Source organism: Phormidesmis sp. 146-33 (genome assembly GCF_052939515.1).
Map to the genome: position 1 here is coordinate 1 of NZ_JBJPHU010000042.1, position 50987 is coordinate 50987.

53 protein-coding genes and 1 pseudogene are annotated in these 50987 nt (G+C 48.6%); 43 read left to right on the forward strand and 11 right to left on the reverse strand.

Going from position 1 to position 50987, the window contains the following annotated elements; translation table 11 throughout:
• Positions 1 to 376: 376 nt before the first annotated feature.
• From ACJ2PR_RS17445 to ACJ2PR_RS17465, 5 genes are all read right to left on the reverse strand, one after another.
• Positions 377 to 616: a DUF3134 family protein gene (locus ACJ2PR_RS17445; protein WP_446861672.1), complete on the reverse strand. Its 240-nt coding sequence runs from the start codon at positions 614 to 616 to the stop codon at positions 377 to 379.
• A gap of 146 nt (positions 617 to 762) precedes the next feature.
• The gene (murD, locus tag ACJ2PR_RS17450) at positions 763 to 2145 is read right to left on the reverse strand and encodes a UDP-N-acetylmuramoyl-L-alanine--D-glutamate ligase (RefSeq protein WP_446877942.1); all 1383 of its coding nucleotides are present in this window, start codon (positions 2143 to 2145) and stop codon (positions 763 to 765) included.
• Positions 2146 to 2841: 696 nt separating this feature from the next.
• Entirely contained in the window at positions 2842 to 5475 is a 2634-nt protein-coding gene (locus tag ACJ2PR_RS17455; RefSeq protein WP_446877943.1) for a CHAT domain-containing protein, read from the reverse strand.
• A 10-nt stretch (positions 5476 to 5485) separates the two neighbouring features.
• Positions 5486 to 8617, reverse strand: coding sequence for a two-partner secretion domain-containing protein (locus tag ACJ2PR_RS17460; RefSeq protein ID WP_446877944.1), 3132 nt, complete (start codon positions 8615 to 8617; stop codon positions 5486 to 5488).
• A gap of 10 nt (positions 8618 to 8627) precedes the next feature.
• Positions 8628 to 11480: a two-partner secretion domain-containing protein gene (locus ACJ2PR_RS17465; protein ID WP_446877945.1), complete on the reverse strand. Its 2853-nt coding sequence runs from the start codon at positions 11478 to 11480 to the stop codon at positions 8628 to 8630.
• Positions 11481 to 11691: 211 nt separating this feature from the next.
• Between ACJ2PR_RS17465 and ACJ2PR_RS17470 the strand changes: the two genes are divergently transcribed.
• The 7 genes from ACJ2PR_RS17470 to ACJ2PR_RS17500 all read left to right on the forward strand — a co-directional run bounded on the left by ACJ2PR_RS17470 (position 11692) and on the right by ACJ2PR_RS17500 (position 15080).
• Positions 11692 to 11877 (forward strand): DUF4278 domain-containing protein, encoded by a 186-nt coding sequence (locus tag ACJ2PR_RS17470; protein ID WP_446868236.1) that lies wholly within the window; start codon positions 11692 to 11694, stop codon positions 11875 to 11877.
• Between the two features lie 256 nt (positions 11878 to 12133).
• The gene (locus ACJ2PR_RS17475; protein WP_446877946.1) at positions 12134 to 12370 is read left to right on the forward strand and encodes a hypothetical protein; all 237 of its coding nucleotides are present in this window, start codon (positions 12134 to 12136) and stop codon (positions 12368 to 12370) included.
• A gap of 147 nt (positions 12371 to 12517) precedes the next feature.
• Positions 12518 to 12958, forward strand: coding sequence for an RICIN domain-containing protein (locus tag ACJ2PR_RS17480; RefSeq protein WP_446877947.1), 441 nt, complete (start codon positions 12518 to 12520; stop codon positions 12956 to 12958).
• A gap of 251 nt (positions 12959 to 13209) precedes the next feature.
• The gene (locus tag ACJ2PR_RS17485) at positions 13210 to 13545 is read left to right on the forward strand and encodes a hypothetical protein (protein ID WP_446868235.1); all 336 of its coding nucleotides are present in this window, start codon (positions 13210 to 13212) and stop codon (positions 13543 to 13545) included.
• A gap of 307 nt (positions 13546 to 13852) precedes the next feature.
• A complete protein-coding gene (locus ACJ2PR_RS17490) occupies positions 13853 to 14356 on the forward strand; it encodes an RICIN domain-containing protein (protein ID WP_446868234.1) in 504 nt (167 codons plus the stop codon).
• A gap of 180 nt (positions 14357 to 14536) precedes the next feature.
• The gene (locus tag ACJ2PR_RS17495; protein WP_446868266.1) at positions 14537 to 14842 is read left to right on the forward strand and encodes a hypothetical protein; all 306 of its coding nucleotides are present in this window, start codon (positions 14537 to 14539) and stop codon (positions 14840 to 14842) included.
• Positions 14745 to 15080 carry a GNAT family N-acetyltransferase gene (locus ACJ2PR_RS17500; RefSeq protein ID WP_446868265.1) on the forward strand — a complete coding sequence of 112 codons (336 nt, stop codon included), beginning with the start codon at positions 14745 to 14747 and terminating at the stop codon, positions 15078 to 15080. The genes ACJ2PR_RS17495 and ACJ2PR_RS17500 overlap by 98 nt, the downstream gene beginning before the upstream one ends.
• A 114-nt stretch (positions 15081 to 15194) precedes the next feature.
• Here the strand turns inward: ACJ2PR_RS17500 and ACJ2PR_RS17505 are convergent, their stop codons facing one another.
• Positions 15195 to 15371, reverse strand: coding sequence for a hypothetical protein (locus ACJ2PR_RS17505; RefSeq protein ID WP_446861661.1), 177 nt, complete (start codon positions 15369 to 15371; stop codon positions 15195 to 15197).
• Between the two features lie 136 nt (positions 15372 to 15507).
• On the opposite strand from ACJ2PR_RS17505, the gene ACJ2PR_RS17510 reads away from it, so the two are divergent.
• Positions 15508 to 16410 (forward strand): DEAD/DEAH box helicase, encoded by a 903-nt coding sequence (locus ACJ2PR_RS17510; protein WP_446877948.1) that lies wholly within the window; start codon positions 15508 to 15510, stop codon positions 16408 to 16410.
• 99 nt (positions 16411 to 16509) lie between these two features.
• On the opposite strand, the pseudogene ACJ2PR_RS17515 reads toward ACJ2PR_RS17510, so the two are convergent.
• Positions 16510 to 17557, reverse strand: a pseudogene (locus ACJ2PR_RS17515) (IS5 family transposase).
• Between the two features lie 160 nt (positions 17558 to 17717).
• On the opposite strand from ACJ2PR_RS17515, the gene ACJ2PR_RS17520 reads away from it, so the two are divergent.
• The 4 genes from ACJ2PR_RS17520 (at position 17718) to ACJ2PR_RS17535 (ending at position 19350) form a co-directional block, all read left to right on the forward strand.
• Positions 17718 to 17996 carry a hypothetical protein gene (locus ACJ2PR_RS17520; protein ID WP_446862682.1) on the forward strand — a complete coding sequence of 93 codons (279 nt, stop codon included), beginning with the start codon at positions 17718 to 17720 and terminating at the stop codon, positions 17994 to 17996.
• A 1-nt stretch (position 17997) separates the two neighbouring features.
• Entirely contained in the window at positions 17998 to 18423 is a 426-nt protein-coding gene (locus tag ACJ2PR_RS17525) for a type II toxin-antitoxin system VapC family toxin (protein WP_446862683.1), read from the forward strand.
• Positions 18424 to 18443: 20 nt separating this feature from the next.
• The gene (locus ACJ2PR_RS17530; RefSeq protein WP_446877949.1) at positions 18444 to 19019 is read left to right on the forward strand and encodes a Uma2 family endonuclease; all 576 of its coding nucleotides are present in this window, start codon (positions 18444 to 18446) and stop codon (positions 19017 to 19019) included.
• Positions 19020 to 19149: 130 nt separating this feature from the next.
• Entirely contained in the window at positions 19150 to 19350 is a 201-nt protein-coding gene (locus tag ACJ2PR_RS17535; protein WP_446877950.1) for a hypothetical protein, read from the forward strand.
• Between the two features lie 69 nt (positions 19351 to 19419).
• On the opposite strand, the gene ACJ2PR_RS17540 is transcribed toward ACJ2PR_RS17535, so the two are convergent.
• Positions 19420 to 20259 (reverse strand): Rpn family recombination-promoting nuclease/putative transposase, encoded by an 840-nt coding sequence (locus ACJ2PR_RS17540; protein ID WP_446868230.1) that lies wholly within the window; start codon positions 20257 to 20259, stop codon positions 19420 to 19422.
• Between the two features lie 48 nt (positions 20260 to 20307).
• On the opposite strand from ACJ2PR_RS17540, the gene ACJ2PR_RS17545 reads away from it, so the two are divergent.
• Together ACJ2PR_RS17545 and ACJ2PR_RS17550 are read left to right on the forward strand one after the other, a co-directional pair.
• Complete coding sequence (locus ACJ2PR_RS17545) at positions 20308 to 20439, forward strand: hypothetical protein (protein WP_446877951.1); 132 nt, start codon at positions 20308 to 20310, stop codon at positions 20437 to 20439.
• Between the two features lie 183 nt (positions 20440 to 20622).
• Positions 20623 to 21374, forward strand: a protein-coding gene (locus ACJ2PR_RS17550) for an IS5 family transposase (RefSeq protein ID WP_446868264.1) whose coding sequence is annotated in 2 segments (ribosomal slippage) — positions 20623 to 20914 and positions 20914 to 21374 — 753 coding nt in all. Because the reading frame shifts where the segments join, the coding sequence is not laid out codon by codon here.
• Positions 21375 to 21395: 21 nt separating this feature from the next.
• On the opposite strand, the gene ACJ2PR_RS17555 is transcribed toward ACJ2PR_RS17550, so the two are convergent.
• Positions 21396 to 22112, reverse strand: coding sequence for a type 1 glutamine amidotransferase (locus ACJ2PR_RS17555; RefSeq protein ID WP_446877952.1), 717 nt, complete (start codon positions 22110 to 22112; stop codon positions 21396 to 21398).
• Positions 22109 to 22753, reverse strand: a complete 645-nt coding sequence (locus ACJ2PR_RS17560; protein WP_446868228.1) for a helix-turn-helix domain-containing protein — start codon at positions 22751 to 22753, stop codon at positions 22109 to 22111. Before ACJ2PR_RS17560 ends, ACJ2PR_RS17555 begins: the two co-directional genes overlap by 4 nt.
• A gap of 258 nt (positions 22754 to 23011) precedes the next feature.
• On the opposite strand from ACJ2PR_RS17560, the gene ACJ2PR_RS17565 reads away from it, so the two are divergent.
• From ACJ2PR_RS17565 to ACJ2PR_RS17630, 14 genes are all read left to right on the forward strand, one after another.
• Positions 23012 to 23743, forward strand: coding sequence for an MOSC domain-containing protein (locus ACJ2PR_RS17565; RefSeq protein ID WP_446868227.1), 732 nt, complete (start codon positions 23012 to 23014; stop codon positions 23741 to 23743).
• Between the two features lie 566 nt (positions 23744 to 24309).
• Positions 24310 to 24891, forward strand: a complete 582-nt coding sequence (locus tag ACJ2PR_RS17570; protein WP_446868226.1) for a protoglobin domain-containing protein — start codon at positions 24310 to 24312, stop codon at positions 24889 to 24891.
• A gap of 347 nt (positions 24892 to 25238) precedes the next feature.
• Complete coding sequence (locus ACJ2PR_RS17575) at positions 25239 to 26027, forward strand: hypothetical protein (RefSeq protein WP_446877953.1); 789 nt, start codon at positions 25239 to 25241, stop codon at positions 26025 to 26027.
• A gap of 13 nt (positions 26028 to 26040) precedes the next feature.
• The gene (locus tag ACJ2PR_RS17580) at positions 26041 to 26484 is read left to right on the forward strand and encodes a globin family protein (protein WP_446868224.1); all 444 of its coding nucleotides are present in this window, start codon (positions 26041 to 26043) and stop codon (positions 26482 to 26484) included.
• A 77-nt stretch (positions 26485 to 26561) separates the two neighbouring features.
• The gene (locus ACJ2PR_RS17585) at positions 26562 to 26807 is read left to right on the forward strand and encodes a hexameric tyrosine-coordinated heme protein (RefSeq protein WP_446877954.1); all 246 of its coding nucleotides are present in this window, start codon (positions 26562 to 26564) and stop codon (positions 26805 to 26807) included.
• Positions 26808 to 26831: 24 nt separating this feature from the next.
• Positions 26832 to 27074 (forward strand): hypothetical protein, encoded by a 243-nt coding sequence (locus ACJ2PR_RS17590; protein WP_446877955.1) that lies wholly within the window; start codon positions 26832 to 26834, stop codon positions 27072 to 27074.
• Positions 27071 to 27706, forward strand: coding sequence for a hypothetical protein (locus tag ACJ2PR_RS17595; RefSeq protein ID WP_446877956.1), 636 nt, complete (start codon positions 27071 to 27073; stop codon positions 27704 to 27706). Before ACJ2PR_RS17590 ends, ACJ2PR_RS17595 begins: the two co-directional genes overlap by 4 nt.
• 6 nt (positions 27707 to 27712) lie before the next feature.
• Complete coding sequence (gene nrtS, locus ACJ2PR_RS17600) at positions 27713 to 28042, forward strand: nitrate/nitrite transporter NrtS (protein WP_446877957.1); 330 nt, start codon at positions 27713 to 27715, stop codon at positions 28040 to 28042.
• A complete protein-coding gene (locus tag ACJ2PR_RS17605) occupies positions 27993 to 28715 on the forward strand; it encodes a MarR family transcriptional regulator (protein ID WP_446877958.1) in 723 nt (240 codons plus the stop codon). The genes nrtS and ACJ2PR_RS17605 overlap by 50 nt, the downstream gene beginning before the upstream one ends.
• A 70-nt stretch (positions 28716 to 28785) precedes the next feature.
• The gene (locus tag ACJ2PR_RS17610; protein WP_446877959.1) at positions 28786 to 35055 is read left to right on the forward strand and encodes an AAA family ATPase; all 6270 of its coding nucleotides are present in this window, start codon (positions 28786 to 28788) and stop codon (positions 35053 to 35055) included.
• 4 nt (positions 35056 to 35059) lie between these two features.
• Positions 35060 to 35689, forward strand: a complete 630-nt coding sequence (locus tag ACJ2PR_RS17615) for a response regulator (RefSeq protein WP_446861989.1) — start codon at positions 35060 to 35062, stop codon at positions 35687 to 35689.
• 219 nt (positions 35690 to 35908) lie between these two features.
• The gene (locus tag ACJ2PR_RS17620; protein WP_446870957.1) at positions 35909 to 36595 is read left to right on the forward strand and encodes a hydrolase; all 687 of its coding nucleotides are present in this window, start codon (positions 35909 to 35911) and stop codon (positions 36593 to 36595) included.
• 540 nt (positions 36596 to 37135) lie between these two features.
• Positions 37136 to 37348: a UBP-type zinc finger domain-containing protein gene (locus ACJ2PR_RS17625; protein ID WP_446877974.1), complete on the forward strand. Its 213-nt coding sequence runs from the start codon at positions 37136 to 37138 to the stop codon at positions 37346 to 37348.
• Positions 37349 to 37407: 59 nt separating this feature from the next.
• Positions 37408 to 38355, forward strand: a complete 948-nt coding sequence (locus ACJ2PR_RS17630) for a DUF5996 family protein (RefSeq protein WP_446877960.1) — start codon at positions 37408 to 37410, stop codon at positions 38353 to 38355.
• A gap of 28 nt (positions 38356 to 38383) precedes the next feature.
• Here ACJ2PR_RS17630 and ACJ2PR_RS17635 read toward each other — a convergent pair whose 3' ends face one another.
• Complete coding sequence (locus tag ACJ2PR_RS17635; RefSeq protein ID WP_446877961.1) at positions 38384 to 38926, reverse strand: PadR family transcriptional regulator; 543 nt, start codon at positions 38924 to 38926, stop codon at positions 38384 to 38386.
• Positions 38927 to 39050: 124 nt separating this feature from the next.
• On the opposite strand from ACJ2PR_RS17635, the gene ACJ2PR_RS17640 reads away from it, so the two are divergent.
• The 15 genes from ACJ2PR_RS17640 (at position 39051) to ACJ2PR_RS17710 (ending at position 50710) form a co-directional block, all read left to right on the forward strand.
• Positions 39051 to 39944: a pirin family protein gene (locus ACJ2PR_RS17640; protein ID WP_446877962.1), complete on the forward strand. Its 894-nt coding sequence runs from the start codon at positions 39051 to 39053 to the stop codon at positions 39942 to 39944.
• Positions 39937 to 40377, forward strand: coding sequence for a hypothetical protein (locus ACJ2PR_RS17645; protein WP_446877963.1), 441 nt, complete (start codon positions 39937 to 39939; stop codon positions 40375 to 40377). Before ACJ2PR_RS17640 ends, ACJ2PR_RS17645 begins: the two co-directional genes overlap by 8 nt.
• Before the next feature lie 483 nt (positions 40378 to 40860).
• Positions 40861 to 41241: a peptidoglycan-binding domain-containing protein gene (locus ACJ2PR_RS17650; protein ID WP_446877964.1), complete on the forward strand. Its 381-nt coding sequence runs from the start codon at positions 40861 to 40863 to the stop codon at positions 41239 to 41241.
• 127 nt (positions 41242 to 41368) lie between these two features.
• Positions 41369 to 41926 carry a DsbA family protein gene (locus ACJ2PR_RS17655; RefSeq protein ID WP_446877965.1) on the forward strand — a complete coding sequence of 186 codons (558 nt, stop codon included), beginning with the start codon at positions 41369 to 41371 and terminating at the stop codon, positions 41924 to 41926.
• A 98-nt stretch (positions 41927 to 42024) separates the two neighbouring features.
• Positions 42025 to 42372 carry an AraC family transcriptional regulator gene (locus ACJ2PR_RS17660; protein WP_446877966.1) on the forward strand — a complete coding sequence of 116 codons (348 nt, stop codon included), beginning with the start codon at positions 42025 to 42027 and terminating at the stop codon, positions 42370 to 42372.
• A gap of 41 nt (positions 42373 to 42413) precedes the next feature.
• Positions 42414 to 42872, forward strand: coding sequence for a peptidoglycan-binding domain-containing protein (locus ACJ2PR_RS17665; protein ID WP_446877967.1), 459 nt, complete (start codon positions 42414 to 42416; stop codon positions 42870 to 42872).
• 43 nt (positions 42873 to 42915) lie between these two features.
• The gene (locus ACJ2PR_RS17670) at positions 42916 to 43203 is read left to right on the forward strand and encodes a hypothetical protein (RefSeq protein ID WP_446877968.1); all 288 of its coding nucleotides are present in this window, start codon (positions 42916 to 42918) and stop codon (positions 43201 to 43203) included.
• A 51-nt stretch (positions 43204 to 43254) separates the two neighbouring features.
• Positions 43255 to 44238, forward strand: coding sequence for a CPBP family intramembrane glutamic endopeptidase (locus tag ACJ2PR_RS17675; RefSeq protein ID WP_446877969.1), 984 nt, complete (start codon positions 43255 to 43257; stop codon positions 44236 to 44238).
• Positions 44239 to 44289: 51 nt separating this feature from the next.
• A complete protein-coding gene (locus ACJ2PR_RS17680) occupies positions 44290 to 45015 on the forward strand; it encodes a CPBP family intramembrane glutamic endopeptidase (protein WP_446870968.1) in 726 nt (241 codons plus the stop codon).
• An 85-nt stretch (positions 45016 to 45100) separates the two neighbouring features.
• On the forward strand, positions 45101 to 45499 hold the full coding sequence (locus tag ACJ2PR_RS17685) for a RidA family protein (RefSeq protein ID WP_446861974.1): 399 nt from the start codon (positions 45101 to 45103) through the stop codon (positions 45497 to 45499).
• Positions 45500 to 45609: 110 nt separating this feature from the next.
• Entirely contained in the window at positions 45610 to 45999 is a 390-nt protein-coding gene (locus ACJ2PR_RS17690) for a nuclear transport factor 2 family protein (protein WP_446877970.1), read from the forward strand.
• Positions 46000 to 46126: 127 nt separating this feature from the next.
• Positions 46127 to 46465 (forward strand): hypothetical protein, encoded by a 339-nt coding sequence (locus tag ACJ2PR_RS17695; protein WP_446877971.1) that lies wholly within the window; start codon positions 46127 to 46129, stop codon positions 46463 to 46465.
• Between the two features lie 674 nt (positions 46466 to 47139).
• Positions 47140 to 47592, forward strand: coding sequence for a hypothetical protein (locus ACJ2PR_RS17700; protein ID WP_446861971.1), 453 nt, complete (start codon positions 47140 to 47142; stop codon positions 47590 to 47592).
• A 6-nt stretch (positions 47593 to 47598) separates the two neighbouring features.
• A complete protein-coding gene (locus ACJ2PR_RS17705) occupies positions 47599 to 49827 on the forward strand; it encodes a prolyl oligopeptidase family serine peptidase (protein ID WP_446877972.1) in 2229 nt (742 codons plus the stop codon).
• A 91-nt stretch (positions 49828 to 49918) separates the two neighbouring features.
• Positions 49919 to 50710 (forward strand): CPBP family intramembrane glutamic endopeptidase, encoded by a 792-nt coding sequence (locus ACJ2PR_RS17710; RefSeq protein WP_446877973.1) that lies wholly within the window; start codon positions 49919 to 49921, stop codon positions 50708 to 50710.
• Positions 50711 to 50987 lie beyond the last annotated feature (277 nt).

The following is a 50987-nucleotide window of genomic DNA, read 5'->3' on the forward strand; positions in this document are numbered from 1 at the left end:
ACTTATCCTGTGCTTGTATTGTCGTCAGGGCAATTCAAGTTTTCGGATAGGCCCTAAGAACGTTTATAGGTTGTTCCTCATCCCTATTGCCAATTCTGGGTGAAGTTGTATGGATCTAGATCCCTCTGACCGCCTTAAGAAAGGGGAACTGGACTCTATTCCTCTCTTTTTAAGAGGGGTAGGGGGATCAGAAGATGTGTAACTTGATGGTGAATTGGTACAAAGTCTTTTTTTCTTGGCGTTGCTGATTGGCGGGATGAATCTGTGGGAAGTGTCCATCTTTTCGCCCCCTAAATCCCCCAAAAATGGGGGACTTTGAACCTTGGGGTTCCCGCCGCTTTGGGGCACACCCCCTGATTCAGCAACGCCTTTTTCTTTAATCCTCCAGGTCAAGGTCGTCTTCTTCTTCTTCCAGGTCGTAGATTGCAGAGGTGCCCATGATGGCTTCTAGTTCTTCTGCTTCTATGGCACTTTCGGGGCTGTCACCGAGTTCGTAAGCGAGAAATCGACCTGTGCCTTCAATCCACTTAAAGAGCGATTCTAGTTCCCGTGGGGGGATGATGCTGGCTTTCGCATTTTTGGGTTCTTCACGGAGAGAAGGGTTATAAATTGTCACAATCTTTGCTGATCTCTTAGTATGGCTACTGCGATCGTAGCGTTGATTGAGACGTTATACCAGTTCGCTCGTGAATTAAGCCAAATCTGGTAGAAGACTTTGGACTGAACGGCCTTGAGAGTCTACTACTGGCTTCTGCCTTTGGTCTAACGTCTCTGGTCTCCTGTTGACAACAGATTCAAGCAGAGTTGACGAAAGTCTTCGCCTCGTTGCTCAAAATTGGGATACTGGTCAAAACTAGCACAGGCTGGAGAAAGTAAAACAACCTGAGCAGACTGAGGGGGAGCAATCTCGATCGATCGCCGCACTGCTCTCTCCATCGTTCCGACAATTTCGTAGCGAGTGTAGCCGACTTCTTCTAAGCGGTTAGCAAAGCTTTTGGCCGCATCTCCGATCAGTAAAACAGCCGCCGCTTGCAGTTGAATTGCCTTGATCCAGGCGCTATCGTCTCCCAATTTTGCCTCGCCGCCCGCGATCAGGATTACGGGACTTTTGACCGCAGACAATCCGACTTCGGCAGCATCATAGTTCGTTGCTTTGCTGTCATTGATGAAGTCGATTCCTTGCCAGGTGCAGATGTGTTCGAGTCGATGAGGAACGCCCGGAAATTGAACGATCGCTTCCTGAATTGCCGCTTTCTCAACGCCTGCTAAATGGGCCGCCGCCACGGACATGAGTAGATTTTGCTGATTGTGCGATCCTGGCATTCGTAAGGTACTGACCTGAACGATCGCTTCTCCGCGCACGATCACCCACCCGTCTTGAATGTAAGCCCCCCTATCGGGATTGCCCATTAGTTCTGATTTACCATTGATACTCGTCCAGCAGGCCTCTGAGGTAATGGGAAAGGCGCGCTGTGTGCCAAGACTTCTTAGATAAGGATCGTCCCCATTGAAGATTTGCTGTTGAGATTGTTGAAGCAGACGAGCTTTGATGTTGAAGTAGTTTTCTAAGGTTCTATGACGAGCCAGGTGATCGGGGGTAAAGGTTGTCCAGATGCCAATGCGAGGCGCGATCGTGGGAGAGGCTTCGATCTGGTAGCTGCTGAGTTCGGCGATCGCCCAGTCGGGTTTGGGGTTTGACATGGCGACTTCACAGGCCGCCAGCCCGATGTTGCCAAAGGCGGGAGCCTGAAAGCCTGCGGTTTGAAAGATGGCGGCAACCAGGGCAGTGGTGGTGGTTTTGCCGTTGGTGCCTGTGATGCCGATCCAGGGGCAGGTTTGCAGATGTCGCCACGCGAGTTCCATTTCGCCGATCGTTTCGATGCCCAGATTTCTTGCCCGCGTCAAGTTGGCAGCATCCCAGGGCACACCCGGACTGACGACGACGAGATCCGGCTTTTTGGCATCGGGGCTAAAGGTTTCTCCCAGTCTGACTTTGATGCCGTCGGCGTTGAGTTCTAGCTGCTGTTGTTGGAGGGCGGTGGTGGTGCCGCGATCGCTCACAGTGACTTGCCAGCCTTCGCGCTTGAGTAATCGAGCCGCTGCGTTTCCTGATTTTCCCAGACCGATCACATAAGCGTTGGGCATAGTCTTCTCGAAATCTATCTTTTGGCACCCTTTATGGTACTGCTTAACAGTTCATTACAGGCATCTGAATTGCGATAGGGTGAATTTGCCAATTTGATGCTCTGGTCAATGTGAGTTGGATGAAAGATGAGATTCTCCGCTTCGTGCGCTTCAAGATACCTACAAGGGGTCGCTGATCCGGCTTGCCTCCCAAATCACCTACAAATAGAGGACTCTGAACTGGAAATCTTGGTTTACCCCAAATCCATTTTTAGGCACAATGGCTCCTTGACCTCCCCCAATCTCTCTTTTCTAAGGCTACCGTGACACAAGTCGTTTTCGCTTCGTCTCCATCGGCCAAACCCCTAAATTCCCTAAAGCTGAGTTCAAAGTCTCTCTTTTCAAGAAGATTTAGGGCGATTGAGATTCGGTGATCAAGGATTTAGAGTAGATGAAACCTATTTTGACGTAATGACAATTTGGCGTTGCTGATTGGAGGGATGAATCTGTGGGAAGTGTCCATCTTTTCGCCCCCTAAATCCCCCAAAATTGGGGGACTTTGAACCTTGGGTTTCCCACCGCTTTGGGGCAATTCATCCCCTGATTCAGCAACGCCGACAATTCCAGCCAAAGATTTAGAATGGTACAGGGCTTGAAAGCTCGATCGCTCCCCAAATTCTCAGGCTTTTAGCGATCGATGCTTGTTTCAGTGGCTTTTTATAGCCAATTGCCAATCAAGACATAGGGGGCCCAAAATATGGGTAGCTGATATTCTGGGGTTTTTAGTAACGCAAGTTGGGCACGGCGTAAGCTCTCAGCTCTCGGTTGAGATTGATTGATTAGCGTCTGGTAAAACTGATTCATTAACAAAGCGGTCGATTCGTCATTTACGCTCCATAAAGAGGCGATCGTGCTGCGGGCCCCGGCTCGGATTGCTACCCCTGCTAACCCCAGGGCGGCTCGTTGATCTCCGGCTGCCGTTTCACAAGCACTGAGCACCAGAAGTTCTAAGGGTTGCGATCGCTGTTCGGTTGAGCGCAGCAGGGTATTTAGTTCGTTGACGTTGATGGCTTTGTCCCATGCCAGAATGAAGGTTTCATCTGCTTTTGAGCTAAATTGACCGTGGGTTGCTAGATGAGCGATCGCAAACGATTGTGAACTCATTTTTGTCTGAAATGCTTGCGTTGTGAACTGTTGATTTAGTAATACTTGACTCTGCACCTCTGATTGAATTTGCTTTAACTCATGACTGACATTGGGCAGGCGAGAAAACCCATGCCGCGCTTGATCCAGCCCCACAGCGAGAGTATTTAACCGACCTGGCTGTAATGGTTTGGGGTCAAATAATTGAAGACTGAGCGAGAGTGCTACCGCATAGGTTTCGATCAGATATTGGTGTCCGTCGTACAGGGCTGACATGGGAACGTTTCGCAGCAACCCATCCAGGACAAATACTAATGTCTTGGTCTGACTTTGGGCGATCGCTTCAATTCCAGGTTGAATCAGCCAGCTATAGACTTGTTGCGATTGAATCTGGGTCTGACGTAGCGCGTCTGGTTCGGCAATGTTGCGGCGCAGTTCTGTCAGAGTTTTTTCGACTTGGCTTTGGGGTAGGCGGGTAGCATAGTGGCGCAGGGGTTGTTGTGGTAGCTTGAGAATTACTTCGACGCGATCGCTCAAAATCGTGGCATAAATGACTGCTGCGGTGGGATCAGCTTGATCAACGACGGCATCTAGTTGTTGTTTTGGGGTTAAACAAGCAGCGCGAAAGAAGTTATCTAACTCGGCTAACTGAAGGGCTTCGATCGTGCTTCTAGCTTGACGAATGTTGTCTTGACTTGGCTCCACGCTATTGTGTGTTTGCAACAGTAAATCGACGAATTGCCGATAGACAGGTTCAACCTTGTCTCGAAACGAGAATTGCACATCAGGATTGACGCTCACTAAGTCATAGCGAATCGCCTGAAGGCTTTTGACTGCTTGATCGTAAGCTGCGATCGCCCCGGTGATGTCTTGCTGCTGTCTGAGCAATCTTCCTAGCTGCCACTGCCATTGATAAGTGATATCGGCTGCATCAAGGGTCTGGGCGATGCGTAATGCCTGCTGAGTCAGTGTCGTTGCATCTGACCATTGCTGAGTCTGTTCATAGAGATGTCCCAATGTGCCGATCGCATAGGACTCAGCGCGGGCATCTTGTAGGCTGCGGGCTTGTTGAATTGCGATCGCTAACACCTGGGCTGTTTGTTTAACATCCTGATTGTCCAGTTTTATCAGACTTTGAGCATAATCAATCCGGGCGTAGACGGCAGTGCGGCTGAGGGGTAAGTTGTTAATTTGTGTTTGAAGTTGTGACAGAAGTAATCTTACAGAGCTTGTCGAAGTCGATCGTGCTGCTGGTTGTTGTCGATCTAGTAATAAATCGAGTTGGTGAAGCTGGGCAGGAACGGCCGTCAGCAAACCATAAGTCGCTGCCTGTTGATAGAAGGCGATCGCGGCGGTAGTATCTTGTTGAACGGTGGCAGTGTTACCCAAACTAAGTAGCGCTTCTCCCATTTCTTGAGAGTTGGCGGTAGCTTTGCTGTTGCCGGAGGCAATCGTGGTTGCGACCGTTAGACTTTGCTGCAATACTTGGCGAGAAGTAGTTAAGTTGCCAGTCACGCGCAAAACATTGCCCAAACTGCGTAGCCCGATCGCCTTCAAGGCTGAATCAGGCTGCTTCTGAAGGATTTGAGTCGCTGCTGTGAGTTGCTTCTGAGCTTGAGCATACAATCCAAGGCTTTGTAGAGCTTGAGCTTGATTGATCTGATTGCGAACTAGTCTCGATTGATCCTTCAGTTCAGCGTAGAGCGTTGCTGCTTGTTGCCAAGTGGTTAGCGCCGCTTCCGCATTTCCGCGCGACAATTGCAGACGACCTTTGACTTCTAATGCTTGAGCGAACAGTTGTTTTGAGGTTTGAGGTTTGAAGTTTGAGGTTTGAATTAAAGTAAGGCTATTCGCGATCGCTTCACTCGCTTTGTCCCATTGTCCCAACTGCTGATAGGCCAGAGAAAGATTGCTCAATGTTTTGGCTTGTCCTAAGCGATCGTTCTGTGCTTTGAAGGTAGCGATCGCTTGTTGCCAAAACATAACCGCTTCAGCATATTGCGCCGCTTCGTAGCGCTGTCTCCCTTGCCGATCGAATCCTTTGGCATCCGAGCCAGTTTGAGTCGTTTGAAGAACAGGTTTGAGCGTAGTTGATTGTTGAGCGGCGATCGGCAGACCCATCCCTACTATAAATAGGGCCACTAGAAACAGAAGGGCTGTTTGGCGATGTAGTGAGCCGCGAATTTGTTCAAACCATTTTCTGGTCATGCTGTGATCCTCAAGGGCAGGGAACTAGACGATCGGGCAAGGGAGCAACGGGATCTGGAAGCGCTGCCATCAAGAACACAGTACCATCCGCCATGACCTGCAATCTTTGAGCTTCTACAATGGGAGGCGCGATCGTTGAGGCTGATTGCTGACGCTGCGAAACGGGTGGTATACCTTCAACATCGGCGGTGCCTAACTCTACCTGAATGGCATCTTGATTCACGGCTTCGTTGGGAGTCGGCGGCAAACCACCGCGCCCGGTAATGATGAACTCATTGGATTGCTGGGCGATCGTACTTCCTGTAGGACAGGCTTGTACAATCAGCCGGGATGCATCGGTAAGATCAACAGGAAGTCGTACCAGTCCGCGATTGGGATCTATGCTAGGTTCATTGATTGCTACGACACCCGCAATGCCAAACGTAGAACTAGCGGTGATATCACTCAAGAAAGTCAGTTGAGGACGAAACTGAGTGCCAAAAATCCCTTGAGTCGTAATTTCAACTCTGCCACCTTTGCCCGTGAATGCATTGGCGCTAATATCGCTGTTCTCGTTGGGCACTGCCACAATGAAGTTGCCCTTAAAGGTGATGTTGCCGCCATCGCCGCCTGCCTGAGCCGTTCCCGCTGTCGTGGAAATAAAGCTGCCTCGCCGCAACAGCAGCAAATCCGGCACTTGCAGTGTGATGTTGCCCCCCTGCCCTGATGCCGTTTGTGCCTGAATCGAGCCTTGATTATCCAGACGCAACTGACGAACCGTTACGTCTAGGTTGCCTGCACTCCCTTGCCCACTCGAAGAAGCAGACAATATAGCCTTGTTTGCAATCGAGAACAGTTCAGTCTGAATCGTAATCTTCCCGGCTTGACCGATCGCCCTAGAATTCACTAGGCTAAAAGCACCACTGGCAAATTTGTTGCTGCCCACCCCATCAAAGAACACCCCATCTCTGGCTATGATGGTGATATTTCCTGCATTTCCTCGTCCAAAAGTGCTAACAGCGACTTCTGCCCCATTGGTAAGAGAAAGAGAATTTGTGGTGATGCCGATATCGCCGCCCCGACCTGTAGCTGTAGATGTTACCTGACTAAAAACACCGCTGGAGATTCTACTATTGTTCACACCATCAATAGATATTGCATCTCTCGCCACAATGGTGATATTTCCTGCATCTCCAATACTATTCGTGTTGACATTGACATTTCCCCCATTGGTGATAGAGAGTACCCCTGTGGTGATACTGATGTTGCCTCCTTGACCAACGCCGTCACGAGTTACATTGCTAACAACACCGCTGGGAATTCCATTGCTACCCACTCCACGAATAGACACTGCATCTCTCGCCACAATGGTGATATTCCCTGCATCCCCAATACCATTCGTGTTGGCATTGACATTTCCCCCATCGGTAATAGAGAGTGCACCTGTGGTGATACTGATGCTGCCTCCCTGCCCCTCGGCTCCAAATCTCACCTGGCTAAAAGCACCCCCGGAAAATTGATTGTTGCTTGCGCCATCAAAAGATACTGCATCTCTCGCCGTAATCGTAATATTCCCTGCATTTCCCCGTCCAAGTGTAGTCGCACTCACTGCCGCTCCGTTAGTAAGGGAGAGCAAGCCTGTAGTGATACTGATGTTTCCACCCTGACCCGTAGCTCTATCTGCCACCTCACTAAAAGCACCACTGCCCTGTCCATTGCTATCTGTCCCATCTAAGGACACCGTATCTCTTGCTATAACGATGATATCTCCCGCCTTTCCCTGTCCACGAACACTCGTACTCATTTGCGCCCCATTGCTGAAGGAGAGATTACCTGTAGTGATACTGATGTTGCCGCCTTGACCGATCGCTCCAGTTTCCACTGCGTTAATAAGACTGGTAAATCGATTGCTACTCGCGCCCTTAAAAGATGCCGCATCTCTCGCTGTAATAGTGATATTTCCCGCATCGCCTTGACCAAACGTGCTATCACTTAATAACGCTCCATTGGTGAGGGAAAGCGTACCTGTAGTGATACGAATATCACCAGCATTACCTGTGCCGCGTGGTTCAGTAGCATTGGAAATAAGCATTGCATTGAGGTTAACAGCCTTTGTTGCATTAATGTCGATGTCTCCTGCTTGAGCACTTACAGTCCCCAGGTTCACTGCTATTCCTGCACGTAAGCCTGTTCCGGCTCCTGTGATCGCCAAGTTTTGAGCGATAATTGCAATGTTCCCGCCACCGCCAGCGCGAACATTCACATTTGCACCATTCCCGATCGCTACATCCGCTCTTGCCAATCCATCCGGTACACTCAACCGCCACTCCCGCCTCTGTTGCGTCAGCCCTACCTCACCCGCATCTGCCACACCTGCTACTTCCACCCGTCCACCGAACGCGAACAATTGTCCACCATCCACAGTCACAGCGCCACCTGCCAGAGTTAGGGTTTGACCAGTGGGCACCTGTAAACGCGCTCCCTGCGATCGAATTTTCCCTGGATTACTGCCATACTGCAAGCCGATCGGCACATTCACGGTCAACAACGGCGGTGCTTGAGGATCAGTAGCACTGAAGGCGAAACTGTTGTTAAACAGAATGCTGTTTGCGGTGCTGGCGAGAAAGGAACCGCCGCGAAAATCTAATCGGGCATTGGCACCAAACAGAATGCCATTGGGATTGATTAAAAATAAATTAGCGTTTCCCAACACGCCCAAGGTGCCGAGAATCTGAGACGAATTGCCGCCAGTGACGCGAGTAAGAATGTTGGCAACGCCAGCCGGATTGGTGAAGTAAACGCCCCGCCCCCCATCAACATTGAAGTCTCGAAAGCTATGGAAGAGATTGCTCCCGCGCCTGGCACCCCCATCGATTTGGTTACTGGGAAGATTACGAATTACTTGATCGGGTGAGACGATCGACCGCTCATTGCCCAGAGTGTCATCGGCGATCGGGGCGAGTTGAGCAACGGCAGAAGTTGGTAAAACAAAGAGAATTCCACCCATGACGAGCCAACTGACTAAATGTGATGAACTACAGTCGATCGCAGACCACTGCCAACTTTGTAATGGAGAAATCCCTCGTAAATCACTTACAAGGGTTGCTTGACGGTGCCGTGCATAGCGGCTTTGATTCATCCATCCAAACCATTTTCTGGTCATGCTGTAATTCTCAAGGGCAGGGAACTAGACGATCGGGCAAAGGAGCGACGGGATCTGGGAGCGCTGCCATCAAGAACACAGTACCATCCGCCATGACCTGCAATCTTTGAGCTTCTACAATGGGAGGCGCGATCGTTGAGGCTGATTGCTGACGCTGCGAAACGGGTGGTATACCTTCAACATCGGCGGTGCCTAACTCTACCTGAATGGCATCTTGATTCACGGCTTCGCTGGGAGTCGGCGGCAAACCACCGCGCCCGGTAATGATGAACTCATTGGATTGCCTGGCGATCGTACTTCCCGTCGGGCAAGCTTGCACAATTAGCCGAGAAGCATCAGTAAGATCAGCGGGAAGCTGCACAAGTCCTCGATTCGGGTCAACGTCAGGTGTATTGATGTCCACAACCCCCGCCACACCAAAATCAGAACTAGCCGTAATGTCACTCAAAGGAGTCAGTTGGAGACGAGGCTGAATGCCAAAAATGCTTTGAGCGCTAATCTCGACTCTGCCGCCTCTACCCGTAAACGCATTGGCGCTAATGTCACTATTCTCGTTGGGCACCGCCACAATGAAGTTGCCCTTAAAGGTGATGTTGCCGCCATCGCCCCCCGCTTGAGCCGTTCCCGCCGTGGTGGAAATGAAGCTATTTCGCCTCAACAACAAGAGATCTGGAACTTGCAGCCTAATGTTGCCCCCTTGCCCCGATGCCGTTTGCGCCTGAATCGATCCCTGGTTATCCAAGCGAATCTGACGCGCATTCACGTCTATGTTGCCCGCATCCCCTTGACCGTTAGAAGAAGCAGTCAATACACCCCTATTCATAATTGAGAACAGATTGGTATTCACCTCAATCCTGCCGCCCCGACCTACGGCTTGAGACTCCACTGTGCTAAAAGCACCGCCAGGAAATCCATCGCTGTCCACACCATCAAAGAATACTGAATCTCTCGTCGTAATGGTGATATTTCCCGCATCTCCCCGACCAGACGTGCTAGCACTTATACCTGCCCCATTGGAAAGAGCGAGATTGCCTGTGGTGATGTAGATGTCGCCGCCCTTACCGATTGCTCCCAATTGCACCGTGCTAGAAGCACCACTGGCAGATCCTTGGCTACCTACAGCTCCATCAAAGGACACGCTATCCCTCGCTGTAATGTTGATATTCCCTGCATTTCCTTGACCAAGGGTGCTGGTAGCAAAGAAAGCACCCCCTGTGATAGAGAGCAACCTAGTGGTGATGTTGATGTCACCTCCGTTGCCGTTGCCCGTTTTTTCTACCCTGCTAGTTGCTCGACTAGAAGATCCACTACTCCCTACTCCATCAAAGGTGACAGAATCGCGAGCATTGATGATCACATTGCCCCCATTCCCTGTGCTGTAGGTGCTGGCGTTGATATCAGCACCCCTCATGACGGTCAATGACCCAGTAGTGATGTTAATGTTTCCCCCGTTGCCGTTGCCCGACTCCTCTACTAGGGCTGCTGCCCCACCAGTACCCTCACCTCCATCAAAGATTACGGAATCACGGGCACTGATGATGATATTGCCCCCATTCCCTTTACCATAGGTGCTAGCGTTGATATCAGCACCACCTAAGACACGAAGCGACCCAGTGGTAATGATGACATTTCCTCCGTTGCCTGCCTCTCCTATGGTTGACGTTCTACCTAGAGTGCTTATTGCTGCCACATTATTTCCTTCAAAAGTGACGGAATCGCGAGCATTGATCACCACACTGCCTCCATTTCCCGTTCCAAAGACATTGGTTTCCACCCGCGCGCCAGATCCTGAGACTCTTAAAGAGTCAGTAGTGATGTTGACATTGCCACTGTCACCCACACTGCTTTCGTTCGTGACGTTATAGATACCGCCCGCGATATTACCGCCTACAGCCACAGTTACTTGCGTCGCATTAATGTCAATATCCCCCGCCCTTGCGCCAACAAAACCCAAACCTCTCAACATCCCCGCCATCAACTTTGACCCGTTTCCCAAAATATTCAAAGTCCTGGCATTAACTGCAATATTTCCGCCCCCACCAAGGCGAACGCTCACAGTCGCGTTATTTGTTATGGATACATCCGCTCTTGCCAATCCCTCTGGCAGGCTCAATCGCCACTCTTGCCCCTGCTGTGTCAGTCCTACTTCACCTGCTCCTGCCACGCCTGCCAACTCCACCCGTCCTCCTCGCGCATACAGTCGTGGGTACGCCTCACCTTGAATACCACTAATATTTACAGCACCGCCTGCTAGCGTTAAGGTTTGTCTATCAGGCACTTGTAGAATTGTTCCCTGCGATCGAATCTCCCCTGGATTGTTGCCATACTGCAAGCCCACGGGAACATTCACAGCCAGCAATGGCGGCGCTTGTGGATCAGTCGCGCTGAAAGCGAAACCGTTATTAAATGCAATGCTGTTTGCAGTGCTGGCGAGAAAAGAGCCACCGCGAAGATCTAACCGAGCATTGGGGCCAAACAGGATGCCGTTGGGGTTGATCAAAAACAAATTGGCAGTACCCTCTACGCCCAGGATGCCGAGAATTTGAGAGGGATTTCCTCCTGTGATACGAGTGAGAATGTTGGCAACGCCAGTCGGATTACTGAAATAAACACCTCGTCCATTATCAACATTGAAGTCTCGAAAGCTATGGAAGAGATTGCTCCCGCGCCTAGCACCCCCATCGATTTGGTTACTGGGAAGATTACGAATTACTTGATCGGGTGAGACAATCGACCGCTCATTGCCCAGAGTGTCATCGGCGATCGGGGCGAGTTGCGCGACAGAAAGCGGCGAAAGGGCAAGAATTCCACCAATCACCAAAAATTGTAAGGGCTGTTGCCAACATGCCGAACTTTGAGTCATTGCCAAACTAGCCTCCTCAAAAGCACTTGCTGACTGAACAATAGTTGATTATCAGAGAAAAGTCGATAAAGTCATCATTTTTTGCAGTGGCGACACCTGTCGTTTTCATGTTCACTCCCTCAACTGCATCAGTTAAAAACACCGCCACCTACTAACTGTGTGTAAAGGGGCAAGCTTGATGAGCCTGCCTGATCGATCGAGGAAAACAATCATGGAACTCTGTTATCGCGGCACTTTCTATCAGTCTGAGCAACTGACTGTACCAACTCAAAAGAGCGATCGTCCCATCATCGGCAAATATCGGGGAGTCGCTCTGAAATTGAATTCATCCACCCCAGCAGTTTCGTCTCAAGCACCTCAAAAGCTGACCTATCGTGGCGTGACCTATTTCAGATAGTAGTCTTTGATGACGAGTCCGCTTCAAGCAAGTCGAAATTGATAGTCAAAAAACTCAACTTCTTTAAGGAAGCCATCATGTCTACTCATTTCAAACAATCCGTCAAAGAAATCGTCTTGCTCTCTCTCGGTCTGGTAATCATTGGCGGTTCTGCTACTTTTTGTTTTGTGATACTAGCAAACAGTTGCTCACGGTTGATTACCAACCCTATCTTTTACCCATTGTCCTGGCTCTCTCAAATCTCAGCGGAGGTCAAATGCAAGGCAGTTTAAGCACTTACAAAATAATCGTTCCTTCCACGCAGCATCACTCGGTTCAGCCTACTAATGTTGCAGCAGTGAATGTCGTGCTTGGTTCTCTAGCGATCGCTTTTCCGATTGTGGTGGGCTGCGCGATCGTGAGTTATCGAGCACACCGAGCTATGGTTGTTCGGCGGCAAATTCAACGGTTGAACCGGATCTGGCAGCTAGACTCAAGCAACAACCTGTCTTAATCGAGTCGCATCTGATGCTCTGTTTTGCAAGCCTTGACTCACTTCACGAAACTCACTGCATCAGTTCAAAACACGGGCCTCTATCAAGTGATGTAAGCAGATGGATGCTTATCGATATCCAAATCTCAAACAACAAGGAGAAAAACAATGGCAGTCAGATTCAAGAACAAACAGAGTGGACTGTATGCTGGAATTAGAGAGGCTAGCACCGAACCCGGCCCTCAACTACTGCAATGGCATAGAGCCGATGATGGTTCTCAAGTTTTTGAGGTGATCTCACAGCGAACCCCGCAAAATCGAGACAATGACTATTATGTGATTCAAAATGTCCATAGTGGTTTGTATGTCGGAGTCCGCGAAGCCTCGCGCGACAATGGGAAAGACCTTCTACAATGGACTAGCGCGAATGATGGTTCTCAATATTGGCGCTTCATTAGTAAGGGCAACGGTACCACGATGATCCAGAATGCCCACATTAGTGGCAAGGTTTGGGCGATTCTGAATGCCTCAACCAGCCCAGGAGAGCTTATCATTCAATGGGACTTCATCGGTAACAGTGATCAACTGTGGTACATCGAACAGGCATAACGATCGAGGACTAACTAGGCAGTGTTTAAAGATCCTTAGCTCTTCCCTAGCCCTCCTTTAAAGGGAGGGAACCGAACCGCGCTACGGTTCTGCGGCGGTAAATTCAACAGTTGAATCGGCTAGGCAGTTAAGCTCCAGCAAGAACCCGTCTTAATCACATTACAGACAGCACAACCCAACGTTTCAAAAATGTTGGGTGTCGCAAATTTCCGTTTGATTTGATGTACACAACAACACAGAGGTACCCGCTCATGAATACTAAGAACGTATTAGGGATTGTAGGGATTGTAGTAGTTGCTTATCTAGGATGGTCGGCATTAGGGGGTGATGGCAATAGGAACCTTGGAGTTACAGGCCCAGGAGGATTTGGGCTGACTGCCTCTAGCACCCGTTTAGATCCTAGTGGCAATCCAAAAAGTAGTAATAGTAAGATTAGCACCTGGACTTGCTACAACAAGGGCAAATCTGTTGGAGATGCCCAAATCTGGTGGAGTCATCAGAAAGAGGATGCTGAGTGGGCGTGCAACAACTGGATCTCCACCTGCGGTAACGAAGGAGGATGCCAAGTCAGTAAGATCAGCGAGTAAAATGGAACAAAAGGGCGATCGCGCTTCCGATTGTTGTAGTCTGCACGATCATGGAACACACCGAACTATGGTTGTGCAGCGGCAAATTCAACGGTTGAACCGGATCTGGCAGATGGACTCTGGTAAAAGCCCGTCTTAGTCCCTACACCTATTTTCAGTTGCTCACATTAGCCAACTGCATCAGTTTCGATTGCTGTGATTCAAATTCACTTCACGTATGACAGTTTCAGTACAAGTTTGGATCAAATAGATCTCAGACAAGCTGAATCTGATGTTCAAAAAAACTCGACTTCTTTGAGGTAAACCAATGAGCTACATCACGCTAAAACGAAAAGTACAGGGCGCGATCGTACTTTACACATCTCTCATGACGCTATTAATGGGTCTACCCGCTCAAGCTGCATCCCCAAACCAACTGTGGTATTTTGATGCCACGGATAGGGGTACTACAACAATTCGTAGCTACTTCAGTGGGCTGTGCTTGAGTGGCAGTGAGTTCGCGAAAAATGGCACAATTCCCATTCTACAATCCTGTAACGGTTCCTTGAATTGGTCTATTAGCCCCACTGGTGATGGATACACTTATTATATCCGTCAGGCGAAAAGTAAGTATCTCAGTATTATGACTCAAACGACCGCTGACGGGGGATGGGTCGGACTGTGGGATGGTTATGGCGGAAATGATCAAAAGTGGTATTTCCGAGGAGGGCCTCGTGAGTTTCAGTTAGTGAACTACAACAGTGGTAAGTGCCTCTCGGTCGCAAACTGGAACCCGAATGTTGGCGCAACTTTGGTGCAGTGGACTTGTTGAAAAATTGCCGTTAGGTACATCTAACAACTTTGATCAATTGAGAAAGAGTGATTCCGCTACTTATTGGGGTTATTAACGTTTGCCTCACTAAGTAATCGTTGCTCCCGATCGCAACATTGGTATTCGTTCAGTTCATTAAAACCCTGAGAACACAGTTGGATATTAGGAAGCCATTCTGAAATGTACACATTCAAGTGTCTGGATAATGCCTTTGCTGCGATCGCCTATCAGTCTTTCACCTTTCCACTCTACCAATCGCGATTACAAGCCCCAAAATTTGCACCCTCGACCGTCGTGATCGCCGCTGCTGATACTAACAATCAGGCGATCGGACTAGCGCTGGCAGAGATTCATCCCGATGGACGATCGGCAACGCTCGCTCCTCTCGATTTTTGTAAAGCCAACTCACCGTCAGCAGGGCACAGGGACTGCATTACTAACTCAATTAGCAGCAGAATTAAGGGTGCGGGGTTGCGACCAGGCTGATTTGGTTTACACCACCGGACAGCCCACCACGCCAGCATTAGAACGGCTGCTGCAAAACGCCAACTGGACACCGCCGCAATCTCGAATGTGGGTCTGTCGATCGACCACTGAAACGTTCGCGAACGCCCCCTGGATACGGCGAAAAACCTTGCCAGCAGCTTATGAGATCTTTCCCTGGCAGGACATTACAACGGATGAGTGTCAAGCCATTGGGCGATCACAGTCTACTTCTCCCTAGATTCCCAGAGATCTATATCCCTTCCAGCCCGAAGAGAACTTGGAGCCGTTGAATAGCGTGGGGTTGCGGTATTAGGGACAGGTAGTGGGCTGGCTGATTACTCATCGTTTGAACTCAGACACCATTCGATATTCCTACGGCTTCGTTCGGCAGGATTTGCAAAAAATGGGGCGGTTGATTTTTCTGATTGCCAATGCGGTTCAGCTTCAAATCAATGACAAAACGGTTCCAAATATGATTTGTGTAGTTTCCTGCGATCGCGCCCCCATGCTTCAGTTTGTCAGAAAACACATGGCTCCCATTGTTCTTAATCAAACAATGAAATTAAGAGGCAGGTGCGAGATTTACAGGACGCACTGAGCCGGATTTACGATAGTGGGGATGAATAATTGAGATGCGTCCGTCAATCTCTAGGTGTTAACTGCCCATGACAATTTATACCCCCGGCTCTGTTGTGACCTGCCGCGATCGCCAATGGATTGTTCTCCCGTCGGGTCAAGCAAAAATTATTCGATTACGTCCGTTGAGCGGTGACGAGGATGAAGTGTGCGGCATTTATGATCCTCTAGACTTGGACGCATTAGCATCGGCAAATTTTCCGACTCCTCAGCCGAGCAATGTGCAGGATCAATTGGCAGCCTTAATGCTGATGGATGCGGCGCGGCTGAGTTTGCGGAGTAGTGCGGGCCCGTTTCGATCGCTCGGTCGCTTACCGCTGCGTCCGCGTCCTTATCAAGTTGTGCCGCTCCTGATGGCGTTGCGGTTGGAGACGGTGCGACTGTTGATTTCAGATGATGTGGGCATCGGCAAGACGATCGAGGCTGGATTGATTGCGCGGGAATTGCTCGATCGAGGCGAAATCCAACGAATTGCGGTGCTGTGTCCACCCCACTGGTGCGATCAATGGCAGCGAGAACTGCGGGATAAATTTAACATTGATGCAGTAGTGGTGCGATCTGGAACGGTTTCTAAACTAGAACGACAGTTGCCGTCTGGAGATCAGCATATCTTTCGGTACTATCGCCATGTGATTGTGAGCTTGGACTATGCCAAATCAGAGCGGCGACGAGCGAGTTTTATTGCACACTGCCCGGATTTTGTGATTGTGGATGAAGCGCATACTTGTACTCGTCCGGGTGGACAAAGTGCTGCCCAACAGCAGCGGCATCAACTCGTGCAGGATGTCGCGGCTAAAGCTGAACGCCATCTCTTATTGCTGACCGCAACGCCGCACAGCGGGATTGAAGAAGGGTTTTTATCGCTGTTGGGGTTGTTAAAGCCTGAGGGCACCTCGATTAATTGGTTTTGGGTGAGATGGGATCTCAAATGAGACAAAAAGTTTCGACTTAGAACTCTAATTTCTTAGATCATTAACTCAATAGTTCCATCAGTGCAGGTTGAATCGGCAGGTTCCGCCTAGCGGTTGCCCCTAACGAACTGCTGTGGTTTCCAAGAAGGTGTAACGCAGCAAGTTATCGGTCAAGTTCTTGAGTCCCAATTGTGCCTTTGCCTGCACCATGCCAATGGAACGCACCAGTTTGCCTCCCATCTGCATCACCCAAGTGCCAAAGACATGCTCGACTTTGATGCGAGTTTTGGACTTGGTGCGATTGGATTGCTGCTGCGCCTCGCTTAAGGGATGATTGCGATAGCCTCGCTCATGAATCTGACTTTCAAACCCAATCAGTTCCAGAACTTCCTCAATTGCCTCAGAGCGGTAAGCACTGTCGGCCCAAATCAGATCGCTCTCGTTATCTTCGTCCAGTAATTGCCCCAGCACTTGAGAATCATGCACCGATGCATCCGTCACGGCATAGCGCCGAATCAAGCCGTGTTCGGCATCAATACAAATGTGGTCTTTATAGCCGAAGTAGCTCTTACCGCCCTTTTTTGTCCAGCGGGCATCCGTGTCCTTCTGGGAGCGTTTGTGCGGTTTGTCTTGCCACGATTGAGGAACTTCTCCTTGCTTGATTTGTTTGTTCTCGTCATCGCTGTTATGCTGTTTGGGCACGGGAATCAACGTGGCATCGACAATTTGTCCACCCTGAGCTGCATAGCCTTGCTCAATGAGATAGTCCTCGAATTGCTTAAAGAGCGGTTCAATCAATTCCTGCTCGCTCAATTGTTTGCGGAACAACCACACCGTTGTGGCATCTGGTATGTCATCTGACAAACCAAAGCCAAGAAACTGCATGAACGACAATCGGTCACTAACTCGACAATCGGTCACTAACTTGGTACTCTAATTCTTCATCACTAATGTTGTACAACTGCTGCAATACCAACAGCTTAAACATCACAACAACATCAATCGGCTTGCGTCCAGCCTTATTCTTGCGCGGTTTGTCATGAATCTGCTCTAGTAAGGGACGAAATGTTTCCCAAGTCATGATCTCGTTGAGACGAACCAATAAATCCTTCTTCTGATTTAGTTTACTTTGGCGCTCTTCCCAATCCCAAAAGCCTGGTTGTCTCATTGAAATTCACTCTATCGCTTTCCTATTTCTAGGATCTCATACCTGTCTCAATCTAAGACCCTCAGATTAAATTTTTCGAGGTGCCCACGGCGAATACCGCACCCAAAAACTCGTCCTAGCCGCCTGGGATAAAATGTTTAGCAAATAGATACTCAATAATATGAACACCCAACTCGTCAACTCCCTCGTTCAAATCATTCAATCCCTCAACGACGAAGAACGCCAGCTACTAGAACAACGGCTCGATCGTCAAAAACCCTGGCAAGCCATCCAGCGAGACCTTGCCCAAATCCACGAGCAAATCACTGCTAGACGTGGTGGAGTCCCCCTCAATCTCTCTAGCGACGATATCACCGACCAAATTCATCAAATGCGGGAAGAACGCGATCGACAACTAATGGAAACGTGTTTTCCCAACCCCAACCCACTGAACCCGTAACATGACCACAATTTGCGTCGATACCAGCTTTGTCGTTCGCCTGATCACAATATCGCCCGCGACAAACCCCACCTATTCCGCACTTTGGCAACAATGGCTAGAGGCTGAAGTTACCCTTGTCGCCCCTTCACTCTTTCTCTACGAAGTCACCAACGCGCTGTATCGATATGTCGTCGCCAACACGCTCACGCTCGAAGAATCCTCTCAACTCCTCCAAGCCGTCTTCACCCTACCAATCACCCTTTACCAAGACAACGAACTGCATCAGCGATCGCTTGTCTTAGCACAAGAAAATAGTTTACCCGCGACCTATGACGCTCACTATCTCGCCCTCGCAGAACGCTTAAACGCTGAATTATGGACGTGCGATCGACGCTTATTTAACAAAGTTCACACCGCCTTTTCACAGATTCATTTACTTGAATAACTGCTTACACCTAGAAAACAATGGTCAACCACACCTTCAATCTCAAACCCATCATCGACCTTACCGACGAGCAGTTTTATCAACTCTGTCGGGCAAATCCCGATGTCAAATTTGAACGCAACGCAAACGGAAAAATCAGCATTATGTCACCCACAGGCGGAGAAACCGGAAATCGTAACTTTGAAATCGGAGCCAACTTCGCCATCTGGAATCGCCAAGCTGGTCTAGGAGTCTGCTTCGATTCCTCCACTGGCTTCAAACTGCCCAACGGCGCAACCCGTTCACCCAATGTCGCCTGGATTGCTCATGCCCGTTGGAACGCACTCACCCCAGAGCAAAAAGAGAAATTTCCCCCAATCTCACCTGATTTTGTCCTCGAACTCATGTCCCCTTCTGATACCCTCGAAGAAACCCAAACCAAACTGCAAGAATACATCGAAAACGGAGTCCGCCTCGGCTGGTTGATCGACCGTAAAACGCGCAGAATCGAAATCTATCGCATCGGACAGCTCGTTGAAATTTTAGAAGACCCAACCCACCTATCTGGCGAAGACGTTTTACCGGGATTTGTCCTCGATCTAGCGATCGTCTGGTAGCTTACGGCTCACCTCAACTTAGAACAATGACTTACACCAAGAAAACCCCACCCGAAAACCAATGGCTAAACCTTGTTGCCCAAAGCATTCATATAGATCGCACTTCTTCCAAATCTTCTGCGACAATCCTTTGGAACTTCGCGGAGCGAATCGACCTTCCTACTACACCGCAGGCGACCCACCTGAATTTGTGATCGACCAGTTCCGCGACCAAGGCAAAGAAATCGTCATCTGGGACAAAGCCCTCAGCAAAGATCACCCACTGTTGCAGAAAGCCAAAGCCCAATGTGTAGCGCTTGGACTCAATAAAGCGATAGCAACTCGCACCTGAAATCAAACCACTCCAGAAACTTTTCCCGAAGCGTGGGAAATTCGCAAAAACAAGCCCAAAAAATAACTCTTACAAATTTGCAGCGAACCAGGCTTCCAGGTCTGCCAATTCTTGGAAATTTAACAAGGCTTTAGTCAAACTCTTCAACTTATCGACTGGCATTGCCGCAAGTTGTGCTTTGACAGACTCAGACAATTCGCCAAATTTTTCGGTCAGTAGCTCTACCACGATCGCCTCACGATTATTCCGTCCTTGGCGTTCCTCAATTTCCTGATATATGCGAGTCTGCTCAATTTGTACATCTTGAATATTTAGCATTGCCGCAACCTCCTCTCGACTCAATTCAGTGAACTTATAAACCATGATCGTACTGACTAGCTCTATTATGTCTCTCCGTCCTCCCAGTTGCGCCCCTCGGTTCATTAAGAATCTTGCTTGTTCCGGAGCTTCTGATTTTTCAGCGATCGTCAACAACATCACCCCCAATTCCACAGGCTGATCTCGCCAATCGCCCAACTCATCTAAATAAACCCAATAAATCTGAGAACTCGATAACAACGATCGATACCAAGTCGCTGAAGTTGGCTCCATACTGCGAGATCCAAAAATCAACACTCCCGCCCAATCATCATATGCAACCTCTGACCGCCGCAAAAACAGAAAAAGCTCAGAAAAGAACCGCCGATAAAGTTCTTCGTCTTTCTGAAACTGCACTTCCGCGAAAAATATCTGTTTAGATTCTGCATCATCCGGCGGCAAAAACACACCATCAATCCGAAACGCACTCTCCTTGACTTCCACCGAATCAAAGCGATAGCGAGCGGCATCAGGCGGCGCTTCCTCAATCAACTCAAACAACAATCCCGGAAGCTGCTTGAACAACTTATAAAAAATCGAATCTCGCCGCATCGCTTTCTCTAGCCAAATTAAAGCAACTGTACTATCTCTGATCTCACCATGAAGCTCTCAATCCAACTCTCCGATCTTCTACAACAACATGAAGCCACAATATCTGCCACAAGTACCTTCCTCGCTCAAGGCATGGCACAAATTGATTGTACAAACGTAGAAACAAACGATCGAGCCTGAGAACGCATTTCTAAATAAAAGCTTAAATAGATGGAGCATGACCGTGAACTGAATCAAGGTCAGAAAACCTCGTTTATCCCGAACGCAGTTATGCTAGAAACTCTGAAGCCGCGCCGATTTCGTCGTGCAAGTGAACGCGCCGCCAAGCGCTACAGCACCGACTTGAGTGACCGTGAATGAGAGATTGTGGAACCTCTGTTACCTCGACCAAAGGCACGAGGACGCAAACGCCAAGTGTGTCAGCGAGAGATTCTCAATGCGATCTTCTATCAGATTCACAACGGCGGCATCTGGAGCGACTTACCGACGGATCTACCTGCTTACCAAACGGTATACAAATACTTCCGACGCTGGCAACGCAAAGGGGTTTGGCAGCAAATTCAGGATGCCCTGCGGCAACAGGTGCGGGTGTCAGTAGGGAAACAACCGCAAGCGAGTGCTGGCAGCCTCGATAGCCAATCCGTCAAAACGACGGAAAAAAGGGGGAGGTCTACGGGTTTGATGGCGGTAAATTAATCAAGGGATGCAAGCGGTTTATTCTGGTGGACACGTTAGGGATGTTGATGGCAGTCGTCGTGGTCAATGCTAACTGTTCTGAGCAACGTGGCGGGGTGATGACGGTGGATAACCTGGAGCCAGAACAAGCTAAAGCCCTGAAGCTCATCTGGGTGGATCAAGGCTATCAAGGCGAGAATTTCGCGCGAGTGATCGCCCAACTTTGTGGGGCAACGGTCGAAGTCGTCAAACGCTCAGACCCCGGATTTGTCCTGCTGCCCAAGCGATGGGTGGTAGAGCGGACATTTGCTTGGATCAATCAAAATCGGCGTTTGAGTAAAGACTACGAATTACTACCGGAAATGAGTGAGGCAATCATTCAGGGATCAATGATTCGACTCATGCTGCAACGGCTGGGTGAATGCAAGGAGCAAGCTTAATCATTAATTTAGAAATGCGCTCTAACGACCCTGAACAGCTTTGCGATCGTGGCATGAGAGCATTTCAAGGAAGTGGTACATGACCGCATTGATTGTTGCAAAATTCCTATCTGCGGAAAGCATCTCCTCGGAATTCTGGACATACTTTCCTGCAACTAATTCTGATGCACTATTCTCAATCAGTTGCCGTATACCTTGCGGCTCAACTTCCAAGTGAAATTGCAAGCCAAGCACCTTGTCGCCGTAAAGGAATGCTTGATTCGCACAGCTCTCACTGTAGGCGAGACGAATAGCTTTCTCTGGCAACTCAAACGTATCCCCATGCCAATGAAAAACAGTCAATTCAGAAGGTAAGAATTCAAGAGCTTTGGATTGCTGAACGGCTTCTGTTGTTTTGATTGGAAACCATCCAATTTCTTTGTGTTCTCCCAAATACACGCTTGAACCCAGAGCATCCGCGATTAGTTGTGCTCCTAGACAAATACCAAGCACTATTTTGTCTTTCTCGATCGCCTGCTTAATCAACTGTTTTTCTGCGATTAGCCAGGGGTACTGATCCTCCTCATAGATATTCATCGATCCGCCGAGGATGATCAACCAATCAAAATCATTCACAGTCGGTAAGGGATCGTCGGCATAGAGTCTGGTAGAGGATACCGAATAGTTTTGATTAGTCATCCAAGTCGAAATGCTGCCCAATCTTTCAAAGGGAACGTGCTGTAGATAGTGAATTCTCATGGTTGTTTCTCGGAGAGGTAACTTTTCAATAAAGAACGTGTGGGCGTACAGGCAACTAGAAGAATCTCAGCGTCTTGCTCTCCGGTTGCCGAGATATCGTGTGGGAGAAACGCATCAAAATGAGCTGCGTCACCCGGATTGAGTAAAAACTGCTCGTCTACTAGCGTCAGAACTAACTGACCGGAGAGAACATAGAGCCACTCCTCACCGCTATGCTGATAATGATGTTCTGCGGGTCGATCGACAGGTACGATCACTCGAAGTGGATGCAAATCAGCGAGATGGTTCCCGCCAGCGAGGGAAGTGTAGCGCAGCCCATTGCCTTCTTGAAGTAGACGATCGCCTGCACGAATGACAACACCCGCAGAAGCTTTTTGTTCTGGAATTGCTGGCTTTGAGTTTTCTAAAGTCGAGCCAAATAGGTCGGGCAGTGAAACACCATAGACTCGTGCCAAGTTAAACAGAACTGCCAGTGAGGGCTGTCGTTCGCCACATTCTAAGCGCGACAAGTATGCCTCAGACACATCTGCTTGTTCGCTCAGTTCGTTTAAAGTCCAACCTCGTTCAGTTCTTAAAGCACGTAACTGTTGTCCTAGTTTGGTTAATTCAGACTTGAGCAGGGTGTCGATCGAACTGTCCATAAGTTTGCATATCAAGCGACTTACTTTCATTATATTGCCTGACAGACAAGATAGCATTTTTTTGGGAGGTACTACAGCAATTATTGGCTATTCTCCAGAACCAAGTAATTATAGACATTATCTCACTTCAATCGTTCTCGTTAACTGAAACTCAAAGCTGAAGATTAGCTTTAATCAGGAAAATAACTTGACATACAGGCAAGTTTTCTTTTACTATTTAGGAGTCCTAATCAATTAGATACTAACATGGAGGGCTAAATGGTTGCCCAAATCCTTTCGATTCAGGTTGGACTGCCCAAATTGCTTGGTGTTGCAAATGCACCCAATCCAATGGATCGCCCCTGGTCTACTGGATTCTTCAAAGAACCAGTTCAAGGGAGGATCTGGCTTGGCAGCACCAACTTAGCTGGAGATGGTCAAGCCGATCTCAAACATCATGGCGGTGTTGAAAAAGCAGTGCTGGTATATGCGGCTGAACACTATCCCTCCTGGCAAGCACGGTTGAATTTGCCTAATCTCTCTTACGGAGATTTTGGGGAGAATTTTACCGTTACCGATCAAACTGAAGCATCGGTGTGTATTGGAGATATCTATGACATTGGTGAAGCTCAGGTTCAGATATCCCAACCTCGTCAGCCGTACTGGAAATTGTCGCGTCGCTGGCGAATCTGGGATCTAGCATTACAAGTTCAATCCACTGGACAGACCGGTTGGTATTTCCGTGTACTGAAAGAAGGCGCGGTTGAGGCAGGAATGGAACTTATATTGCGCGGTTGCTACGCAGTTCCCCGAAGGGGTAATCGCCCTTTTCCACAGTGGACGATCACACGGGCAAACCAAATTATGCACCATGATTTGAACAATCGAGAAGCAGCGGCTGAACTGGCAGATTGTCCCTTGTTAGCACCGAATTGGCAACGCACTTTGCTAAATCGTGCCGCTAAAAATGTCAATCCTGATTCCGCCTCTCGACTCTGGGGTGAGAACTAGCAACAACGCTAATTCGTGCCGCTCAGTCGAAGTCATTTAAGGCAACAGTTTAAGCAATTCCCAGAAATGACATCGAAGCAAGTTCGCAACTTCATAAGAATCTGAAAGACATCAAGCATTCAAACTTTATACACTTCAAGTAGATGAAGTTAGAGGTAGTTAATCAGCCTCAATTTAGCTTCAATGGGTTATGGGCTTCTCTTTTACTTTCTAGGCTGATGCTATTTAGCTGTTGTAATTACAGTGCTAGTGATTGCAACCTCTTGTTGCTTTTGAATGGTAGCACTGGGCGAAAGTGCGATCGCTCTCTGTACTTTCTAATAACAAAAGAGCAAAGCGCAACAATAGCAAGGCTTTTAGCTTTTGTTTCTAGACAAAAGAGGGATAAGCATCTCGGCAAAGATTCTCGCACAACTTCCTTGACAGACTGCTGATGGAAATGTAATTATTTAGGAGTCCTAAGTAAATGCGATCATGGCTCTTTTCTACTGATGCCTTGATCAGCCAACTCTTAAAGCATTCTGTCAAACATATTCACGACTCACTCATGACAAGGAGATTGATCAATGAACGCGATCGCAGGTTATACCTTTGGAACTGAACAAACCGCTCATTCACCGTTGACACTCAACGATTTGGAACTGCTCAAACAGACCGTTTTGTTTACCGATGAAGATGAAAGATATTTACGGATGGCAGGAGACGTGTTGGAAGACCAAATTGCTGCGGTACTCGATGTTTGGTACGGCTTTGTTGCTGCTAACTCTCATCTACTTTATTACTTCAGCAATGCAGGACAACCAAACTCTGACTACTTGAGTGCTGTTCGCAAACGCTTCGCTCAATGGATTCTAGACACCTGTAATCGACCGTATGACCAGGATTGGCTGAACTATCAGCAGGAAATCGGTCTGCGCCACACTTACGCTAAGAAAAACCAGACCGATCACGTTGAAGCCGCTCCTCATATTGGGATGCGGTACTTGATTGCCTTCATCTACCCGATCACAGCCACCATCAAGCCTTTTCTGTCAAACAAGGGACACAGCGCGGAAGACGTTGAAAAGATGTATCAAGCCTGGTTCAAATCCATCACGCTACAGGTGACGCTTTGGTGTGCTCCCTATGCTAAAGATGCCTATTTCTAATCTGGAGGGACTCATGGAATTTGTTAATGTTTTTCTAGTGTTCTCACTGTCAGTATTTAGTGTTGTCGTGCTGGCGATGGGATTGTTTTTCTTACAGCTTTGTTGGTCTTGGCATCACGCCTACTTTCGATAAACAGTTCACCATCAACGATGCTTTCGCAAAAATACCTCACTTTTGTTTCTGAGGTTAATTACTGCTGATAGTGAATCAACTGTATTCCGCCGGAATTGATGCTTCTCTACACTACGCAAAGGCATCACCGCCGTAGCGCATTGACGGTATGCACGCATAGCATTTAACTACTTTTATTCGCCTTAGCTCTTCGTTCATACAACAGGAGGTTGTGATGAAACGTTTTCTCATTGCTTTGCTCGGTATTGGTTTAAGCCTCGCGTTGAAAATGCTCTATTCCAGTCTTAAAGCAGATGCCCGTCCTGCGACTCAATCCGTGACATCACCAACGACTACTCAAGTTGTGCCAACTCCAAAATCACCGGATCTAGAGATTTTGGGCACCAGCGTTCGCTATCTCAAAGACGCAGATTTACTTATTTTCGAGCAAACTGTGAAAGGAACGGCTGGCAAAACATTGCCCCAACCCAAGGGTAGCCTTGATGGTGCACCTGTGCTAGGCTACGTCTTTCCCACGACTCTAAAACCCGAAGATGCTGGATTTGGGAAGGTCGAAGGGATTTTGGCACTAGCAGTTACATCTCATCCAGACTTCGATGATACGCCACTGTGGGATGAGAACAACAACTCGAACTATGCTGATGATGGCATCATTTTTCATAGTCATTGGGTCGTACTGGTCAAGGACGATCGTGTTCCCGGTAACTTATCGGTCAAACAGTTCGACAAAGCTGACAAAACTGTTGTGCTTCCACCGACCAATCCCGGTATGCCAATGTATTTTGATTCTCCTGGTTTCCCTGTTTTGCTAAAAGGTAACAAGCTCAGTGTTTTGGTTCCGGCTCAACGCATTCAATCCAAAACAAAGTTCAAGTTTGATGGCGTTGTTGTTTATATGCAGGTGAATGCCACAAACAAAAAACTCCCTATGGTTGGTGTCTATCAAGCGTACAGCGTTAGTTCAGGGGATTTAAGTCTTCCCTACAGTGTGCAACCTCAATAACGGAGAAAATTAAATGGCTCTCAATGTTGAATTGCTAGAGAGCAGCTTTGCTCAGATTAAAGCGAACAGTTCAGAAGTGACTAAACAGTTTTACACAGTGCTGTTTACAGACTATCCAGAAATCCAGCCTTTGTTTGCCAACACCAATATGGAAAAGCAGCGCAAACAACTGTTTCAATCTCTCGTCTTTACCGTCAATAACCTGGGTAAACCAGATGTTTTAAGCGATACGTTAAAAAGCTTGGGCACTCGACACGCTTGGTACGGTGTATTGCCGCAACATTATCCAATGGTGGGCAGTAGCTTGCTGAAAGCTTTTGAAATAAGTCTGGGCACAGCCTGGACTTCTGACGTGCAGCAGGCGTGGATAGAGGCGTATGGAGTTGTGGCTCAATTAATGCTGGAAGGTACAGGCTACCCACCAGAACAGTTGAATTTGTCAGCGGTCGAGAAATAGCGGATTAGTCAACCTGATTAGTGACCAGGTTTCCCGACTTCATCTAATCACCGTCAACCCCTATTAGAAGGACAGAAATGGATACGATTACACTGGTTCCTAACAACTCGTTGATCACCGAAACACCTGAGGAAGGACGGCAATTAGCCGTGAAACTGGCGCGACTGATTATAAAACTGACTCAACCCGATGAAGAGAAGCGCAAACAGCTACGAGAGGTCTATGGTAACGATGCCATGATGTTGATTGCCGTAGGACAAACAGTTGCTACTGAGTTTGCCACGAACACGCGAAGCGTGAGCCAAAGGCACCGCGGCTGCTAACAATTATTGGAAGGAGATTGGGTAATGGATGACTATTATTTGGTGGACTGTGGATTTCACGATCAGCTAGAAGCCTTGGCAACACTGCGACAAACTTGTCAGATCTCCTACCGCACCGTAGCTGGAGAAATCGTTGAGGTTCAGGATCAGATTGTGGATGTGTATGCTGCGAACCATGCCGATTTTTTGAAACTCAAAAACGGAACTGAGATTCGGCTCGATCGCTTGATTTCTGTCAATGGCAACCCTACTCGATTGGCCTCATGAAAATTCAACTCAAGATCGATCGTGTTCTACAAGGCTCATTTGATCTCCAAGCGCTAAATCTTTTGTTTGTATTTCAAGTCAACTGTCCTGGTTGTTTCATCTACGGTTTTCCCCTCGTCAACAAGTTGTATTGGAAGTATCGTCAGTTGGGCTTGAATATCTTGGGACTCTCAACGGCTTTTGAAGATTTTCAGTACAACACTGCTGCCAATACAGAGTTGCTTCTGACGGAGATGAAACTGGTTGGAGCAACTCGGCAAGCATTAGGAGAGTTTTACTCTCAAACGATCGACTTTTCCGTTGCAGTCGATCAATTTACTACAGGTGCAGCACTCGTAACATCTGAAAACATTGAGATTTCGACTGAAGCAATCCCTGATTTTGACCGCCTGCCCACATCAGAGCAGGCCGTACTACGTCAAAAGGTGAACACTTATTTGCAGCGACACACCAAAACATCAGCAACCTTTACGCTGAATCATTTACCAGGGACACCAACCTTTCTTCTGGTTGACCAAAACTTGCAATTGCTAGATGGATGGTTTGGGCATATGCCTGAAACAGCAGTGATTGAGCGCATCGAAAAACACCTTCACATCGTTAAAGGAGTGACCCAGAAACTAGGCAAGTAATGTTTTGTGGGCAACACCTTGTCAACTGTGCTGCCACTGGCGCGATCGCGCTTAAAGCTCCGCTTTTTCGTCCGCTTAGAGGATGCCATGCTGAAAACGCTGAAGTTTTGGTACACTGTCTGGACTGATTCAGCCCTGCGACCCACTGCCTTAAAAGTGGCTCTCGTTGTCGGATCGTTACTCTTTGCGATGAATCATGGCAGTGCTGTGTTACGCGAGGAAATGACCTGTGAACGCTGGTTGATGGGGCTAATCACTTACTTGGTGCCTTATACGGTCAGTATTCATGGACAGTACTCAACGCGATCGCGACACAGAATTAGCCCTTCCCGCTGAAAACCCAATTGTTGATGTCAGTGAGAATCCCTTCGATGCCTCAAGCGCGATCGAACAGCACATCTTGATTGGGCTAGAAAAAATTGGGCTGGCACTGAAAAGTCAATCCTGGCAGGATGCTGGACAACAAGGCTTAACACCGACTCAAGGACAAATCCTGGCGCTTCTGATTGACAAAGGCAATGCTGGAATGCGGTTGTCAGAGGTGGCAAAACATCTTGCGGTCACGGCTGCTACTGCTAGTGATGCGGTTACGTCGCTGGTTGAGAAAGGGTTAGTGCAAAAAACGCGATCGCCTCAAGATGGACGAGCGATCGCCCTCACGTTAACCCCTCAAGGACAGCAGATAGCAACACAAACAGCGTCCTGGTCTGACTTTCTGCTAAACACCGTGGATGAGCTATCCGAGGAGGAACAAGTCATCTTTCTGCGGGGATTGATCAAAATGATTCGCAAGCTTCAACAACAGGGACAGATTTCGGTGGCAAAGATGTGTGTAACCTGTCAATTCTTTCAGCCTAATCAGTATCCAGGGTCAGATCGTCCGCATCATTGTTCGCTAGTAAATGCCCCGTTTGGCGATCGTCATCTTCGTCTCAACTGTGCCGAACACATTGCAGCCGATCCTGAAATTGCTAAACAAAATTGGAACCTTTATTTAAGCAGGCGATGAGGATTTTGCCGCATCAGTAAGCGATATACTTTGGGAGACGGCTCACAACGCTTCATCGGGAGAGAGTTGAATGATTAACCTGCCTGGAGTCGCCATTCACAGCAAAATCTGTGAGAGTCCGGCTTCTCTAGTGTATCGAGGGATTAGAGAGCAAGATAATTGTGCAGTGGTTGCTAAAGTTCTCAAGCAAGATTATCCCTCTGCTCAGGAATTAACGCGCTATCGGCAGGAATATGAAATTACTCGCTCCCTGGACATCGAAGGCGTGATCAAGGCATACAGCCAGCGTGACCATCAGCGTACACTGGTTATTCTCCTGGAAGACTTTGGTGGAGAGTCTTTAGAATATTGGATGCGACAGCAATCTGATTTCTGCCCGATGCCGTTATCGATGTTTTTGGATGTCGCGATCGCCCTGACTGATACTCTGGGCAAACTCCATGCGGCTCAGGTCATTCATAAAGATATCAATCCTGGCAACATTGTCTTTAATCCGAATACTGGCGTGGTCAAACTCATTGATTTTGGCATTGCGACTCGCTTCAGCCGCACGAATCCCACCTTCAAAAATCTGCATCTGCTGGAAGGAACCCCCGCCTATCTTTCCCCAGAACAAACTGGGCGGATGAACCGGAGGCTCGACTATCGCACTGATTTTTATTCATTGGGTGTCACCTTCTATGAACTGTTAACGGGACAGTTGCCATTTCCCACCCAAGACCTCCTGGAGCTAGTTCACTGTCACATTGCTAGACCGCCGACTCCTCCGCATGACTTGAACGAGACGATTCCCAAAGCCATTTCAGACCTGATTTTGAAACTGATGGCGAAAAATGCGGAGGATCGCTATCAGAGTGCTTGGGGGATCAAAGCCGATCTCGAACGTTGCGCTCAACAACTGGCAGAAGTGGGTCGAATTGAACCGATGCCATTGGGACTGCAAGATGTGTCTGAACAGTTGTGCATTCCTCAAAAACTGTATGGACGAGCGGCAGAGATTGAAGCATTATGGGCGGCGTTTGACCGAGTGGCTGGGAGTGAGGGAGTCCGTGAAATGATGCTGGTCTCTGGTGATGCGGGCGTTGGCAAAACCGCATTAGTGCAGGAACTCTATCAACCGATCACTGCAAAGCACGGCTATTTCATCTGGGGTAAATTTGACCAGTTCAGGCGCAACGTTCCCTACAGCGCGATCGTTGATGCCCTGCAAAAAATGGTGCAGCAACTCTTGGGGGAACCCGACGAACAGATGGAAGTGTGGCGATCGCGTCTCCTCACTGCTTTGGGCAGCAACGGACAAATCATCATTGATGTCATTCCCGAAGTGGAGTTGATCCTTGGCAAGCAGCCGCCTGTACCCGAAGTTGGAGCCACAGAAGCGCAGAATCGCTTCAATCTGACGTTTCAAAGGTTTGTCCGGGTATTTTGTGCAAAAGAGCATCCCCTGGTAATCTTTTTGGATGATCTCCAGTGGATCGATGCTGCGACGCTGAAGTTAATCGAACTGATCTTACTTGACGAGCAAACCCAATCTCTATTTTTGATCGGAGCTTATCGAAATAACGAAGTGACTCCGACGCATCCATTGGTTTTGACGCTGGAGAGTTTGCGAAAGCAGGGAGCAATCCTTCAGGACATCATTCTGACCCCCTTAACATTGGAATCGTTGAGCCAACTGTTAGCTGAGACACTCCATCACACTCCTGAAACGGTTCATTCCCTCGCCCAAACGGTGTCCCGTAAAACTGAGGGCAATCCCTTCTTCGTCGGTGAATTTTTGAAGTTGCTGGATGGCGAAAATCTGTTGACCTTTGATGCCCAACAGTTGAGTTGGCAATGGAACTTGGCTGAGATTGAAGCTCAAGAGATCACGGATAATGTCGTGGAGTTGCTGCTGCGTCAGTTGCAGAAGTTACCGGAAGCAACCCAGCAAATTCTCTCGATCGCGGCTTGTATTGGATCTGAGTTTGATTTAGAGACATTGGCGATTGTGTGTGAAGAATCGCCGAAAGTAATTTCTCTAGATTTACTCGCAGCCATCCAAGCTGAATTGATTCAGCCTCTTTCTGAATTAGATGAAAACTTGTTCGTTCAAGAGTATAAGTTTTTGCACGATCGCGTCCAGCAAGCTGCCTACGCCTTGATTGATGAGTCGCAGAAACAAGTGGTTCATCTGCAAATTGGGCGCAATCTCCTCGAAAAAACGTTGCCAGAACAGCGATTAGAGCGGTTGTTTGAAATCATCGATCATCTCAATCAAGGACTTGAGCTAGTCACTGCTCGATCAGAACGAACTGAAATTGCCAGATTGAATTTAATGGCAGGTCAGAAAGCAAAGGCAGCAACGGCTTATGAAGCTGCTTTTGAGTATTTCACTACAGGGCTTAAACTCCTCAATTCAGAGAGTTGGCAGAGTGAGTATGATCTCACCTTAGCGCTGTACTCAGAAGCAGCAGAAGCGGCGTATCTCCAGGGTTGCTTTGATGAGATGGAACAGTTGGTAGAAGTGGTACTCGCTCGTGCCAAAACAGTGGTTGACAAAGTGCAGGCTTACGATAGTAGGATTCAAGGATATTTGTCACAGGGCAACCTGAAAGAAGCACTAAAAACTGGATCGGAAGCGTTAAAGCTACTGGGACTAGATTTAATAGAAGATCCAAGTCAGGCAGATGTTCAAAGGGAATTGAAGTCAACGGCTGCATTACTCGCTGAACGAGAAATCGAAAACTTGATTAATTTACCAGAGATGACTGCACCAGAACCGCTGGCAGCTATGTCAATCCTGGTGAGTATGAGGTCTGCTGCATTTATCAGGTCACCAGCACTATTCATGCTGATTATTTGCAAAACGGTAAATTTATCAATTAACTACGGGAATGATGTCTGGTCATCACTGTTTTATGCTGGCTACGGGTTTGTTCTATGTGGAGTTGTTCAAGACATTGAACTCGGTTATGAGTTCGGCAAATTGGCTCTCAGTTTGGCAGAACGATTGAATACCAGAGGAAATGCTAGAACTTTAATGTTTTCGAATGTCCATATCATGCACTGGAAGGTGCATCTTAGGAACACAATACCCATGCTGGTTGATGCCTATCAAAATGGAGTGAAAACTGGAGACTTTGAAACTGCTGGTTATACTGCATATTACGTGTGCTATTACCCGTTTCTTGCTGGAGAAGAACTCACCCAACTGGAACAAAAAACAGCAACCTACAGCAAAGCGATCGATCAAATCAGACGAGAAAGCCCCTCGAATTGGCTGGCAATATTGCAGCAGACCATTCTTAATTTGCTAGACAGGGCAGAGAATCCCAGCCGCTTAATCGGTAGGCTATGTGCTGAAGAGGAGGCGTTGCCAGACGCTATTGCAATTAAAGATGGAACTGCAATCCAAATACTCTACTTGCACAAAGTAATGTTGTGTTACCTGTTTGAAGAACACCATCAAGCTATACAGACTGCTATTTTAGCAAGGCAACATTTTGAAGAGGTGACAGCAGTAACGGTTCTACCTATATTCTGTTTCTATCATTCTCTGGCGCTTTTGAGCCTATCGCTTGAGGCTTCAAACTCTGAAAAAGCAGCTTGGCTAAGTTGTGTTAGCTCCAACCAAGAAAAGATGCAAAAATGGGCGAGTCATGCCCCAATGAATTATCTCCATAAATTTTATTTAGTCGAAGCAGAGAAAGCGCGAGTCTTAGGGCAATTTTTTGAGGCTGAGGAACTTTATGAACAAGCGATCGCAGGTGCTGCTGAAAATGAGTATATCCAGGAAGAAGCATTAGCTTATGAATTAGCGGCTAAACATTATCTAGCGCGAGGTCGGGAAAAGATTGCTCAGACCTACATGAAAGAAGCGCACTATTGCTATGAACGATGGGGAGCGATGGCAAAAGTCAAAGATTTAGAAACTCGCTACCCGCAGTTCTTTCCTCAATCATCGGATGTGACTTACACGCCAATCCATGCAATTTCTGGAACTACTTCTACTCGCTTAGACAGCGCGATCGATTTAGCGACGGTACTGAAAGCATCACAGGCAATTTCGAGTGAAATTGAACTCGATCGGTTGCTTCGTTCCTTGATGCAGATTTTAATCGAGAATGCTGGCGCACAAACTGGAAGTCTGATTTTAGAAAACTCAGGAGAATGGACAATTGAGGCTGCTTGTGAACTCAATGATAGTGAGAATGTCTGTACGACGCAAGTGTTGGAATCGATGCCAATGGCGAATCGTTTACCCGAATCGATTATTCAGTATGTGATTCGGACTCATGAACCTGTGATTTTGAATGATGCGACTCATGAAGGTAATTTCATCCATGAGCCATACATTCAGCACAACCAACCGCGATCGCTGCTCTGTTTACCGTTGCTGAATCAAAGTAGGCTTGTTGGTGTGTTGTATCTGGAAAATAAATCAGCAACTGGGGCTTTTACACCAGAGCAATTCTCCGAAGGAGACGCTACGCGAACGCAAGTCTTAAACTTGCTATCCACTCAAGCAGCGATCGCGATCGAAAATGCCAAACTCTACGCACAGCTACACGCCAGCAATAATAAATTGACGCAATTTTTTGAAGCGGTGCCAGTGGGAATTGGAGTGGTCGATGCAACAGGTCGCCCCTGCTACTCCAATCAAAGGTCAGTTCAGCTATTGGGCAAAGGGATTGATCCTGCTGTGACACCGGATCAATTTGCAGAAGTTTATCAAATTTATTTAGCGGGAACAGATCAACTCTATCCCAATGAGAAAATGCCAGTTGTTCGGGCATTGAGTGGCGATCGCACGATGATTAATGATATGGAAATTCGTCGAAACAATGTAGTGACTCCAGTAGAGGTATGGGGAACCCCCGTTTTTAATGAAAAAGGTGATGTAGCTTATGCGATCGCCACCTTTCAAGACATTACCAAGCGCAAACAAGCAGAGAAACTGCTAGCCGATTATAACCGCACTTTAGAACAACAGGTCGCAGAACGGACAGTAGCGTTGCAGGCAAGTGAAACTAAGTTTCGCAATATCTTTGAAAACTCCCAGGTCGGCATCTTCCGAACCCGCCTCTCGGATGGATTAATTCTCAATGCCAATCAACGCTTTGCCCATCTGTTTGGCTTTGATTCACCAGAGGAGATGATTGGGCTGGAACACTCCATTGACTATTTTGTAAATCCCAGCGATCGCCAACAAGCCGTTGAGGTGATGAAGCGGGATGGGGAACTGCGAAGCTTTGAAGTACAGATGCGAAAACGAGATGGGACATTGTTCTGGGGACTTTCCTCTTCTTATTTGAATGCAGCCGATGGATACGTCGAAGGGGTGATTGCAGACATTAGCGATCGCAAACAAGCAGAAGAAGCCCTACAAGCCTCTGAAGCAGAACTACGGGCGCTCTTTTCAGCCATTCCCGATCCGCTGTGTATCTTCACTGCTGAAGGGCAAGTGATCAGCGTAACCGAAGGGAATCCATCATACAGAGATTTGTATAAAGCGGAACTTGTTGGCAAAACACTGCATCAACTCTTTGCTAAAGAACAGGCTGATGAATTACTGGGTTACATTCAGCAGGTGCTGAGAACCCAACAAGTCCTCACCGTTGAATACAGCCAGTGGCTATCTGGACGAGAAATCTGGTTTTCGGCTCGTATTGCCCCGATTCAGCACGAGCAGGTGATTTGGCTGGCGCGAAATATTATGTTGCAAAAGCAAGCAGAAGCAGCCTCGATTATCGAAGAACGCAACCGGATGGCACGCGAAATTCACGATACACTCGCCCAAGCGTTTACAGGTATTCTCGCTCAAGTAGGCGCGGCAAAACAGGTGCTAACGGATGATTTAGAGGTAACTGGGGCACACCTAGACTTGATCAAAGAATTGGCACGAACTGGACTGGTTGAAGCGCGGCGATCGGTCGTTGCGCTCCGTCCTCAGCTTTTGGAGGAAGGCAGTTTACAGAGCGCTCTCCATCGTCTCGTCGCTCAAATCAGAGCTGCCGCAATGGATACCACCTTGTATTACGAAATTGAGGGTACAGTGTATGCTCTACCGACTGAAATCGAGAATAACCTACTGCGGATCGGACAGGAAGCATTAACGAATGCGATTAGACACGCCCATGCTGACGAAATTCGAGTCGAGCTAATCTACGATCGCGATCGGGTTTGCTTGCGTGTGAAAGACAATGGACAGGGCTTTGGAGTGGGGAGTATTCCAGCCTCTGAGGGTTTTGGCTTACTTGGCATGAGCGAACGGGCAGAGCGCATCGGCGCACAACTCACGATTCGGAGCCAACCTGGACAAGGAACAGAGATGATTGTCACCGTCGATCGGGAGTAGCACGATGAGCCAAGCCACGACCATTCGAGTTCTGATTGCAGACGATCATGCTATTTTTCGGCAAGGATTAGCCACGATTATTAACCGTGACCCAGTGATGCAGGTGATTGCACAAGCTGAAAATGGAGAACAAGCGATCGCGCTATTTGAAGAACACAAACCGGATGTTACGCTCATGGATCTGCGAATGCCTGAAGTGGAAGGAGTTGCTGCCATCAGTGCAATTTGTGCGACTGCTAAATCTGCTCGAATTATTGTCCTGACCACGTATGATAGTGACGAAGATATCTATCGGGGATTGCAGGCAGGCGCAAAAGGATATCTGTTGAAAGAAACTGAACCGGACGAGTTGCTGAATGCGATTCGCACCGTTCATCGGGGTCAGAAGTATATTCCGCCCGATGTGGGCGCAAAGTTGGTACAGCGCCTCAGCAATCCAGAACTGAGTGAAAGAGAACTAGCAGTACTTCGCTCACTGGCACAGGGGATGAGCAATGCCGAGATTGCGGCGGCTTTGAGTATCGGCGAAGGCACGGTTAAATCTCATGTCAATCGGATTTTGAATAAGTTAGATGTCAGCGATCGCACCCAGGCGGTAATTGTTGCCGTTAAACGCGGCATTGTCAGTTTGTAGAGTTGTACTTTCGATCGACTTGGGATTCTAACTTAAGGTATAGATAGCTCTATACTTTGCGATCGCACGATTACTCTATCAATTTGTACTGTAAAAAATTTAACTTGTTGTAGACGACAGCTTCAAGGCGATCGCTTACATTAAATTTATGCAAAGTTGAGTCAAGGTCACACGCTAGGGACTGTCTGCAAAGTAAACATTGAATAAGAGCTTATAGCGATGTCTAAAAATCCAAAAATCGGACTAGAAGGACTGCTTCGTCCAGAAGATAGCATCCTGGTACTTATTGACCACCAGCCCTATCAGTTCACCAACTTGAACAGCCATGAACCGACCATGATCATTAACAATGTTATTGGTCTTGCTAAATTGGCAAAGGTGTTCAACGTACCCACAATCCTGACCACAGTAATTGAAGAGAGAGGGGGTTACATCATTAAGGGACTACAGGATGTTTTTCCTGATCAAAAACCGATCAACCGCACTTTCATCAATACCCGGGAAGATCCAAATGTGACAGATGTAGTGAAGAAAAGTGGCCGCAAGCAACTTATACTTGCTGCGCTTTGGACCGAGATCTGTCTTGCAATGCCAGCAATCCAGGCGCTTGGTGAAGGTTATGAAGTATTCATCGTTACCGATGCTTCGGGCGGTGTTACTGCGGAAGCTCATGACATGGCTGTTCGCCGCTTGGTTCAGGCGGGTGCAGTTCCAATCAACTGGATGGCTGTACTTGCTGAATGGCAACGTGACTGGGCACGTACAGAAACATCTGCGGGTGTATCAGAGATTCTTCTTGAGCATGGCGGTGCTAGTGGAGTGGCCCTTGCATGGGAACTTCAGCTCCTTGCAACAACCCCTCCAGTGACCTCGGAACCTCAGCTTCTTGCAACAACCCCCCAGTGACCTCAGGTGGACATTAATACTTGAGGTTTCCTCTACGGAACCAACAAATAAAATAGGAGGCAGAATTTTGAAAAAGATAAAATGCTGTCTCCCCCAGTGATGATCAGTCAAGGTCTGACAATCAATTACTTTCAATGTGTGCGCGTCTGGTACAGAGAATAAGTTTTATTGGAGAAAGAATGAAACTTTCTGCTTTCTGCCAAGATTAGCGACGAGATTTTATGCCCGCCTGTAACCTTATCCTTTGCTGCCACATTAGATTTAGGTTGAATAGAACAACGAATAAGCGCTAGGTAAACGGGAGTATCCCAATTGTGCAAAATCTCGGACTGCCCTCATCCCCAGCCCTTCTCCCCAGGTAGAAGGGAGTCAGATCTCTTGTTCCCTCTCCTTGGGGAGAGGGTTAGGGTGAGGGCAGAAAGACTGTGCTACACAATTGGGATGCTCCCAGGTAAACACTTGCTTAATTGGAGCTATATGATTTGCAAACATCTCAACAATCTGGCTGCTGAAACCCTCATTTCTAAAGCAAACTATCCAATGTTTCGTTGTGAAGAATGCACACGGATCAATATTCGATGGGTACACCTACGCATTTGCCAAACTTGTGGAAAGATGCTGTGTTGTGACTCTTCTGAGCATCAACATGCTCGCCGTCACTATGAGGCAACCGGACATCCGGTCGTTAGCTCGGCTGAATTGGGAGAACAGTGGTTATGGTGCTTTGTCGATAAGCAGGGAGAGGACTACTAAAGCGATTTTGATGTCATTTAGCGCTCTTCCAATATCTTCCCTTAAATGGAGGTCTTCTCATGGCAGTTTCTATTCAAAGTACGCCCACCGACAGCATTTGGCCCAGTTTGTCGCTAGCAGCATGGCAGGATACATATTCAACTGTCCATCGGTGGACACAGATTGTCGGTAAAATTCGCCTTGCACTCGCTCCCAATCTCAATCACTGGTGGCAATCTACCCTTTATGTCACGTCACGCGGACTAACAACCTCTGTCATCCCTTACGGCACCCGAACCTTTCAAATTAGCTTTGATTTCCTCGCTCATCAAGTACAGATTGAAACGAGCGACGGCATTATCAAAAGAATTCCACTAACTTCACGCTCCGTTGCAAATTTCTACCAAAATGTGATGACTGCACTGAGCGAGATAGGGATTGAAGTCCGAATTTGGACAATGCCGCAAGAAATTGCAGAACCACTCCGGTTTGATCAAGATTATCAACATACTACTTATGACCCAGAGTATGCCCAGCGGTTCTGGCGAATCCTTGTGCAAGCGGATCGAGTCATGACCATGTTCCGTTCCCGGTTTATTGGTAAATCCAGTCCTGTGCATTTCTTCTGGGGAAGTTTCGATCTCGCTGTGACTCGGTTTTCTGGTCGTCGTGCGCCAGAGCATCCAGGGGGAGTACCCAATATGGCAGATTGGGTCACACGGGAAGCCTACTCGCACGAAGTTAGTAGTTGTGGCTTTTGGCCAGGGGGTGGGTCAGTTGTAGACCCTGTTTTTTATGCGTATGCTTACCCTGCGCCGGAGGGGTTTCAGGATTACTCGATCGCACCCAAGGAAGCGTTTTACAGCTCAGAGATGCAAGAATTTGTCCTGCCTTATGAAGCCGTTAGGCAGGCTAGCGACCCAGATGCGATGATTCTTGCTTTTTTTCAAAGCACCTATGAAGCAGCGGCAATTTTAGGACATTGGGATCGAGATGAACTGGAGCATACCCCACGTCTACAGGGGTAGCCAATGCTTGAATTTCTGAAGAAGGAATTTACGTTGATTGGCTACGGATTGTTGCGATCGCCCTTTCCAACCAATCTAAATAAGTCTGTTCCCGTTGCTTCACCAAGTCCAAAACCAGGCGATGCAGTTTTTGTTCACGCGATGCAGTCGGATTACTCAAAGATAGAGCCTCGATCGCCTCACACTGGGCTAGCTTTTCTTGCCGTGCTTCCAGTTCCTGCTCTAGCAGAGACACGATCGCCTCGTTAGGCAACTGAGCCGCAAAATAGAGTTGCACCAGCAGCGGCTCTCGCAACACGGGCAACGGATGATGCGTCTGAAGCCAGTGGGTTAACTCTGCTTCACCTGCTTCGGTAATCCGGTAAACCTTGCGGTTGGGGCGATCGTGCTGGATCTCAACAGTACAGGTAATCCACGCCTGTGACTCCAGTTTGTCTAAAGTCCGATAAATCTGTGCCTGATCTGCTGGCCACAGATGGGAAATGCAATCGTCAAAACACTTGGTTTTGAGGTCGTAGCCTGTCCGCTCCTGTTGTTGGAGCAGACCCAGAATCACATGGGCAAGAGACATAGGCGGTTTACCGAACGAATAGGGAGGACAAACCCGACCCATAGAATTTATATCCTTCTATGTTAATATATGACTAATCATATATAGGATAAGTCTTGTAAATTGTCTGCCTGGAGGCAACTGTATGACAACTCAAACTCAAACACTCCGAACCGTTGCTGGAATCATTAATAGTGTAGAAACGCTTGAAGGAGGGGGCTTCCTGGTGCGTCGTCCCTTTCCCAAGAGTAGCTTTTCCGAGTTTGACCCCTTTCTCCTCCTCGATGAATTGGGTCCCGTGAATCAGAAGCCCGGTCAAGCAAAGGGCGCACCGGATCATCCCCATCGTGGTTTTGAAATCGTCAGCTACGTCCTGAATGGACGGCTGGAACACAAGGACTCGGTCGGTCATGCTGGACTGCTCAATCCCGGTGATGCCCAGTGGATGACCGCTGGGGCAGGCGTAGTACATTCCGAAATGCCAGAAGCTGAGTTTACTCGCACAGGTGGGCGACTGCACGGCATTCAACTCTGGGTCAACTTGCCGCAGCGAGACAAGATGATTGCTCCTCGCTATCAGGAAATTCCATCAGCGCAGATTCCGGTGGCTCAAACCAAAGATGGGTCCGTGACGGTGCGCGTGATTGCGGGAGAAGCGTTGGGGGCGAAAGCGGTGATTGAAACCCGCACCCCGATTATCTACCTGCACTTCACGTTCCAACCGGGAGCCAGCATGGTTCAACCAGTACCGAAAGAGTACAACGCCTTTGCCTATATCCTCGATGGGTCTGGGTTGTTTGGCACTGAGCAGGAACGGGGTGAGGATGGGCAAATGGTGATTTTTGCACCGGATGGTGAGGAAGTGGCGATCGTCAATCCTGCGGATGCTACCCAACCCCTCGATCTACTGCTGATTGCTGGAGTGCCGCTGAATGAACCTGTGGTGCGCTATGGGCCTTTTGTGATGAACACTGAAGCCGAAATCCGGCAAGCGATCGACGATTACCAAAATGGAAGGATGGGACAGATTCATGCTTAACAAGCTTCAACACCGCACCACCCAACATCAACTGCTGACCGATATCCGCATCAAGTTATTGCATTTGCATAAACTGTTGTTGGATACAGAGCGTATTCGTTACGAACAAGTGCGCGGACAGGTCTCTAAAGGTGAATTGCTGCAACTGGTGATCAATCACGATCAATTTGCCTGGTTGCATCACCTCTCAGAATTGATCGCGCAAATTGATGAGTTAATCCACTCTGATGAGCCTATCACCTCCGAGGCAGTTCCTTTGGAGTTGCGCGAAGCGCTAACCGCTACTCTCATTGCTGATGTTCGGACTCTACTCACACCTGATGAAGCTGGAAATGACTTTGCTGTGAAGTATGATGCGGCGCTTCAACGCAACCCCGATGTGGTGTTAGCTCATGCTGATTTGGTCACACTGCTAGCGACTAAAAGCAACTAAAGTTCAACTATAAATTGAGCAGTTCGTCCAGATTCAATTGAGTCTGGACGAACTGCTTTTATGCATTGTATTTACCGAATCGTAATCATTCGCGGCATGTTCAGGTATTTATTGATTTCCCCGATTCTAACTTAAGTTATAGTTAGCCTTCTACTTTGCGATCTCATAGTTACTCTATCAATTTGTACTGTAAAAGAGTTAACTCGCTATAGACGACGACTTGAAAGCGATCCCCTATATTGAATATATGCAAACAAAGATGCAGTCAATGGATTGAGCAAGTTAATTGGAGCAGAAATAGCAACCTTGTATCGTTGGTTCGAGAACGTGGGTTACGCAGCGAACTTTGCCTAATTTCAGCGCCTATTTCCTAGCCTAACCAATCTTGCATCTTATTTGCAGGATCACGATCAGGCAAATCATGCTCCTTGAGAGCCGTAAACCTGATCGAATTTTCAACCCTAACACAGTGGAGATAAATCTATGACTTCTACCCCCACAGCCACAGCCACAGACCCAATGCTACGCCAAGGCGATTCTGGTGCTGCTGTCACTGAGCTACAACAATTGCTGAATGCGAAGGGAGCAAACATTGCAGTTGATGGAGATTTTGGCGAGGCGACTCGCGCCGCAGTGGTTAAGTTCCAGCAGCAGAATCGCATTGCTGTAGATGGCATCGTTGGCCCTCAAACTTGGCAAGCTCTTCGTCGAAACAGCACTGCGCCCATTCGACTGACTGATGCAGCCAATTACTACGAGCCATCGAACTACCCCTATCAAAAAACGGCATTTGAATGGTTGCAATCGCAACTCTCTGGTTCAGTGCTAGGGGAATTTGCTCGTCGCTGGCGCAACCTGCGCTAACGCAGCAACCCCCGTTCTCAAAGTGATTCAGCCCACGTTCAAATTGCTGACGCTGGGAATGCCCTAAATCATCAGGTTTTTCCCAGCTTTTATTGCCAGGTTCCATGCTCGATGCAGATATAGAGAAATGAACGACGATCGTAGCCACAGTTCCTTACTTGTACCCCCGTCAACTCAAGATTGGATGCAGGGTGTGCTGAGTGCTAAGGTCGTGCTGGTGATGTATGGAGACTATCAAGACTCCAAAAGTGCAGAGGTTTACAAGCTGATTCAAGGGATCAAACGAGAGCTGAGTGCGTCTTTTGGAGAGGATGATTTATGCCTGATCTTCCGTCACTTTCCGCAAATACAGATTCATCCTCATGCTCAACGGGCAGCCCAAGCAGCCATTGCCGCCGCCGCCCAGGGACAGTTTTGGTCAATGCATGATACTTTATTTGCCCATCAACAAAAGTTGGCGAATGGTTATCTTGTCGAGTACGCAAACGATCTAGGGCTTGACATTCCTCAGTTTCTCAAAGAGTTTTCTAAACAAGTGCATGTCGATCGCATCAAAGAAGATATTGAAGGCGGATTGAACAGTGGAGTAACGGCTGCTCCAGATCTCTTCATCAATAACATTCGATATGCTGGACGCTGGAAAATGACAGAGTTGATGGCAGCCATGATTGCTGCAAGTTACTAAGCTCTATTCATATCTGACTTGTTAGTGCTAGCAACCGATCGAATGCGCGATCGCTAGCTTTTACCTGTTTTGTTGAACAAAGTGCCAATTTTTGAACCATGCTAACAACAACGATTGAATTCAAACACAAAGGCTTAACGCACACTCAATTGCAACAAGTACTCGACTATATTCAGACGCACCTCGATCGAGACTTGTCACTGGTCGAACTTGCAGAAACTCTGAATTTTAGCCCGACTTACTTTGCCAATGCATTCAAACAAGCGATCAACATTTCTCCACACCAGTATGTGATTCAACAGCGGGTGGAACGGGCGAAATTGATGCTGTCGAAGACGGATCTGGCGATCGTAGACATCGCTTTACAAGTTGGCTTCTCCAGTCAAAGCCATCTGACGCAACAGTTCAAGCGCATTACTGGAATGACTCCAAAACAGGTTCGCTAACACGATAAGAATCATTCATAGCGACAAACAGGAGCAAGATGATGAAATCGACTACAACACGACGATCAATTTCCAGAATTACCGCAATACTGACTAAAACTACTCTGTCAATCGCCGTCATAACGGGAATATCTGGGATTTTGCGAATGCATCCGGCGATCGCCACTCCTCCACCTCAGCCCTCTCCAATGCTGGTCGCTACTGCCTATACGAATATCACATTGCCAACTTTGAGACGGGGCGATCGCGGCAGAAATGTGCAAATGTTGCAGCAAATTCTCTTAGATAATGGTTCCTTGGGTGCCGCCGGAGTCAGGTTGGGAAATCCGCGTGGTGTCGCTATCGATGGCGTATTTGGCGCGGTTACAGAGTCTGCGGTGAGAGATTTACAGCGATACTACGAGATTCCTGTCACCGGACAAGTCAACCCCGTAACTTGGGAAGTGCTGGATATGGAGGCGAATCCCTATCGATCGCCGCTCCCCTGGAAATCCTATTAATCATTCAGAAAAACTTCCGAAAAAGCTCATGAGGAAACTTCTAATGAACAAGATTCTGTCCAGACTTCAACGATCTCCGCGAATTATCTCAGCAACAATCCTACTCAGCCTATTGTTGCTGTTCAGTTTTCCATCCCTGGCTCAAATTAGTCCACAAGTGATTCCCAGAATCGAAATGATTGAAAGTTCTGAAGGAATTCCACCTGCCTACCGTTTAGTCATTAGCCGACCTCAGGACATTGTGTATGCTTTCTGCCCGACGAACTTCGAGCCTGAGTTGAATTATTTGCGAAATGTCAAAGCCATTCAGTGTAAGCGTTCTCCCAGGTAACTAGCGGTCAGATCCAAGCACTACATCCACACACGAGTCAAGGAGACAAAGATGAAGATTAAAGCAATCAAAGGACATCTGGGAATCGGAACGGAAGTGAAAGACGCGACTTACGTGGAGGCTGCCCGGTGGGGTAAGTATCGGTGGTGGCGGTATCTTCTGGGGCTGATGATCATCCTCTTCGCATGGATGATCGCCGCCAACGTCGCCAGTGCGCTCGTCGCGCTCGCCCTCGGCGGTCGGGAGGGTGCCGCGGCGCTCGGTCGGCTGGATTATGCCGCGTTCGGTCCTGTGGGGGGCTTTGTCGTGGTCATGGCGGGTTTTCCGGTGTTCCTCGCGGGAATCCTGATCGCCGTCTCCCTCATTCACCAGCGTCATCCCCGGACGCTCGTCACAGCGCGGGAGAAGATCAGTTGGCGGCGTGTCGGTCACGGCTTCGTAGCTGGGTTCGTGCCGTGGGTGCTGCTCGGCGGGCTGGGGCAGTACCTCCTTTACCCCGATACCTTCTCCTTCAACTCCGACCTCAAGACGTTCGCGCTCTTCGTGCCGATCGCGCTCATTCTCACTGCGATCCAGACGACTACCGAGGAGCTTTTCTTTCGCGGGTACATCGTGCAGGGCGCGAGCCTGATCTGGTCTAACCGCTTGTTTCTAGCAATCGTGTCGGCTGTGATATTTACCCTGCCGCACGCTACCAATCCAGAGTCACAGGAGGGTGGCTGGATCGGGATGTTCCTCGGCTACTTCGTCGGCACGGGTCTGCTGTATGCGATCGTTTCATTGATCGACGGCACCACCGAGCTTGCGATCGGCGCACACTTCGCCAACAACATCGCGTACTTTCTCTTGTTCAACTGGTCTGGAAGCTTCTTTGCCGCGCCAGCCCTGTTCAGCATCAGCGAGTACCATGCGAGATTCTACGACATCATCTCCCTCGTGCTGATTCCTGTTTTCCTGGCGATCGTTTTTTGGGTGTTCAAACGCGACAAGGCATCCGAACCCGTTTTCGAGAGCGATCGGATTGGTCGTCGGTGATCTCATCAGTTCGTAAAACCACAAGCAAATTTACCAAAAGACTTCATCATCATGTCTAAAGTTACTTCTAACCATCTACAGGAGCCAGGAAAGACCACCGCCGCAACAAACACAGTCTCCCGTCCGGGCTGGCTCGAAATCGTTGTCGGTCTCGTCGTTTACGCGATCGTTGCGTTCGTCGGTGTCTCGCAACTTAAGCGAATTGGTCTCGACCCCGCAGTCTACGGTCTGATCTTGACTTCATGGACGGGTGTCGCCACCCTAATTGCGTTTGCTGTGGCTGCGCGGCTGCGGATTCCTTCCCTGAGCGCCTTCGGTGTGCGCCGCACCTCTGTTCGCTGGCTCCTGATCGGGGTCGGAGTCGGAGTGGTCGCCTTCGTGCTCAGGGGTTTGGCAGTCTTAGCTTGGATTCGGATCACTGGGGACACGAACAATATCCAGGATGTTTACGTAGATGGCAGTCGAGGCGGGTTGCTGTCTCTGGTTTTAAGCACGGTGTTCATCGCGGTCTTCTCACCCCTCGGCGAGGAACTGCTCTATCGCGGCATCATCACCAACGCGCTGCTGCGCTACGGACCGTTCGTTGGGGTCGTGGGCAGCACTGTGATCTTCGCCCTTATGCATGGGATCAACACCACCTTCCCCGCAGCAGTGGTAGCGGGTCTCGCCACCGCCGAGGTCTTCCGCCGCAGTGGATCGATCTGGTCCGGTCTCGTCGTCCACGTCGTTCTCAACCTGCCCTCGTTTCTAATCATGGTGTTCACCAGCACAGGCTGACCTGGCACCTCCTCAAGTCAATCAGATCTTGCAAGCTGCCTCAGCAGTGCGAGATAGAGTCAAACGTACTAAACAAAGGAACATAATGAATCAGCCCGAATTTTTTGTCACCCCCGGCTATGGGGAACGCCTGAATGAATTGCATTACTCGCAAGCGGTAAAAATTGGCGATCGAGTGGAGACATCAGGTCAAGGCGGGGTGGATGACAATCTGCAAATTCCCGAATCGCTTGCGGATGAGATTGCTCAGGCGTTTCGGAACGTAGAACGAACCTTGGCGACTGCTGGTGCGGGTTGGGAGCATGTTGTCCACATCAATTCTTACCATGTTGGCGGGTTTCCCCCAGAGGTTAACGATGTGATGGTCAAGCTATTTCGTCATTACATGCCCAACCATGCCCCCATTTGGACAGAGGTAGGAGTTGCAGTTCTTGCACTGCCAACGATGCGGATTGAAATCCGCGTTACTGCAATTATTCCGTGAGTTTTGCATAAGCGGCAACAGGGTCATTCGGCAACTACGCTGACGAGAAGGCCGCGGCGATCGGAAAACCGCTCCATTAAAGCATTCACTTGAACAGAGGAGAGATGCAAATGTTAGGCAAAAATAAAGCAATCTTAGAAGAGGCAAACGCGGCGATCGCTGAAGGCAGCAATGAAGGATTTTTGTCATTCTGCGCCGACGATGTGGAATGGATATTTGTAGGCGACAAAACCCTTAAAGGGAAAGAAGCCGTTCGCCAATGGATGGCAACGATATACGTAGAGCCGCCAAAGTTTATGGTTGCCAACTTAATCGCTGAGGGTGATTTTGTTACGGCACTCGGCGACATCACAGGCGACATTACAATGAAGGACGAGGACGGGAAGGCGGCTCATTACTCGTACTGCGACATCTGGCGCTTTCGCGGCAGCAAAATTGTGGAATTAAGGGCTTTCGTTATCAAAACCGAGGTCAAGGATGAAATCAGTAGCGCGGCGTAGCAAACTCGATTGCGCCTTCAACAATGCTTGATCAACTCTCTTTTCAAATCATTGCACGAACAATCAATTGAGCACTTTGACAAAATCATGTCAGTTAACGTGCGCGGACTGTTCTTGTAAATGAAATATGAATTCAACAAATGATAGTCAACTCTACAGTTTTAAGGTGGTGAATAAAATGATTCAGTGCAAAGATTTTGCGCCTCGAATTACTGAACGCGGACCCTTCGGCGGAGCTTCCGATTATGAATCCTTCTTTGAGGTTGTGAGTGCTGTCAATCAGTGGATCGAAAGTACAACGATACAGGTGATCAATGTTGAGACCGTTGTTTTACCCGATCGCATCGAAGGCACAAGTGATGGGGTCTACGGAGTGACGACCAGCAATGGTTTCTACCCAGTGATGATCAGTCAAGGCATTACAATCAACTGCTTTCAATGTGTGCGCGTCTGGTACAGAGAATAAGCTTCATCGGAAATAGTAGGAGTGAACTTTAGACTTGCGTTTTCGGGTTCTCGTCAAACTAAGCGAATCTCAAATGAAACGATTTACCTTGTTTACTTTCCTGTATCTCGCGCTGGGAGTTTGTCTGAGCGCGAACACTGCGTGAAGCGAAGCTACCGCGCTTGGATACCCAAACTTGTCTTTGAGTCTTCAAACCAGCTTGTTCATCAATGCGGGAGCATCCTACCTCGTTTGTCTCCTCAGTACCTTCCCATTTTGGCCGGAGACGACGATCCGTTTCTATCGCAACCGCAATTCAGCGGTCATTCTACCCTGGTTGGTGATTGGGGTGAACATTGTTTATTCAGAGTCAGAACTGGACGATGGAAGCCATTCTACGAGCGTTTTCGAGGCTATTAGTGGTCTTAGTGTTTGCAGAAATCATTGTGATTACATGGCGAGTGAATTCTGAACATTCATAGCTAAATCGGATGATACTGAAACGAACTTGCTCTTCACCATAAGAATCTGGAAGAAATCAAGCATTGGAACTCAGTACACTTCAGATCAACACAACGCGATCGACTCTCCCTTCAAACGACTGCACGAACAATCGATCGCGCACATTGACCTAGCTTTACTGCAACTGAAATGAACGATCGCCCATGAGGACTTTTCAACACAGAGGAATGAATATGAAGACTTGGATTTCGATGCTGCTAATTTTAGCAAGCGTGAGCTTGTTCGGGTGCGACGATCGGCGATCGAAAGAACAATTGAATAGCACAATGAACAGTTGGATGGGTCGAGATATCAATGAGTTTGTTCGCAAATATGGTACACCCACGACAACGCTCACGTTACCCAATGGGAACACCATCTATTCCTACAAAACGGATCGAGAACAGTCGTTTCAGCAGCCGATCTCTGTGAATGAGTCTCGGAACCGTCGAGGCGAGAGAAGTACGGTGATTACCGGAGGCAACACGATTGTCGATCGTGATTTCTGTGAGATTGATGTCGAGTTCGATCGCTCTAGAGAAATTCGATCCTGGCGCTATGAGGGTGATTCTCCCAAACATTGCAAAATCAAAAATCTGCCAAAACCGCTCCAGAAGCAACTACAACAAGACGGCATTCTTCCGTAGGTCACTATGTTCAACACTGCAAAATCACGACGAGAAGGACTGAAATTCAACCGCTTTGGATTTCGACTCCCATTGCAAAAGAGACCGCTGCGCCGTGCAGCCCTTTTCGCTCTCGCGCTACTCTTTACCACCCATTTCGCCTCCGCTTGCACGGAGTCCACAGCAATGATGCCTACTACAATCACCTATCCTGAAACCAAGCGAGTTGATGTTGTCGAAAAGCTTTTTGGACAGACGATCGCTGACCCCTATCGCTGGCTAGAAAACGATGTCCGCAACGATAAGGAAGTCGCCGCCTGGGTCGAATCGCAGAACAAAGTCACCAACGATTATCTCGATAAGCTACCGGGTCGAGATATCTTCAAGGATCGACTGAAGCAGTTGTACAACTATGAGCGGTTCTCTATTCCGGTCAAAAAGGGTGGACAGTATTTCTACCTCCATAATTCCGGACTTCAGAGCCAACAGGTTCTCTATGTCCGCGACAGCGTGGATGGCGCAGGGCGCGTCCTGATCGATCCCAATACCTGGGCAAAGGATGGGGCGATCGCACTTGCCGAGTGGTCAGCTTCCGACGACGGTAAGCGCGTGGCTTATGCGGTGCAGGATGGCGGCACGGACTGGCGCACGATTCGGGTGCTGGACGTAAACACGGGCAAGGTACTCAACGATGAAGTGAAATGGGCAAGGTTCACCAACATCTCATGGACTAAGGATGGGTCTGGCTTTTTCTACAGCCGTTATCCTGAGCCGAAGCAGGGCACCGAATCGCAAGCGAGCATAGCCAACCATGCCGTCTATTTTCACGCGATCGACACCCCCCAGGCACAAGATCGACTGGTCTATACAAACCCGGATCAGCCGAATATGCTGCATTCTTTGGGCATCACCGAAGATGGGCGTTACGTCGCGATCGTTTCCACGCCCGTTTCAATCGGCAACACACTGACCCTGGTGGATCTCCAGAGCGCCGACTGGAAACCCCACAAGCTGGTCGATAATCTTGATGATTCATGGCTGCTCGTCGGCAATGTGGGGACAAAGTTCTTCCTCATGACTAGCCAGGACGCGCCGCGCTCCAAGGTGGTGACGATGGACATCGCCGCTGCCGACCCAGTAATCCGGGATGTGGTGCCAGAGCAGAATTCGGTTCTGCTCAATGCGTCGCTGGTCGCTGGACGGTTGCTGATCTCTTACATGGCTGACGTGAAGACGGAAGTTCGACGCTACACGCTAGATGGCAAGGCTGATGGTATGGTGAAACTGCCGGGTATCGGCACCGCTGGCGGTTTTAAGGGCGACCAGAGCGATCCAGAAACCTTCTTCGTCTTCACCAGCTTCAACACTCCGGGCGTGATCTATCGATACGATGTCGCCAGCAACACGGCGCGGGTGTGGGCACAACCCAAGGTAGCGATCGATCTCAACCGGATCGCGATCGAACAGCGGTTCTACACCTCGAAGGATGGCACCCGTGTCCCGATGTTCATTGTTCGGCGCAAGGATGTTACCAGTTCGGCACCGACCATACTCTATGCCTATGGAGGCTATGGAATCCCCCTGGTTCCCGCTTTCTCGCCGGATCTTCTGGGGTGGGTCGAACAGGGCGGGGTGTATGCTGTTGCTAACATTCGCGGCGGCTCCGAATATGGCAAGGCATGGCACGAAGCGGGTCGTCGTCAGAACAAGCAGAACGTCTTCGACGATTTCATCGCAGCGGGCGAGTATCTGAAGGCGCAGAGCATCACGCCCCACAACGGCTTGGCGATTCAGGGCGGATCGAATGGCGGACTCCTGATTGGCGCAGTGGTCAATCAGCGACCGGATCTGTTTGCCGCCGCACTGCCCCAGGTCAGTGTCATGGACATGCTCCGCTTCGACCAGTTCACGAGCGGGAAAACGTGGGTAGACGAGTTTGGGTCTCCAGCACAGGAAGCGGATTTCCGTAACCTCTTGAACTATTCGCCTTATCACAACATCCAGTCTGGCAAGGACTATCCCGCGATCCTTGCCACCACTGCCGACACGGACGATCGCGTGGTGCCGGGACACACCTTCAAATACGTCGCCGCGCTTCAGGCAGCGGAGATTGGAGACAAGCCCCACCTTGCCCGCATTGAGACGCGCGCAGGACATGGAGCAGGCAAGCCCATCGACAAGATTATCGAGGAAACGGCAGATATGTGGGCTTTTGCGGCTCACTGGACGGGGTTGAATGTCGGGGCTGGGAAATAAACGGGCATGAAGTAACGCAGAAGATCAACCTGCGGTCTGAAAATCGATTTCGTGTCTACCCAGTATTCTGATGTCTCTGGAGATTGAATCAATGGCAGTTTTGAAACAATTTGGGATTCTATTTGTGTTGGGCAGTGCGGGAATTGCGATGTTTACAATTACGTCGGTTCCATTAGTTGAGCAACAGTTGGCAAAACTGTCTCCAGAACTACTGGCAAAAGTTCCGCCACTGTGGGTTTTAATGCTGCTGCAAGCACTACAGTATACAGTTCCACTGGCAATCAGCATTCTGATCGGAATTGGCTGTGCCTATCGCGTTGGATTACGCTCACATTTGATTGACTACTGGGTACTTCATACCCCTAAGATTCCATCTTCTGTCATTGAGATGAAATGGAGCTTGGGTGTGGGTGCAGCGACAACGATCATTCTCCTGTTGCTCGATCAGTTCATGAAACCTGCTCTACCTGAAGCGCTACAGGCATCCCATCACACAGAGCCGAATTGGCTAAGTTCGCTTACAGCAATGCTTTATGGCGGCATCACTGAGGAAATTCTGATGCGCTGGGGCTTAATGTCGCTGCTTGTTTGGATAGCGTGGAAGGTGTTAAAACAGGGCATTACGTTGCCAAGCCAAGGAATATATCAAGGTGCGATCGTTCTAGCCGCGTTGGTATTTGGACTTTTACACCTGCCCGCAACTGCCGCGATAGTTCCACTCACTCCGCTTGTGATTATCCGAGCGATATTACTTAATGGGATTGCTGGCATTGCTTTTGGTTGGCTCTTTTGGCAATACTCGCTTGAGGCTGCGATGTTATCCCACGTCAGCTTTCATGCCTTTTCCTTTGCTCTCAGTTTTTTGCTGGCAAGATTTGTCTAAGCTTTTCTCTAAAGCGATTTCATCAGCAAACTCGATTGTGCCTTTAACAGTGCTGGAATCGATCTTGTTGTTACACCACTGCATGAACAAGCGATCGAGGACTTTGACAAGATTATGTCGATCAATACCATAAGAATCTGGAAGAAATCAAGCATTGGAACTTAGTACGCTTCAGATCAATGCAACGAAATTAACACTAGGAGAAGCACAATGATCCTTCAGAATACAGCATTTTTCAAGTAGATGTAGTACGATTAACTAGTCAGTGTCAGTAGAA

What these genes read in the sequence shown, in the direction of transcription:
- ACJ2PR_RS17705 (WP_446877972.1), top strand. Translation starts at nt 47,599, where the DNA reads ATGTTCAACACTGCAAAATCACGACGAGAAGGACTGAAATTCAACCGC.
- ACJ2PR_RS17710 (WP_446877973.1), top strand. Translation starts at nt 49,919, where the DNA reads ATGGCAGTTTTGAAACAATTTGGGATTCTATTTGTGTTGGGCAGTGCG.
- ACJ2PR_RS17460 (WP_446877944.1), bottom strand. Translation starts at nt 8,617, where the DNA reads ATGACCAGAAAATGGTTTGGATGGATGAATCAAAGCCGCTATGCACGG.
- ACJ2PR_RS17630 (WP_446877960.1), top strand. Translation starts at nt 37,408, where the DNA reads ATGGCAGTTTCTATTCAAAGTACGCCCACCGACAGCATTTGGCCCAGT.
- ACJ2PR_RS17620 (WP_446870957.1), top strand. Translation starts at nt 35,909, where the DNA reads ATGTCTAAAAATCCAAAAATCGGACTAGAAGGACTGCTTCGTCCAGAA.
- murD (WP_446877942.1), bottom strand. Translation starts at nt 2,145, where the DNA reads ATGCCCAACGCTTATGTGATCGGTCTGGGAAAATCAGGAAACGCAGCG.
- ACJ2PR_RS17530 (WP_446877949.1), top strand. Translation starts at nt 18,444, where the DNA reads ATGGTCAACCACACCTTCAATCTCAAACCCATCATCGACCTTACCGAC.
- ACJ2PR_RS17640 (WP_446877962.1), top strand. Translation starts at nt 39,051, where the DNA reads ATGACAACTCAAACTCAAACACTCCGAACCGTTGCTGGAATCATTAAT.
- ACJ2PR_RS17655 (WP_446877965.1), top strand. Translation starts at nt 41,369, where the DNA reads ATGAACGACGATCGTAGCCACAGTTCCTTACTTGTACCCCCGTCAACT.
- ACJ2PR_RS17510 (WP_446877948.1), top strand. Translation starts at nt 15,508, where the DNA reads ATGACAATTTATACCCCCGGCTCTGTTGTGACCTGCCGCGATCGCCAA.
- ACJ2PR_RS17470 (WP_446868236.1), top strand. Translation starts at nt 11,692, where the DNA reads ATGGAACTCTGTTATCGCGGCACTTTCTATCAGTCTGAGCAACTGACT.
- ACJ2PR_RS17660 (WP_446877966.1), top strand. Translation starts at nt 42,025, where the DNA reads ATGCTAACAACAACGATTGAATTCAAACACAAAGGCTTAACGCACACT.
- ACJ2PR_RS17635 (WP_446877961.1), bottom strand. Translation starts at nt 38,926, where the DNA reads ATGTCTCTTGCCCATGTGATTCTGGGTCTGCTCCAACAACAGGAGCGG.
- ACJ2PR_RS17495 (WP_446868266.1), top strand. Translation starts at nt 14,537, where the DNA reads ATGTACACATTCAAGTGTCTGGATAATGCCTTTGCTGCGATCGCCTAT.
- ACJ2PR_RS17595 (WP_446877956.1), top strand. Translation starts at nt 27,071, where the DNA reads ATGAAAATTCAACTCAAGATCGATCGTGTTCTACAAGGCTCATTTGAT.
- ACJ2PR_RS17475 (WP_446877946.1), top strand. Translation starts at nt 12,134, where the DNA reads ATGCAAGGCAGTTTAAGCACTTACAAAATAATCGTTCCTTCCACGCAG.
- ACJ2PR_RS17485 (WP_446868235.1), top strand. Translation starts at nt 13,210, where the DNA reads ATGAATACTAAGAACGTATTAGGGATTGTAGGGATTGTAGTAGTTGCT.
- ACJ2PR_RS17625 (WP_446877974.1), top strand. Translation starts at nt 37,136, where the DNA reads ATGTTTCGTTGTGAAGAATGCACACGGATCAATATTCGATGGGTACAC.
- ACJ2PR_RS17560 (WP_446868228.1), bottom strand. Translation starts at nt 22,753, where the DNA reads ATGGACAGTTCGATCGACACCCTGCTCAAGTCTGAATTAACCAAACTA.
- ACJ2PR_RS17490 (WP_446868234.1), top strand. Translation starts at nt 13,853, where the DNA reads ATGAGCTACATCACGCTAAAACGAAAAGTACAGGGCGCGATCGTACTT.
- ACJ2PR_RS17615 (WP_446861989.1), top strand. Translation starts at nt 35,060, where the DNA reads ATGAGCCAAGCCACGACCATTCGAGTTCTGATTGCAGACGATCATGCT.
- ACJ2PR_RS17480 (WP_446877947.1), top strand. Translation starts at nt 12,518, where the DNA reads ATGGCAGTCAGATTCAAGAACAAACAGAGTGGACTGTATGCTGGAATT.
- ACJ2PR_RS17590 (WP_446877955.1), top strand. Translation starts at nt 26,832, where the DNA reads ATGGATGACTATTATTTGGTGGACTGTGGATTTCACGATCAGCTAGAA.
- ACJ2PR_RS17650 (WP_446877964.1), top strand. Translation starts at nt 40,861, where the DNA reads ATGACTTCTACCCCCACAGCCACAGCCACAGACCCAATGCTACGCCAA.
- ACJ2PR_RS17670 (WP_446877968.1), top strand. Translation starts at nt 42,916, where the DNA reads ATGAACAAGATTCTGTCCAGACTTCAACGATCTCCGCGAATTATCTCA.
- ACJ2PR_RS17540 (WP_446868230.1), bottom strand. Translation starts at nt 20,259, where the DNA reads ATGCGGCGAGATTCGATTTTTTATAAGTTGTTCAAGCAGCTTCCGGGA.
- ACJ2PR_RS17645 (WP_446877963.1), top strand. Translation starts at nt 39,937, where the DNA reads ATGCTTAACAAGCTTCAACACCGCACCACCCAACATCAACTGCTGACC.
- ACJ2PR_RS17465 (WP_446877945.1), bottom strand. Translation starts at nt 11,480, where the DNA reads ATGACTCAAAGTTCGGCATGTTGGCAACAGCCCTTACAATTTTTGGTG.
- ACJ2PR_RS17610 (WP_446877959.1), top strand. Translation starts at nt 28,786, where the DNA reads ATGATTAACCTGCCTGGAGTCGCCATTCACAGCAAAATCTGTGAGAGT.
- ACJ2PR_RS17565 (WP_446868227.1), top strand. Translation starts at nt 23,012, where the DNA reads ATGGTTGCCCAAATCCTTTCGATTCAGGTTGGACTGCCCAAATTGCTT.
- ACJ2PR_RS17685 (WP_446861974.1), top strand. Translation starts at nt 45,101, where the DNA reads ATGAATCAGCCCGAATTTTTTGTCACCCCCGGCTATGGGGAACGCCTG.
- ACJ2PR_RS17585 (WP_446877954.1), top strand. Translation starts at nt 26,562, where the DNA reads ATGGATACGATTACACTGGTTCCTAACAACTCGTTGATCACCGAAACA.
- ACJ2PR_RS17570 (WP_446868226.1), top strand. Translation starts at nt 24,310, where the DNA reads ATGAACGCGATCGCAGGTTATACCTTTGGAACTGAACAAACCGCTCAT.
- ACJ2PR_RS17680 (WP_446870968.1), top strand. Translation starts at nt 44,290, where the DNA reads ATGTCTAAAGTTACTTCTAACCATCTACAGGAGCCAGGAAAGACCACC.
- ACJ2PR_RS17555 (WP_446877952.1), bottom strand. Translation starts at nt 22,112, where the DNA reads ATGAGAATTCACTATCTACAGCACGTTCCCTTTGAAAGATTGGGCAGC.
- ACJ2PR_RS17690 (WP_446877970.1), top strand. Translation starts at nt 45,610, where the DNA reads ATGTTAGGCAAAAATAAAGCAATCTTAGAAGAGGCAAACGCGGCGATC.
- ACJ2PR_RS17675 (WP_446877969.1), top strand. Translation starts at nt 43,255, where the DNA reads ATGAAGATTAAAGCAATCAAAGGACATCTGGGAATCGGAACGGAAGTG.
- ACJ2PR_RS17575 (WP_446877953.1), top strand. Translation starts at nt 25,239, where the DNA reads ATGAAACGTTTTCTCATTGCTTTGCTCGGTATTGGTTTAAGCCTCGCG.
- ACJ2PR_RS17580 (WP_446868224.1), top strand. Translation starts at nt 26,041, where the DNA reads ATGGCTCTCAATGTTGAATTGCTAGAGAGCAGCTTTGCTCAGATTAAA.
- ACJ2PR_RS17525 (WP_446862683.1), top strand. Translation starts at nt 17,998, where the DNA reads ATGACCACAATTTGCGTCGATACCAGCTTTGTCGTTCGCCTGATCACA.
- ACJ2PR_RS17520 (WP_446862682.1), top strand. Translation starts at nt 17,718, where the DNA reads ATGAACACCCAACTCGTCAACTCCCTCGTTCAAATCATTCAATCCCTC.
- ACJ2PR_RS17455 (WP_446877943.1), bottom strand. Translation starts at nt 5,475, where the DNA reads ATGACCAGAAAATGGTTTGAACAAATTCGCGGCTCACTACATCGCCAA.
- ACJ2PR_RS17665 (WP_446877967.1), top strand. Translation starts at nt 42,414, where the DNA reads ATGAAATCGACTACAACACGACGATCAATTTCCAGAATTACCGCAATA.
- ACJ2PR_RS17605 (WP_446877958.1), top strand. Translation starts at nt 27,993, where the DNA reads ATGGACAGTACTCAACGCGATCGCGACACAGAATTAGCCCTTCCCGCT.
- ACJ2PR_RS17545 (WP_446877951.1), top strand. Translation starts at nt 20,308, where the DNA reads ATGAAGCTCTCAATCCAACTCTCCGATCTTCTACAACAACATGAAGCC.
- ACJ2PR_RS17695 (WP_446877971.1), top strand. Translation starts at nt 46,127, where the DNA reads ATGAATTCAACAAATGATAGTCAACTCTACAGTTTTAAGGTGGTGAAT.
- ACJ2PR_RS17700 (WP_446861971.1), top strand. Translation starts at nt 47,140, where the DNA reads ATGAAGACTTGGATTTCGATGCTGCTAATTTTAGCAAGCGTGAGCTTG.